This is a genomic window from Nitratidesulfovibrio termitidis HI1 (genome assembly GCF_000504305.1).
Classification (GTDB): Bacteria; Desulfobacterota; Desulfovibrionia; order Desulfovibrionales; family Desulfovibrionaceae; genus Cupidesulfovibrio; species Cupidesulfovibrio termitidis.
In genome coordinates, this window is sequence record NZ_KI632512.1 from 2,657,905 (window position 1) to 2,715,575 (window position 57,671).

38 protein-coding genes and 1 tRNA gene (2 of these 39 only partly in view) are annotated in these 57,671 nt (G+C 65.0%); 25 read left to right on the plus strand and 14 right to left on the minus strand.

The window, feature by feature from the left end; all coding sequences use genetic code 11:
- The 3 genes in view from DESTE_RS10770 to DESTE_RS10780 are tightly spaced (each overlapping or abutting the next) and all read left to right on the plus strand, a layout consistent with a single transcriptional unit that may run on beyond the window.
- Nucleotides 1-144, plus strand: the end of a protein-coding gene (locus DESTE_RS10770) for a 3-methyl-2-oxobutanoate dehydrogenase subunit VorB (protein ID WP_035067560.1). It extends 942 nt beyond the left edge of the window; the window shows 144 of its 1,086 coding nt (coding positions 943-1,086); its start codon lies off the left edge, out of view; its stop codon occupies nucleotides 142-144.
- Entirely contained in the window at nucleotides 144-935 is a 792-nt protein-coding gene (locus DESTE_RS10775) for a thiamine pyrophosphate-dependent enzyme (RefSeq protein WP_035067562.1), read from the plus strand. Before DESTE_RS10770 ends, DESTE_RS10775 begins: the two co-directional genes overlap by 1 nt.
- A complete protein-coding gene (locus DESTE_RS10780; protein ID WP_035070170.1) occupies nucleotides 935-1,477 on the plus strand; it encodes a 2-oxoacid:ferredoxin oxidoreductase subunit gamma family protein in 543 nt (180 codons plus the stop codon). The genes DESTE_RS10775 and DESTE_RS10780 overlap by 1 nt, the downstream gene beginning before the upstream one ends.
- Nucleotides 1,478-1,687: 210 nt before the next feature.
- On the opposite strand, the gene DESTE_RS10785 is transcribed toward DESTE_RS10780, so the two are convergent.
- Entirely contained in the window at nucleotides 1,688-7,273 is a 5,586-nt protein-coding gene (locus tag DESTE_RS10785; RefSeq protein WP_035067564.1) for a DUF3320 domain-containing protein, read from the minus strand.
- A 285-nt stretch (nucleotides 7,274-7,558) separates the two neighbouring features.
- On the opposite strand from DESTE_RS10785, the gene DESTE_RS10790 reads away from it, so the two are divergent.
- The gene (locus DESTE_RS10790) at nucleotides 7,559-7,849 is read left to right on the plus strand and encodes a sll1863 family stress response protein (RefSeq protein ID WP_035067566.1); all 291 of its coding nucleotides are present in this window, start codon (nucleotides 7,559-7,561) and stop codon (nucleotides 7,847-7,849) included.
- A gap of 335 nt (nucleotides 7,850-8,184) precedes the next feature.
- Nucleotides 8,185-9,390, plus strand: coding sequence for a GGDEF domain-containing protein (locus tag DESTE_RS10795; RefSeq protein ID WP_051384424.1), 1,206 nt, complete (start codon nucleotides 8,185-8,187; stop codon nucleotides 9,388-9,390).
- Between the two features lie 390 nt (nucleotides 9,391-9,780).
- Here DESTE_RS10795 and DESTE_RS10800 read toward each other — a convergent pair whose 3' ends face one another.
- The 3 genes from DESTE_RS10800 to DESTE_RS10810 all read right to left on the minus strand — a co-directional run bounded on the left by DESTE_RS10800 (nucleotide 9,781) and on the right by DESTE_RS10810 (nucleotide 12,434).
- Nucleotides 9,781-10,497, minus strand: a complete 717-nt coding sequence (locus DESTE_RS10800) for an ABC transporter ATP-binding protein (protein WP_084559433.1) — start codon at nucleotides 10,495-10,497, stop codon at nucleotides 9,781-9,783.
- 38 nt (nucleotides 10,498-10,535) lie between these two features.
- Complete coding sequence (locus DESTE_RS10805; protein WP_035067568.1) at nucleotides 10,536-11,729, minus strand: ABC transporter permease; 1,194 nt, start codon at nucleotides 11,727-11,729, stop codon at nucleotides 10,536-10,538.
- A gap of 243 nt (nucleotides 11,730-11,972) precedes the next feature.
- Complete coding sequence (locus DESTE_RS10810) at nucleotides 11,973-12,434, minus strand: DUF2318 domain-containing protein (RefSeq protein WP_035067570.1); 462 nt, start codon at nucleotides 12,432-12,434, stop codon at nucleotides 11,973-11,975.
- Nucleotides 12,435-12,646: 212 nt separating this feature from the next.
- On the opposite strand from DESTE_RS10810, the gene ybaK reads away from it, so the two are divergent.
- Complete coding sequence (ybaK, locus tag DESTE_RS10815; protein ID WP_035067572.1) at nucleotides 12,647-13,111, plus strand: Cys-tRNA(Pro) deacylase; 465 nt, start codon at nucleotides 12,647-12,649, stop codon at nucleotides 13,109-13,111.
- 345 nt (nucleotides 13,112-13,456) lie between these two features.
- Here the strand turns inward: ybaK and DESTE_RS10820 are convergent, their stop codons facing one another.
- From DESTE_RS10820 to DESTE_RS10830, 3 genes are all read right to left on the minus strand, one after another.
- Complete coding sequence (locus DESTE_RS10820; RefSeq protein ID WP_035067574.1) at nucleotides 13,457-15,940, minus strand: heavy metal translocating P-type ATPase; 2,484 nt, start codon at nucleotides 15,938-15,940, stop codon at nucleotides 13,457-13,459.
- A gap of 506 nt (nucleotides 15,941-16,446) precedes the next feature.
- Nucleotides 16,447-17,733 carry a VgrG-related protein gene (locus DESTE_RS10825; protein WP_035067576.1) on the minus strand — a complete coding sequence of 429 codons (1,287 nt, stop codon included), beginning with the start codon at nucleotides 17,731-17,733 and terminating at the stop codon, nucleotides 16,447-16,449.
- Between the two features lie 322 nt (nucleotides 17,734-18,055).
- Nucleotides 18,056-19,015, minus strand: a complete 960-nt coding sequence (locus DESTE_RS10830) for a M48 family metallopeptidase (protein WP_035067578.1) — start codon at nucleotides 19,013-19,015, stop codon at nucleotides 18,056-18,058.
- A gap of 183 nt (nucleotides 19,016-19,198) precedes the next feature.
- Here DESTE_RS10830 and topA point away from each other — a divergent pair, with 183 nt between their 5' ends.
- The 4 genes from topA (at nucleotide 19,199) to DESTE_RS10850 (ending at nucleotide 25,215) form a co-directional block, all read left to right on the plus strand.
- Nucleotides 19,199-21,475: a type I DNA topoisomerase gene (gene topA / locus DESTE_RS10835; protein ID WP_035067581.1), complete on the plus strand. Its 2,277-nt coding sequence runs from the start codon at nucleotides 19,199-19,201 to the stop codon at nucleotides 21,473-21,475.
- A 478-nt stretch (nucleotides 21,476-21,953) separates the two neighbouring features.
- The gene (locus tag DESTE_RS10840) at nucleotides 21,954-23,513 is read left to right on the plus strand and encodes a pesticin C-terminus-like muramidase (RefSeq protein ID WP_035067582.1); all 1,560 of its coding nucleotides are present in this window, start codon (nucleotides 21,954-21,956) and stop codon (nucleotides 23,511-23,513) included.
- Nucleotides 23,514-23,587: 74 nt separating this feature from the next.
- Entirely contained in the window at nucleotides 23,588-24,364 is a 777-nt protein-coding gene (locus DESTE_RS10845; RefSeq protein ID WP_245590811.1) for a hypothetical protein, read from the plus strand.
- Between the two features lie 149 nt (nucleotides 24,365-24,513).
- Complete coding sequence (locus DESTE_RS10850) at nucleotides 24,514-25,215, plus strand: hypothetical protein (RefSeq protein WP_245590812.1); 702 nt, start codon at nucleotides 24,514-24,516, stop codon at nucleotides 25,213-25,215.
- Between the two features lie 235 nt (nucleotides 25,216-25,450).
- On the opposite strand, the gene DESTE_RS10855 is transcribed toward DESTE_RS10850, so the two are convergent.
- Both DESTE_RS10855 and DESTE_RS10860 read right to left on the minus strand, forming a co-directional pair.
- Nucleotides 25,451-26,638, minus strand: a complete 1,188-nt coding sequence (locus DESTE_RS10855) for a hypothetical protein (protein WP_035067589.1) — start codon at nucleotides 26,636-26,638, stop codon at nucleotides 25,451-25,453.
- Between the two features lie 179 nt (nucleotides 26,639-26,817).
- Complete coding sequence (locus tag DESTE_RS10860; protein WP_035067591.1) at nucleotides 26,818-27,897, minus strand: glycosyltransferase family 2 protein; 1,080 nt, start codon at nucleotides 27,895-27,897, stop codon at nucleotides 26,818-26,820.
- Nucleotides 27,898-28,613: 716 nt separating this feature from the next.
- On the opposite strand from DESTE_RS10860, the gene DESTE_RS10865 reads away from it, so the two are divergent.
- On the plus strand, nucleotides 28,614-30,140 hold the full coding sequence (locus DESTE_RS10865) for a class II fumarate hydratase (protein WP_051384633.1): 1,527 nt from the start codon (nucleotides 28,614-28,616) through the stop codon (nucleotides 30,138-30,140).
- Between the two features lie 475 nt (nucleotides 30,141-30,615).
- A complete protein-coding gene (gene satP, locus DESTE_RS10870) occupies nucleotides 30,616-31,209 on the plus strand; it encodes an acetate uptake transporter (protein WP_084559567.1) in 594 nt (197 codons plus the stop codon).
- Nucleotides 31,210-32,689: 1,480 nt separating this feature from the next.
- On the opposite strand, the gene DESTE_RS10875 is transcribed toward satP, so the two are convergent.
- Nucleotides 32,690-34,540 (minus strand): FAD-dependent oxidoreductase, encoded by a 1,851-nt coding sequence (locus tag DESTE_RS10875; protein ID WP_035067595.1) that lies wholly within the window; start codon nucleotides 34,538-34,540, stop codon nucleotides 32,690-32,692.
- Between the two features lie 265 nt (nucleotides 34,541-34,805).
- Here DESTE_RS10875 and DESTE_RS10880 point away from each other — a divergent pair, with 265 nt between their 5' ends.
- Together DESTE_RS10880 and DESTE_RS10885 are read left to right on the plus strand one after the other, a co-directional pair.
- Nucleotides 34,806-35,312: a peptidylprolyl isomerase gene (locus tag DESTE_RS10880; protein WP_035067596.1), complete on the plus strand. Its 507-nt coding sequence runs from the start codon at nucleotides 34,806-34,808 to the stop codon at nucleotides 35,310-35,312.
- Nucleotides 35,313-35,506: 194 nt separating this feature from the next.
- Nucleotides 35,507-37,342 (plus strand): SDR family oxidoreductase, encoded by a 1,836-nt coding sequence (locus DESTE_RS10885; protein ID WP_245590813.1) that lies wholly within the window; start codon nucleotides 35,507-35,509, stop codon nucleotides 37,340-37,342.
- A 532-nt stretch (nucleotides 37,343-37,874) separates the two neighbouring features.
- Here the strand turns inward: DESTE_RS10885 and DESTE_RS10890 are convergent.
- On the minus strand, nucleotides 37,875-39,209 hold the full coding sequence (locus DESTE_RS10890) for a M23 family metallopeptidase (RefSeq protein WP_035067597.1): 1,335 nt from the start codon (nucleotides 39,207-39,209) through the stop codon (nucleotides 37,875-37,877).
- 1,105 nt (nucleotides 39,210-40,314) lie between these two features.
- Between DESTE_RS10890 and DESTE_RS10895 the strand changes: the two genes are divergently transcribed.
- The 6 genes from DESTE_RS10895 to DESTE_RS10920 all read left to right on the plus strand — a co-directional run bounded on the left by DESTE_RS10895 (nucleotide 40,315) and on the right by DESTE_RS10920 (nucleotide 50,168).
- Nucleotides 40,315-41,649, plus strand: a complete 1,335-nt coding sequence (locus tag DESTE_RS10895) for a DnaA ATPase domain-containing protein (RefSeq protein ID WP_035067598.1) — start codon at nucleotides 40,315-40,317, stop codon at nucleotides 41,647-41,649.
- A gap of 139 nt (nucleotides 41,650-41,788) precedes the next feature.
- On the plus strand, nucleotides 41,789-42,955 hold the full coding sequence (locus tag DESTE_RS10900; RefSeq protein ID WP_035067599.1) for a DNA polymerase III subunit beta: 1,167 nt from the start codon (nucleotides 41,789-41,791) through the stop codon (nucleotides 42,953-42,955).
- A 283-nt stretch (nucleotides 42,956-43,238) separates the two neighbouring features.
- On the plus strand, nucleotides 43,239-45,635 hold the full coding sequence (gene gyrB, locus DESTE_RS10905; RefSeq protein ID WP_035067600.1) for a DNA topoisomerase (ATP-hydrolyzing) subunit B: 2,397 nt from the start codon (nucleotides 43,239-43,241) through the stop codon (nucleotides 45,633-45,635).
- A gap of 69 nt (nucleotides 45,636-45,704) precedes the next feature.
- Nucleotides 45,705-46,538, plus strand: coding sequence for a DNA damage-inducible protein D (gene dinD / locus DESTE_RS17640; protein WP_035070180.1), 834 nt, complete (start codon nucleotides 45,705-45,707; stop codon nucleotides 46,536-46,538).
- Between the two features lie 42 nt (nucleotides 46,539-46,580).
- Nucleotides 46,581-49,019: a DNA gyrase subunit A gene (gene gyrA, locus DESTE_RS10915; RefSeq protein WP_035067601.1), complete on the plus strand. Its 2,439-nt coding sequence runs from the start codon at nucleotides 46,581-46,583 to the stop codon at nucleotides 49,017-49,019.
- 447 nt (nucleotides 49,020-49,466) lie between these two features.
- A complete protein-coding gene (locus DESTE_RS10920; RefSeq protein WP_245590814.1) occupies nucleotides 49,467-50,168 on the plus strand; it encodes a tetratricopeptide repeat protein in 702 nt (233 codons plus the stop codon).
- 154 nt (nucleotides 50,169-50,322) lie between these two features.
- Here the strand turns inward: DESTE_RS10920 and DESTE_RS10925 are convergent, their stop codons facing one another.
- Together DESTE_RS10925 and asnS are read right to left on the minus strand one after the other, a co-directional pair.
- On the minus strand, nucleotides 50,323-50,766 hold the full coding sequence (locus tag DESTE_RS10925; RefSeq protein WP_035067604.1) for a universal stress protein: 444 nt from the start codon (nucleotides 50,764-50,766) through the stop codon (nucleotides 50,323-50,325).
- A 263-nt stretch (nucleotides 50,767-51,029) separates the two neighbouring features.
- On the minus strand, nucleotides 51,030-52,415 hold the full coding sequence (asnS, locus tag DESTE_RS10930) for an asparagine--tRNA ligase (protein WP_035070183.1): 1,386 nt from the start codon (nucleotides 52,413-52,415) through the stop codon (nucleotides 51,030-51,032).
- A gap of 927 nt (nucleotides 52,416-53,342) precedes the next feature.
- On the opposite strand from asnS, the gene DESTE_RS10935 reads away from it, so the two are divergent.
- Complete coding sequence (locus tag DESTE_RS10935) at nucleotides 53,343-53,516, plus strand: helix-turn-helix domain-containing protein (RefSeq protein ID WP_035067606.1); 174 nt, start codon at nucleotides 53,343-53,345, stop codon at nucleotides 53,514-53,516.
- Nucleotides 53,517-54,002: 486 nt separating this feature from the next.
- Nucleotides 54,003-54,078 (plus strand) — tRNA-Ala (locus tag DESTE_RS10940).
- A 142-nt stretch (nucleotides 54,079-54,220) separates the two neighbouring features.
- Here the strand turns inward: DESTE_RS10940 and ngr are convergent.
- The gene (ngr, locus tag DESTE_RS10945) at nucleotides 54,221-54,829 is read right to left on the minus strand and encodes a nigerythrin (protein ID WP_035067608.1); all 609 of its coding nucleotides are present in this window, start codon (nucleotides 54,827-54,829) and stop codon (nucleotides 54,221-54,223) included.
- 559 nt (nucleotides 54,830-55,388) lie between these two features.
- Between ngr and DESTE_RS10950 the strand changes: the two genes are divergently transcribed.
- The 3 genes from DESTE_RS10950 to DESTE_RS10960 form a co-directional block, all read left to right on the plus strand.
- Entirely contained in the window at nucleotides 55,389-55,601 is a 213-nt protein-coding gene (locus DESTE_RS10950) for a hypothetical protein (protein ID WP_035067610.1), read from the plus strand.
- A 416-nt stretch (nucleotides 55,602-56,017) separates the two neighbouring features.
- Nucleotides 56,018-57,160 (plus strand): glycosyltransferase family 2 protein, encoded by a 1,143-nt coding sequence (locus DESTE_RS10955; protein WP_035067612.1) that lies wholly within the window; start codon nucleotides 56,018-56,020, stop codon nucleotides 57,158-57,160.
- A gap of 308 nt (nucleotides 57,161-57,468) precedes the next feature.
- Nucleotides 57,469-57,671, plus strand: the 5' portion of a protein-coding gene (locus tag DESTE_RS10960) for a putative sulfate exporter family transporter (RefSeq protein ID WP_035067614.1). Its footprint extends 1,237 nt past the window's final position; 203 of the gene's 1,440 nt are visible here — the first part of the coding sequence; it begins with the start codon at nucleotides 57,469-57,471; the stop codon falls past the right edge of the window.

Genomic DNA, 57,671 nt, shown 5'->3' on the forward strand with positions numbered 1-57,671 from the left:
CACAACTGCGGCCAGATGGTGGAGGACGTGCGGCTTTCCATTCGCGGCATCGTGGATTCGGCCTTCTACGGGCACATGCCGGGCGAAATGCCCGGTTCTGACGATTTCCTCGCGCCCATTCTGGACGCCATGGGGGGCAAGTGATGCAGGCTGACGAAAGACTGGCGCTCGCCGACGACGAGCAGATGGCCTTCGAGGTTCCCGACGTGCTGGTGGACCGCGCCACCCACTACTGCCCCGGTTGCCACCACGGCATCGCCCACCGCCTGGTGGCCGAAGTGCTGGAGGAAATGGACGTGGTGGACGACACCATCTGCGTGGCCTCCATCGGCTGTTCGGTGTTCATCTACAACTACCTGGCCGTGGATTCGGTAGAGGCCCCGCACGGGCGCGCCCCTGCCGTGGCCACCGGCGTCAAGCGCAGCCGCATGGACAAGATCGTGTTCGCCTATCAGGGCGACGGCGACCTTGCCTCCATCGGCCTCGCCGAGGTGATGCACGCCGCCAACCGGGGCGAGCGCATCACCATCGTGTTCGTGAACAACACCGTGTACGGCATGACCGGCGGCCAGATGGCCCCCACCACCCTCATCGGCCAGAAGACCACCACCTGCCCCGGCGGCCGCTGCCGCGACCGCGAGGGCATGCCCATCCGCATGGCCGAAATCATTGCCGGGCTTGGCGGGGTGGCCTATTCCGCCCGCGCCTCGCTGGACAGCGTCAAGAACATCCGCGCCGCCAAGAAGGCCGTGCGCAAGGCCTTTGACGTGCAGCAGCAGGGACTGGGCTTCGGGTTCGTTGAACTGCTGTCCGGCTGCCCCACCAACTGGCGCATGGACGCGGTGAAGGCCAATACCCGCATTCGCGAAGAGATGATCCCCTACTTTCCGCTGGGGGTGTACAAGGACGTGACCGAAGGCGAGGGGGTGTGCTGATGGCGCTCTACCAGGACGTGATCATGGCCGGCTTCGGCGGTCAGGGCGTGATGCTGATCGGCAACCTGCTGGCCTACGCGGGCATGAACGCCGGGCTGAACGTGACGTACATTCCCGTGTACGGGCCGGAAATGCGCGGCGGCACCGCCAACTGCACGGTGGTGGTGTCTGACGAGGACATCGGTTCACCCATCATCCAGCGGCCCAAGAGCCTCATCGTCATGAACCAGCCGTCGCTGGACAAGTTCCAACCCCGGCTGGAAGACGGCGGGGTACAGGTGCTCAATTCGTCGCTGGTGGATGCATCGCAGGCCGAGGCGCGCGTGCGCACCGTGGCCGTGCCCGCCAACGAGATCGCCGACAAGCTGGGCAACACCAAGATGGCCAACATGGTGGCGCTGGGCGCTTACGTGCGGGCCACCGGCGTGGTGGACCTGGACGTGGTGAAGAAGAGCCTGGCCAGCGTCATTTCCGCCCACTACAGCCATCTGATTCCCAAAAACGCGGATGCGTTGCAGGCGGGCTTTGACCACGCCGGGTAATGCGCTGAATCGACAGGAGGATACCTGCCGGTAGCGACAAACCGCATCGCGTTGCCCCGCCCCGCCCGCAACCGGAGCGCAACGGCAACGCGGGGCGTGAAGCCCCACGAAACCCATGGGCCGCAAGGCCTGCGGGAAGAACGACGAAAAAATGACCGCCCGCCGCGAGCATTCGCGGCGGGCGGTTTTGTCTCTTCGCCTGACAGACAGCTAGCTGAGTGCCGCTGGTGTCAGGATATCCGCCTGCAGCACAAGAGCTCCGGATGCAACCGCCTCGTCTATCTGTTGCTCTATGACAGCCCGCACGGCTGCGCTGGTCACCTTGATGCCCAGCATGCGGGACGTCGCCTGCACCATCTGGTCTCTTGTCGCGCCAAAGTTATTCCGAGCAATATCCAGAATGGCGGCATCTATTTCCGCTGGCGGCAGCATGTCCGCCCGGCGCAAATTGAAAGACTTCGTGGTGCTTCTGTCACGTATGCGCACGGGTTCGTTGGGGATGGACAAGAATTGCGACACACGCTCGATCCGCCCCGTCTTCACCGCCACTTTTACTGCGGCCTCAATGGCGTCCTGAATACGTCCGCCTGCCCTCTTCAATCCCCAGGCATCACGAATGCGATGAACGACCTCATCGACATGCACCGGCCCTTCAACACTAACGGCTTCAACGACAAGATTTGTCAGTATGCCTGTCGGCGTTTCGTGCAGTTCGTCGGTGCGATATGTCGGCCGTTGCAACACGGCTTCAACATATTCAGCTCCGGCAGACGGGCTCTCATCGTCCGTGGGGACAAGCCCGATCTCGGTCACATCCTCTCGCTCGATAGCCACAATTTCAATGGGCACCGCCCGTGTGGAACGGCTCGCGGCCTTGGTGTCATACTCTTCCTTGGCCGCCTCGATCCTGGCAATAATGAGTTCAAGCTGCTCCGCAGGCCGCTGAAACCAGTCCGTGCTCCAGACCCGGTGGATTACCCAGCCGTGGCTTTCCAGAACGGATTGCCGCAGCCGGTCGCGATCACGCGCGGAACGGGCGTCATGGTAAGATGCGCCGTCGCACTCGATGCCAAGCAGATAGCGACCGGGACGTTCGGCATCGGCTATGGCGAGATCAATGAAGAAACCCGCGAGCCCGACCTGCCGATGCACCTGATACCCTCGTGTCTGAAGCGCCTGGGCCACTTGCTCCTCGAAGACGCTGTCGTAGTCCCGTCCGGTGCTTTCCGCCATGGTCATCCGCCCGGTCCGGGCATAGTGCAGGAACAGGCGGAACGCCAAAACGCCCTTGCGGGTCGCGGCGAAGTCAGGGTCAATATCCTCGTCGGTCATGGACGAAAACACCTCGCAGCGCTGTTTGGCGCGCGAAATCAAGACATTGAGACGCCGCTCTCCCCCCTCGGAGCCAAGCGGACCAAAGCGCATGGGAGGACGTCCACCCGGAGTGGTGGGACCGTAGCCCACTGAGATGAAGATCACATCGCGTTCATCACCCTGAACATTTTCCAGATTCTTGACAAAAAACGGTTCTGCAGGGTGCGCTTGAAAGAACGCTTCTGTGTCAGACGGCAAACTACGCCGCATCAGTTCCAACTGATCAAGAATGGCCCGCCGTTGCGCGGCGGAGAAGGCGGCAACCCCCAGCGACAGGTGCGGGCATTCGCGCGCATGGTCGATGATGGCCTGTGCGACGATCTTCGCCTCTATCTTGTTGGTCCGTGTGCCGCCTGCGTCGAACAGGCCCTCCGAAATGTAATGGAAGCGAAGCCCCATGCCTGCCTCTGCCGTATAGGGGCTTGGAACGATAAACAGCTTGCCTTCGTAAAACTGACGGTTGCTGACCGCGATCAGCGACTCGTGTTTGCTGCGGTAGTGCCAGCGCAGCATGCGCGTCGGCAGGCCTCGCGCGGTAAACAGGCCGAGAATACTCTCGATATCGGCCACACGCCCGCCGTCACTGTCATCGTCCTCACTCCCGTTGCCCGTTATCTTTGAAAAGAAGGCCGTAGGGGGTAGCTGTTTGGGGTCACCCACCACGACCACCTGCCTTGCACGAGCAATGGCGCCAAGCGCGTCCACCGGCTGAATCTGGCTTGCTTCGTCCATCACCAGAAGGTCGAAATCGAACACGCCCGGTGCAAGAAACTGCGCGACAGAGAGCGGACTCATCATGAACACCGGCTTGAGCGCCTGGACGGCCTGTCCTGCCCGCTCCATCAGCTTGCGAATGGGCATATGGCCGCGCTTCCTCTGCATTTCGGCACGCAGCACCCCCAGCGGTCCAATGGCCGATCCATCACGAGGGGGGACACGTTTGTGATGCGCCTGGACTACCTCCACTCCGGCATGGGCAATCCGCTTCCGATCAAGATCGGCAAAGTCTCGCACGAGCCGCCCATGCAACGTGCCGTCAAATCGGCCCAGATCGGGGTTCATGCGCACCAATTCCGCATAGATGGCCTCGTAATACGCCATCTCGAAGGCTGGCAGCACCTCGCCTGGCGTTAGCCTGCCATCTTCAAGCCGCATGACGACATCGCCGCAACCAAGCGCCCTGCCGCGATCTGCGCGGTCACGATAGGCAACCCACTTGAAAAGCTGTTCTCCGCTTGCCGCCCACTCGCCAAAGCTAGCGCACAGCCGCGCAATGGGAACCGTCCCAATCCGGGCGGTATCGAAATCATGCCTGGGAGCGAGACGGATATCCTCCAGAAGGCACACGCCATCGGCAATCAGTGAGGCGCGCTCTGACTTGATGGCCTCGACCTGGGCGGCAACGTGTCGGCGATCCTCCACACGGCTCGCCAGCAGCCGGATATCCCCATTGGAGGCAATCCATGTGGCGGCCACATCCAGTTCGCGCCAATCGGAGTCACTGCCAATCCAGCTTGTTGCAAATGCAGAGCGTCCAAGTGCATCGCCTGCGTCGAGAAACCGCGCACACACCTGGCCTTCGGCAAGCCGTTCCAACATGTTGAGCCGTTCGGAAAGCGATGTGGGAACTTCCGTAAATATGGCCCCCGTTGCACGAGCGGCATCCGTAAAAGACGTGGCGGCGACAAGCAGCGAAGCGATATTCGCCCTTTCCGCAGTCGGCGCATCGCCAAACACGGCAGCCGATGCAGGCAACTCGCTCCAGACTTTGGCGACAATCGGGCTCACTTCGGCAAGCAGATTCTCCGTGCCCGCGACATGCCGCGCAATGACATCCCGGTCAGGATTTGCAGCCACCACCGTACGCGGCTCTGCTCCAAGCCCTTCAACGGATTGCATCCACTCCACCAGTGCCAGCAGGGGGCCGGAAACCGAGCGATCTTGCCGCCAATCCGTTGCAAAAAGGGTCTTGCCCAAAGCGTCTTCCGCTTCCAGCAAACGCTTCGCCGCCTGGCCCCGCGCAAGCGCATCCAGTTGCGTCAGTGTGGCCGCCAACGGCTGCTCTGGATGCACAAGAATGGACCGGACAAGCCGATTGGCCCGCCGCCACTCACCACTGAATATTTTGAAAAATCCCGTGCCGTGTGCGGCAAGGGCCGTACGCGCCGCAGCCAGATCCATGCCCCACGCGGCATCGGAAATTGATGCGCCGATTTCGGATCGGACTTGTTCGAGGGCGAGAGCTGCGCCAGCCAAATCTGCCGCACGCCCTGTATTGCCATCCCACGCATCTGCCGCGAACGCTTCGCGGCTGGAAGGCGGCGCAGCCAGAACGCGTTCGCCAACCTTCACTAGGCGCAGGATATCAGCAAGAGCCAACGGCGCAGGACGCTCCATCGCCCTGGCCAATGCTTCCGCCTCTGCGGTCAGCATCGGAAGCCGGTCAACCAGGATCGCCAACCGGCCAAATCCGTCCGGGGAAAAGGAGAGCGGCAACCGGGACAGCGTGGCACGGGCAGTTCCTGTCTCCGTTTCCCACGCCGCACTGGTAAAGCCCGATGCCAGTTCTTCCCTCAGTTGGGTGTACCGCTTGCCGGTCGTCAGCAACGCCCGGATATCGTCATATTTCTCCTGCCACGCAGGTGAGGAAAGCGCGCTCTGCGGAAGTCCCGGCGTGCCAGCAATCCGAACGGCCAATTCGATGAGGGGTGAAAGGGCATCAAGAGTTGCGGCGCGTTCACGTTCCAACAGGGTGGCCATGTCGGCCTGTTTCTCGTCAAGCGCCACCAGACGCTCAGCCAAGGCGGAAAAACGGCCTGTAAACCTCTCCACATCCATCGGCGTTATCGACGCCAACCCGACGCCGCTCCAGACGTGATCGGACGGCGTGCCGATCTCCTCCACGCGCGACGCCAATTCGGCAAGCACGGCATGCCGGTCCGCAAACCCGTCAGATGTCCACTCCCCAGGGTTTTCAAGTACGATATCGTTGGGCCGTTCGCCTGCCTGACGCAGCCGGACAAGTTGCCCGATCACCTGATACGGGCTGAGTCCCGCAGTGACATGACAACAATGCAGCCTCGCGGCATGGGCATTCAGGCCATCACGCAGTTCCGCAAGCCTGGCGTACAAGGTGCCCGCATCTTGCGTTTTGGGCACACCCAGATGCCATGTACGGCGCAATTCATCGAGCAATGCCCGCTTGTTCGCCTTGTTGCTGTGCAGTTCAAGGCAGGCGTCACCCACTCCAGTGGCATCAAGCCGACGCTTCACCACCTCCAACGCAGCCATCTTTTCCGCAACGAAAAGCACTGTCTTTCCGTCCGCAACGGCGGCGGCGATGATGTTGGCGATCGTCTGGCTTTTACCGGTGCCGGGGGGCCCCTGGATCACCATGTCGCGCCCACGCCGGACCTCGTGGACAGCCAAGGCCTGACTGCTGTCGCTGTCCACGATGTGCAGCATTTCCGAAGGAGGTATGAAGGGGTCGATCTTGGCGTCTTCGGGAATCATTCCGTCGGAGCCAGCGAAACCATCGGCGAGAGCACAGCGGATCAGCGGCCTGTCGCTTATTCGGGCGTGGGCTGGCCATGTTTCCGGGTCAAGATCGCGGTACATCAAGAACTTGGCGAACGAAAAAAAACCTAACGCCATCTCGTCATGCTGGACTGTCCAGCCCGCCTTGCCAGCCACCGCATCCGCGACGCTTTCAAAATATGAAAGCGGCTCAAAGGAATCCGTGGCTTCAAACGTCGGCAAGGAAATACCGTGAACACGGTCAAGGAAGGTTTCAAGCGACAGGTTTGAGGAAAAATCCTCCTGCCGCGCACGAAGCTTGAATTTTTCCGCGGCATTGCCACGATCCAGCGAAACAGGAATCAAGAGCAGCGGGGCATGCCTGATGTTGGCGGCATTGGCCGGGTCGACCCACTTGAGAGTCCCCAATGTAAGGTAAAGAATGTTGACGCCTTGTTCCTCCTCCAATGTCCGGGCATCGAAATAGAGTTCGAGCAGCCGTTTCTGAAGGCCCTGCGGGGTCAACCGGGTCTGAAGGCGGGTGTCGGCATGGCGGCTGAAAACACCCCGTTCATCAACAACATCATCATCCGGTTGCGCAAGATCCGTGATCTCATACGCTTCGGTGTCCGCCTCATCACCTTCCGTACGGGCGGATTTACCCGCCACAAACGTAAAGAGTTTACCTTCGCGGACCAGCAGCCTGAAAATTTCAGAGCTTATTTCATCCACTATCTCGATGGTCCTCGCGCTCTTTCCGGAGCGAGGCATGTTGAGCAACCGGTTACGCGCCGATAAATCAAGTAACTCCACTCTGGCCTTGTCGAGTTTCTCAGCCAATGGCAACGTGCTCTGAAAAACTGAAATACTTTCGTTTTCCGTGTGTGAAGCCCAGTCTGTAGTCATGCGTACCCCCTGTACTCGCATCGGGTGTAAGAAACTCCCAAGTATCTGGCAATAAGTAATTTGCGTGTCTGAACTGCTGTGAAATATCGAAAAAAATTGCAACAAATCAATGCCATTATATAACAGGGCGTGTACCGTTGAAAGATATTAACCTCCGCCTCACCCCGCCCTTGCCGTTCCTCGTCCCCATGCCTACCTGTAGGGGTAAGGTGCGGCACGAAGCAGCCGCGCGCATGCCGGACATTCCGGCCTGTTGAAACAACCCCAGCCACGGGAGTGCAGACCATGCCCAACACCAGGGAAGAGTACATCCGCACCCTTCGCGACAAGCTCGAACTGTGGAAGGCCCAGCTCGAGAAGCTGGAAGTGCAGGCCGCGCTGGCCAAAGCCGAAGCCCGCGTGGAATACCACGAACAGCTCACCGACCTGCGCCACAAGCGCGACGAAGCCAAGCGCAAGCTGGATGAATTGCAGCATGCCGGCGGGGATGCCTGGAAGGACATGAAGGCCGGGCTTGAACTGGCCTGGGACGCCGTGGAAGCGGCCTTTGCCTCGGCGCGGTCGCGCTTCAAGTAGCCCGCCCTGCCCCGCGCCTGAAACCCGCAGCATCGACAAGCGCTGCACTGACGGCACACAAGCCCCGACTTTGAGGGCCGTCCGTTCCGCCCCGGTTCATTCCCCGGTTCCGCCCGAGGATTGTCCGTAACGGCGGGGCGGGCGGCCTTTCGCATGCACCGCGCGGCCAGCGCGGCACGCTGCGGGGTGGGCAGCCGCGCACTCGGTCCCTCTCCCCGGCGTGGCTGCGCGCTATCACCTGCCCGCGCCGCTGTAGGCACAATCCGATATTATCATGTCTCCGGTCCGGCACGGGTGGTACTGCGCGAGCAATATCCCCCATTGCCGGAGGCGTCATGAAACACACGGAACTGACCCTTTGCGAACAGATGCACATCGGTGTGCAGGCCGTGGATCGTCGGTTGCGCCTGGTGGGCGTGACCAGGGAAGACTGCGCCACCCTGAAGCGCTTCAAGTCCGTCATCACCGCCAACACCGAAGAACTGGTGGACGAATTCTACGATGTGCTGTCCAAGGTGGACGAGGTGGCCCGGCTCATCGGCGACAAGGAGGGGCTGCTGCGGCTCAAGCGCTCGCTGACCAGCTACGTGCTCACCCTGTTCGATGGCGAGTACGGGCTGGACTACGTGCAGAGCAGGTTGCGGGTGGGGCTGGTGCACAAGCGCATCGGCGTCACGCCCAAGCTGTTCATGACCGCCGTGCTGCATCTGATCAAGATGCTGCGCCTGCGCATCCGCAGCGAAGTGCCCGGCATGGAGCAGCAACTGGAGGTGCTGCACGCCCTGGAGAAGGTGGTGTTTTTCGATCTGGCACTCATCTTCGACACCTACATCCAGAGCCTGATGGATGAAATCCTGTTCCGCAGCGAGGACCTGACCACCTACGCCAAGGAACTGGAACAGATGGTGGCCGAGCGTACCCGCGAACTGGAAGACCTGGCCCACCAGGACGGGTTGACCGGCATCCCCAACCAGCGCCACTTTCGTGCTGAGCTGCGGCGCGAATTCCTGCGCGCCCAGCGCATGGGCACCCACTTCGTACTGGCCTACGTGGATCTGGACCAATTCAAGGCCGCCAACGATACGTGGGGGCACAAGGCAGGCGACCAGATACTGGAAATGATGGCGGAATGCCTGCGCGGCTGCAGCCGTGAAGGCGACGTGCCCGCCCGTTACGGCGGCGACGAATTCTGTGCCATCCTGGTGGATACGGACATGGAAGGGGCCAAAAAGTGGGCGTGCAGGCTCATCGATTCGTTCGACGCCAGCGGCGACACCCGGGGGGTGACCCTGAGCATCGGCCTTGCCAGATACGACCCGGCCCAGGACATGGAACCGGAACATCTGCTGAAGCGGGCGGATGCGGCCATGTACCGTGCCAAACTGCTGCCGGGCCACGCCACCATGGCCAGCGAATGCGACGAGGTGGAACTGGAGTGCGAAGCCCCGCAACCACGACAGGGGCGCCATGAGCGACAGGGGCGTTCGCGGGCCAGGGCAGTGCAGGAGACACCAGCAACCCAGATTGCGGAAACCGCATGAATCGCGCTGCCCCTGCTGCTACGGCACGGGCCAGCGCAAAGGCGAATGCACTAAAACACGAAGGGGCGGAAACGCCCCCTTCCAGGTTGTTGACAAAGTCTGCTTTTTGGACGCCTCCGGCGGCCAAGGGGCTACCGCCTCTTGGAACCCCGCATTTTGTGTTTCCGTAATGCCTCGAGAACACAAATAAAAGTTTTGGGGGGAGGGGGTCCGGGGGAGGAGACCCTTTTCCAAAAGGGTCCCTCCCCCGGAAGAATTTGGGTTTGTCAGCAGCCTGGAAGGGGGCGGAAACGCCCCCTTCGCATTCGCGGCACGATGAAAACCGCAAGACCGCCAACACCATCACCCGGTGGTGGCACGTCTGTCGCGCCCGCCGAAACGGGCCCTGCATCAGTCAAGGCCGTCCACCATCAGGCCGTCGCGCATGACCAGTGTGCGGTGGGCGCGGCGGGCGTATTCCGGGTTGTGGGTGACCATCACCGTGGTCAGGCCGTCGCGGCCCAGTTCGGCCAGCAGTTCCATGATGGCCTCGCCCGTGGCGGTATCCAGGCTGCCGGTGGGTTCGTCGGCAAACAGCACGCGGGCGTCGCGCACCAGGGCGCGGGCAATGGCCACGCGCTGCTGTTCCCCGCCGGAAAGCGCGCCGGGCAGTGAACCGGCCTTGCCGCACAGCCCCACCCTGTTCAGCACGCGGCAGCCCTTTTCGGCCATGGCCGCGGGCACCGGAGCCAGGCCGTTCATGAACGGCAGCAGCACGTTCTCCAGCGCGGTCAGGTAGGGCATCAGGTGGTGGGCCTGAAAGATCACGGCAAAGTCGCTGTGACGCAGGCGGTTGCGCCGGGCCTCGGATACCTGGGTGATGTCCTGCCCGTCGAACAGCACCGTGCCCGAATCGGGCAGGGTCAGCGAGGCCAGCACGTTGAGCAGGGTGGATTTTCCCGAGCCGGAACGGCCCGCCACGGCCACGAATTCTCCGGGGGCCACGCGCAACGAAACGCCGCGCAGCACGGGCGCGGGCGCGCCGCCGTCGGTGGCAGGGTAGCTCTTGCAAAGGTCGCGCGCCTCGATGATGATGGCCGGGGCGCTGGCAGTGTGATCTGTGGTCATGCGGTGCCTTTGGGGATGCGAGGATATGCGCGGGACGACTACAGGGACACGAGCGCGGCCGCAGGCTCCACCCTCGACGCCTTCCACGCCGGGAAGGCCGCCGCCAGCACGGACACGGCGGCGATGCCGCAGGTCGTCAGGGCCAGCGCACCGGGGCTGAACGCGGGCGGGGCAACGTCGGCCATGTGCAGCAGCGCCAGCACCTTCAGGGCCAGGCCATGCCCGGTCAGATGCCCGGCAAGCCCGGCGGCCACGCCCACCAGCAGCGCCTCGGACGCGAACACGGTGAACACCCCGAAGCGCGAAAAGCCCACCGAACGCAGGATGCCGATCTCGCGTCGCCGCTCGTTGACGGCGGACAGCATGGACATGACCACCATGGCGCAGGCCGTCAGCAGGATGACCAGGCTGACAACCAGCGCCAGTTGCTGGGCAAAATGCACGGAATACATGCGCTGCTCCACCACATGGCGCAGGGCCTTGATGTCCTGCCCCGGCAGCGCGGCGCGCAACTGGGCGACGATGTCGTCGATGGGGCAGCCCGCGCACAGGGCCGCCACTTCCACGAAGCTGGCCTTGTCCGGCAGGTTGAAGGCCCGCTGCACGAAGCCGATGTCCGCCAGCAGCACGTTGTCGTCGTCGCTGCCGGTGGACCCGATGACCCCGGTGACGGTCACCGCATGGCCGTTGACGTCCACCACGCTGCCCGGCGCAAGGCCCAGCCGCGCGGCCACGGCGTGGCCCGCCAGCGCCCCGTCCGGGGATTTGGGGGTGGCGCCGTCGATGGCCCAGTAGCCCTTCAGCGAAAGTTCCTCCGGCCAGTCCACGCCCACGACCGCAACCGGCAGCGGCGCCACGGGCGTGGCCGCCCCTGCGGGCGAGCCGATGCGGGCCATGGTCACCAGCTTGGGGGCCACGGCGGCGATGTTGGCGTTGAACTCGATGGACCGGATGCGCCTGGCGGTGTCCGCCTGCGGCAGATGCCCCTCGTCCAGCAGCAGGTCGCCAAGGGGCAGACCGCCATAGCTGATGGTAAGCGTCTCGCGCGCCGGGGAAACCATGATGTTGGCGCCAAAGCTGGTCAGCTTGCGCTCCAGGCTTTCGCCCACCACGGCGGACACCTCGCGCAGGGCCACGATGGATGCCACACCAAGGGTGAAGATGCAGAACAGCGAGAGGGTGCGCAGCCACTTCTTGCGGGCGCAACGCAGCGGAATGGTCAGGATGTTCATCAGGTGCTCGTGGTCGGGACCGGTTTCTCACGCTCCGGGACTATCCCCAAATGAGGATTTTCGTTCGTTGGCAAGGAAAACGAGTCCCGACATGAGGGAGTATACTCATGCCGTATTCGACCGAGTGGCGGGCGAAGTTTGACCTCGTTGCGCACGATGTCCGTGGGGCTCGCAAGCTCGCCCAACGGCCACGCTTCGCGCCCTTCGGGTCGGTCAGCCAACGGGCGAAAGGACCATTTGGGCTTACTTCGCGGTGGCGAAGTACTTGGCCCCGGCCTTCAACTCCGCCACGCGCAGCAGCAGATCGCCGCCGTCCATGGTGCGTTCCAGCGGGTGCGGGTTGCAGCCGCCGCGCACCTCGTTGATGCGCGCGGTATTGAAGACCATGCCGCAGTTCTCGCAGATCATGTTGGCCCCTTCCTGGCGATAGCCCTTGCCCTCGCGCCAGCACACGTCGCAGGCATCCAGCGCGGCGCGGGGGGTGCCGTCAGGGCCCTTCACCACGAAAAAGCGGATTTCGGTGGTGCCGTCCTTGGTGGCGTAGAACTTCGCCGTGGGGGTGATGTCGGCGGCCTTGATGCGGATGGTATCGCCTTGCGGCTGCACGGTTTCATACTTGCTGCCGAAGCCGAAAAAGGCGTGGGCCGCGCCGGTCAGGACCAACACCATGAGGGTGGCCGAAAGAATCAGACGGAAAAGCTTCATGCACTGCTCCTGAAAAATAGGGACGTACCGCCTCACATAGGCATGCCCGCCAAGGCGAGCAACCGCTGACCGGGCGGAAAGCCACCTACAGGGTCGGGACAGGCCTGCCCCGTTGCACGCCCGGCGCAACGGGGGTATGGCGCGGTGTCGGCATTCTATCGTGCCCACCGGCACGCGACAGTCTTCGACCGTATCCGCAGGGAGGCCCCACCATGACTCCGGCCATCGACCGCGCCAAAAAGGCCAGGATCGCCTACACCATCCATGAATACACCCACGACCCGGCAGCGGAATCCTATGGCCGCGAAGCGGCGGACAAGCTGGGCGTGGACCCGGCCCGCGTGTTCAAGACCCTGGTGGTGGCCGCTGGCGACGGGTTGGTGGTGGCCGTGGTGCCCGTGCTGCACCAGTTGGACCTGAAGCAGCTGGCCCGCGTGGTGGGCGCCAAGAAAGCCGCCATGGCCGACGTGGCCATGGCCGAGCGCGTGACCGGCTACGTGGTGGGCGGGGTAAGCCCGCTGGGCCAGAAAAAGCGCCTGCCCACGGTCATCGACGCTTCCGCGCAGGAATACCCCACCATTTACGTCAGCGCGGGTCGCCGGGGCGTGGAGATAGAACTTTCGCCCGCCGACCTTGCCGCCCTGACCGGGGCCGCTTTCGCCGACGTGGCGGCCTGAGCCGCCCTTCCCCCCACCCAAATCAAAACCACCCGAATAGCGGGTGGTCATGTTGTTGACAAAGCCTGCTTTTGTACGCCTCTGGCGGCCAAGGACGGCAGCCGTTAGGCGCGCTTGTGAGCCTTACGGATGGCGATCGCAACGCGGCTGCCGCCCCTTGGAACCCTGTATTTTCGTAATGCACAGAAAGCACAAATAAAAGTTTTTGGGGGAGCCTCAGCCGTTATGCGAGTCTTCGAGTATTACGGATGAGGACAGCAGCGCGGGGGTCCGGGGGAGGAGACCCTTTTCCAAAAGGGTCCCTCCCCCGGAAGATTTTGGGTTTGTCAGCAGCCTCACCCACCCCTACGCCTTGGGGCGCAGCAGGCGCAGGCCGTTCATGATCACCAGGAACGAGCCGCCGATGTCGGCCACGATGGCCATCCACAGGCTGGCCACCTGAAACACCGCAAGCCCCAGGAACAGCGCCTTCAGCCCCAGGGCAAAGCCGATGTTCTGGCGGATGACGCCCAGGGTGCGGCGCGAATGGCGCACCAGCCACGGCAGCTTGCCTAGGTCGTCGGACATCAGGGTGATGTCGGCGGTTTCGATGGCCGCATCGCTGCCTATGCCGCCCATGGCGATACCAAGGTGCGCGGTGGCCAGCGCGGGCGCGTCGTTGACGCCGTCGCCCACCATGGCCACCCGTTCGCCTTCGGCCACCAGTGCGGCCACGGCGGCGGTCTTGTCGGCGGGCAGCAGGTCGGCCCGGATGTCGGTCACACCGCAGGCGGCGGCCACGCGGGCGGCGGTAGCCGCGTTGTCGCCGGTCAGCATGACCATCCGGCGCAGCCCGGCGGCGCGCAGGTCGTCCAGCACGGCGCGGGCGTCGGGGCGCAGATCGTCCTCCAGTTCCATGACGGCGGCAAGGCCCGCGTCGTTCCACAACAGCACGGAAGACCCGGTGTCGGCGTCTTCAGTACCAATGGATTGACCGTCCTGTGCTCCGGCCTGCGCCCCATCCTGCTCGAAAAAGCGGCGATTGCCGATGCGCCAGCGCACGCCGTCCACCACGCCTTCGGCCCCCAAGCCGGGCAGGGTGCGGTGGTTGCTGGCCGTGGCGCCATCATCCAGCGCGGTCCCCAGCACCTGCCGGGCATGCTGCACGATGGCGCGGGCAAGGGGGTGGCTGCTGGGGCCTTCCAGCGCTGCGGCAATGCGCAATGCGGATGCTGCGTCCCGCACCTGCAGGTGCCCGTCCACGGGCAATACGCGGGCCACGCGCGGGCGGCCCAGGGTCAGGGTGCCGGTCTTGTCGAAGGCCACGGCGGTGAGGCTGGCGGGCAGTTCGAGGAACGAGCCGCCCTTGACCAGCACGCCGTTGCGGGCCGCACTGGTCAGCCCGGCCACGATGGACACGGGCGTGGAAATGACCAGTGCGCACGGGCAGGCGATGACCAGCACCACCAGCGCCTCGTACACCCAGGCCGACCACGCCCCGCCGAAGAACAGCGGCGGCGCCACGGCCACCAGCGCGGCCACGGCCAGCATGGCCGGGGTGTACACGGCGGCGAAGCGGTCCACCCACTGCACGGCGCGGGCGCGGCGCGACTGGGCCGCCTCCACCATGTGCAGGATGCGCGCGAGGGTGGTGTCCGAGGCGGCGCGGGTGGTCAGCACCTCCAGCACGCCGCCGCCGTTGATGGTGCCCGCGTACACCGGCTCGCCCACCCGCTTGGGCACGGGCATGGATTCGCCGGTAATGGGCGACTGGTCGATGTCCGAGCTGCCCGCCGCCACCGTGCCGTCCAGGGGTATGCGGTCGCCCGCGCGGATGAGAATGCGCGAACCCACGGGCACGTTTTCCACGGCGGTTTCCACGGGCAGGCCGGGCAGGCCACCCCCAACAGTACCCCCAACATCACCGGGACGCGACAGCAGCAGGGCACGCGAGGGCGAAATGTCCAGCAGCGCGGCAATGGCCGAGCGCGCCCGGTCCACGCTCCACGATTCCAGATGGTTGGCCACGGCGAACAGGAACGCCACCGAGGCCCCTTCGAAAAACTGGCCGATGGCCGCCGCGCCGATGACCGCCGTGACCATCAGCAGGTTCATGTCCGGCCGCAGGCTGCGCACCGAATGCACCGCGCGCGGCAGCACCCGCCAGGCGCCCGCCACCGCCGCCGCCAGCCACAGAATCAGGGTGGCCGCATGCGGCACGCCCGTTTCGGCGAAAACGGCCAGCAGCGAGCCGCTGCGCGCCCATTCCACGCCGATGCCCGCCGCAAGGGCCACACCGCTCAATGCGCACAGCAGCAGCGAGGACTGGCGCTGCCACAACGCGGTCAGGCCGGGCGGCAGCAGGGACAGCAGGCCGGAAGGCACGTCGCCGGGCGCGGGCACGGCGCACGCGCCGCCGCAGCACGAGCACCCGGCCAGGGCAGGAATCTGCGCGGGCCGGGGGGCTATGGCCTGAAGGTCGGCCTGTACGTGGTCATGCCCGTGTTCACTGGACATGGGGTGCCCGTGACCGTCCGCAGGGCCGTGACTCTGGCAATCGCCCTGGCAATGCGCATGCTCATGATGGCGACCCTGGCTGGCCGAAGGCAACGGACCCAGCACCACGCCGGACCTGCCAGCCGTCTCGGGCGCGGCGCGCATGCCGGTGCGGGCCACGGCGGCCACCACGTCGTCGGGACGCAGCTCCAGGCCGTCCATGTCCACGCGCATGCGCCGGGACAGCACGTCGAATTCCAGCCGGTCGGGGTTGCCCACCAGCGGGGTCAGCGCGCGCCGCAGGATGCTCACCTCGTTGGCGCAGTCCATTTCCTCGATGCGAAAGGCGGTCATGGGCGGATCTCCGTGAAAAGATGGCGGGACGCATATGCGTGCCACCCGGCCGTTGGCACTGTCTGCACATATGAACACGTGTTCATATGTGCAGAGTATGCGGGAGAGGTCACGGTGTCAACAGCCCGGCACGGCAGGGCTGGCGAAAACGCGTCATGCCATTCCGCCCGGTGTGCAACACTCTGAAAACGCGAAAAATCCGGCCTGCTCGTGATGCGAACAGGTCGGAGATGCATGGTGGAAGACACAAAAGGATACACGGCCCGAACGGGCACGCCAGAAAACGAGCGAACGCGCCAAAAGACCGACACCCGGACTTTCACCGGCAATCGGCAATTGGCGCACAAGGGGCGTGCACTGGCAACGAGGGCGCAGGGGTGGAACCGGACCGGCGGATCGACCCAGTCCTAAGCTTCTGGCATTCTCGGCACGACGTCCTGACCCTCCGCACCCGACCACCCGACCACCCGACCACCCGACTGGCAGGCCATGCCGGAACAGGCCCGCTACGCGCGGTTCTTGCCGTCGGTCATGGCCAGGGCCAGCTTCATCTCGCGGTCCAGGCGGTTGTGCACGGCTGCCTGCACCCGTTCGGACGAAGACCCGAACTGGCCGGACCGCACGGCGTACACCTCGCGGATGAGCTGCTTTTCGAAGTTGCGGCCCGCCTTGGCGGTGCCTGCCTGCACGGTGGCGTCGCCCTGCCCGCCTTCGTGCGCCGCCGACTGATGCTCGGCCATGTTGTCCAGCGCGCGGGCGAAGATGCGGGTGGCCCCGGCGGGTCCGTGCTGCACGGCGGTGCTCCACAGCACCTCGCGCAGGGCGGGCGACAGCGCGCTCTTGTCCAGGCCGGCGGCGCGGCTTACGGCCTGCAGCGCGGGCGCGTAGTGGCTTTCATGGATGAACTGCTCTTGCAGGGCCTCGAACCGTTCCGGTTGTTCGTCGGCTATTTCCCGCCACACGCGCGGCATTTCGCCGGTCTTGCCGCCGGTGTTGGCGGGACCTGCGGCGTCCAGACGCGAGGCGATGTCCGGCGCGGCCTGCCGGGCAAAATCAAGGAAGCGGTCCATGGTCCCGGCCCGCGACGAAATCTGGTACTTGCCGTACGAGGTGCCCCCGTGCCGGTCGTAGCCGATGGCGGCTACGCCGTCCTCGCCCGATTCGAACTGCGCGGACAGCCCGCCCAGGTCGTCAGCGGAGCCGCCCGCCGCGTCACGACGGCCCGACTTGTCCGTCTTATCGGTTCGCTCCCGCCGCGTGGACTTGCCCGCGCCCCCCTGCGCACCGCCGCGCCCGGGTCCGCCAGCCACGGCATTCATGGGCGCTCCGCCGCCCACGCCACCCAAGCCAGAGGCCGCCATGTCCAGGTTGCCGGAAAGGGCCATCAGGTTGCGCGAGGTCATGGCCCCGCGCAGCGAATCCAGCCCGCCCGTGCCGCCTTCCATGACCTTGGCCAGCGTGGCCAGGGCACGGGAATTGACGATGTCCATGGCCGCGCGCGAGGCGCGGTCATCGGCGGCCAGGGCGCTTTCCGTCGCGCCGCCCGCCGCCGTCAGGCCGGGCAGGGCCGCCAGTTGCGGCGACGCCGCAGCCCCGCCGCCAAGACCGCCCGCAAGCACTCCCCCCAGGGGTGATGTGCCAGCGCCCTTGGCCAGCAATGCGGCAAAACGCGGGTCGGCGGTGCCGCGCTGGCCCGCCCTGGGGGCGGCGCCGGCGCGCCGGGTACCTTCGGTGGCCCGCCCTTCGACCAGTGTCTGAAGGGCGTCCATGGAGATGTTCTTTCCGTAGGCCATGCGCAATCCTCCTGCCGCCGGGGAACGGAGTGGCGGCGCAAGGGGCAAAGCAAGGGCAATGCCAGCATGACCACTCTGCCTTGCATGACGGCGGGTTGCGGGCGTGCTGCGAACACCCGGCAACGCCTGGCGGGCGGTGGATGCGGGAATTGCGTCAAGCCGCCGACGGCAGCCCGGAAGCGGTATGCCGGAGGGGGCTCCGGCAGGGGCAGGCGGACGAACGCCGTGGAGCGGAACCCACCTTCGACCACGCGGGAAACGAGAAAGGCCCCGTGCTTTCGCGCGGGGCCATGCAGATACAAAAAGCGGCAGACGAACCGGGCTACTTTCCGGCAGGTGTCGCGCCGCTGGTTCCGGCTCCGGCGGCCTTGCCGCCCGCACTGCCCCCGGCGCTTCCGGACCCGCCGTCGTCGCGCGGGCGGTAATAGCGCATGGCCTCGGGCAGCATGGCCCGCAACGCGTCGATGCGCTTGGCCTCTGTGGGGTGGGTGGACATGAAGTCCGACTTGCCCTTGCCGCCCGCCTTGTTGAGCATCTTCTGCCAGAATTCGAGGGCCGCGTGCGGGTCGTACCCGGCCTTGGCCATGAGCAGCAGGCCGATGTGGTCGGCCTCGTATTCCATCTCGCGGCTGTTGGGCAGCATGACGGCCATGTTCATGGCCCCGGCGTAGCCGTCGCCCACGGCCTGGGCCGCCTGCGACGAACCGCTGGCCGCGGCCACGCCCACCATGGCGGCCAGCTGGCCCACCTGCACCATGCGCGCCCGGCTCATCTTCTCGTTGCTGTGCCGGGCCAGGGCGTGGGCCACCTCGTGCCCCATGACGGCGGCCAGTTCGGCATCGGTGTCGGCAAGGTCCAGCAGGCCGGTGTACACGGCCACCTTGCCGCCGGGCAGGCAGAAGGCGTTGACCTCGTTCTTCTCTATGGTGTGGAATTCCCAGCGGTACTGGGGGCGTTCGGCCACGGCGGCAATGCGTCGGCCCACCCGCTCCACGCGGGCGGCTTCCGGCGTGCCGGTGACCTCCTTTTCCTTCTTCAGCACCTGCTGCATGGCGGCCAGGCCCATTTTGACCTCGTCCGCCTCGGAATACATGATCAGCTGGCTGCGTCCGGTGTACGGGGCCTTGGCGCACCCGGCCAGGCCCAGCAACAGCACGCACAGCGCAAGAGCCGCCACACGGCTAAAGCAGCGCGCGCCATAACGGGCGCCCAGACGAGAGCCATCCAGCGCGGGGCGGTCCATATCCCTGTTCATATCCTTGATATTGACGAACGATTGCATGTGGTTCCACCTCGTGGACCCGCCGTCCACCGCAGCGTGGCGAACCCGCGCGGCTTGACGGAATCGTCGATTGCCGTATTTTCCCCTACCTGACGGGGCCGAACGCGACCCCGGGCGGCAGGGCATCCGGCTCCCTGCCGGAAACGCGCCCCCAATAGCGCATTTTCCCGGAAAGGAACAGTCATGGGCAAGGACCTGATCATCGTCGAATCTCCCGCCAAGGTGAAGACCATCAAGAAATTCCTTGGCGGCAATTACGCCGTGCATGCCAGCGTGGGCCACGTGCGCGACCTGCCCACCAGCGAACTGGGCGTCGACGAGGCCAACGGCTTTGCCCCCCGCTACCAGGTCATCGACGGCAAGCAGAAGGTGGTTTCCGCCCTCAAGGAAGCCGCCGCCAAGGCCGACAACGTGTACCTGGCGCCCGACCCCGACCGCGAGGGCGAGGCCATTGCCTGGCACGTGGCGGAACTGATCCGCGACAAGAACACCAACATCCAGCGCATCCAGTTCAACGAAATCACCGCCCGCGCGGTAAAGGAAGCGCTGGAGAACCCGCGCGAATTGAACCGCAACCTGTTCGACGCCCAGCAGGCCCGCCGCGTGCTGGACCGTCTGGTGGGCTACAAGCTTTCCCCCCTGCTGTGGAAGAAGGTGAAGCGCGGCATTTCCGCCGGGCGCGTGCAGTCCGTGGCCCTGCGCCTGATCGTGGACCGCGAGACCGAGCGCCGCGCCTTCAACCCCGAAGAATACTGGCTGTTCCGTGCGCGCCTGGCCGGGGCCACCCCGCCCCCCTTCCGGGCCGACCTGCACAAGCTGCACGGCAAAAAGCCCGCCATCGGCAGCGCGGCGGACGCCGCCGCCGTGGAAGCCTCCATGCAGGGCCAGCCCTTCGTCATCACCGGCATCGACGAAAAGGAACGCCAGCGCCAGCCGCAGCCCCCGTTCATCACCTCCACGCTGCAACAGTCCGCCAGCCAGCGGCTGGGGTATTCTGCCAAGCGCACCATGAACATCGCCCAGCGCCTGTACGAAGGCGTGGAACTGGGCGAAGCGGGCACCGTGGCCCTGATCACCTACATGCGTACCGACTCCGTGCGCATTGCGGACGAGGCGCGCGACGCGGCGCGCGAGTTCATCGCCGCCACCTGGGGCAACGACCACCTGCCCGCCAAGGCCCGCCAGTTCAAGACCAAGGGCGGCGCGCAGGACGCGCACGAAGCCATCCGGCCCGTTGATGTCGCCGTCACGCCCGATTCGGTACGTCACCTGCTGCCGCCAGACCAGTTCCAGTTGTACCGGCTGGTGTGGCAGCGCTTTGTCGCTTCGCAGATGGCGGCGGCGCGCTTTCACGACACCACGGTGACCATCGCCTGCGGCCCGGTCGAATGGCGCGCCAAGGGCGAACGGCTGCTGTTCCCCGGCTTTCTGGCCGCATCGCCCCAGAAGGAGTCGCAAGACGGCGAGGAAGTGGCCGAAGGCGACCTGCCCAAGCTTTCCGTGGGCGAGGAACTGACCGCCCTTTCCGTGGAAAAGGAACAGAAGTTCACCCAGCCCCCGGCCCGCTACACCGAAGCTTCCCTGGTGCGTGAACTGGAAGAGCGCGGCATTGGCCGCCCGTCCACCTACGCGGCCATCATCTCCACCCTGCTCGACCGCGACTACGCCCGGCTGGAGGAAAAGCACTTTGCCCCCACCGACCTTGGCGCGGTGGTCTGTGATCTGCTGTCCGGTCACTTCACCACCCTGATGGACGTGGACTTCACCGCGCAGATGGAAGGATCGCTGGACAAGGTGGCCGAAGGCGACCTGGACTGGGTGAAGCTGCTGGAAGACTTCACCGGTGGGTTCAACCCGGTGCTCGAACGCGCCGCCCAGGCCATGGACACCGTGAAGGGCGGCCTGCCCAGCGGCATAGACTGCGAACTGTGCGGCAAGCCCATGGTCATCAAGTTCGGCAAGGCGGGCACCTTCCTGGCCTGCTCCGGCTATCCGGCCTGCCGCAACACCAAGAACTTCACCCGCGACGAAAAGGGCAACATCCAGGTCGAACAGAAGCTGCGCGAGGAACCGGAAAAGGTGGGCACCTGTCCGCAATGCGGTGGTGACCTGGTGCTGAAGAAGGCCCGCACCGGCAGCCGGTTCATCGCCTGCACCAAGTACCCGGACTGCACCTATACCGCGCCCTTCTCCACCGGCGTGCCCTGCCCGCGCGAAGGGTGCGACGGCGTGCTGGTGGAAAAAAGCTCCAAGCGCGGCAAGATCTTCTATTCGTGCAGCGCCTACCCCAAGTGCGACTACGCCCTGTGGGACTGGCCCGTGCCCGGCCCCTGCCCGGACTGCAATTCGCCCCTGCTGGTGATCAAGAACACCCGCGCCCGGGGCCGCCACATCGCCTGCCCGGAAAAGACCTGCAAGTATTCCCGCGACCTGGACGAGGACGGCGGCGGCGAGGAATAGCCCGCCGGGACGATTGCGGGACGAATCGGGAAGAACGCTTTGAAGAAAAAACGGGAAGGAGCGGGGCGCTGCCCCGCGCCCCGCAAGGGGGCCGCGCCCCCTTGACCCCTTTATGGGGAGCGTTTTGAGTTTTCCATCAGCAAAATCCCCCGCCACGGCATGTGGCGGGGGATTTTGCGTTGCCTGCCACGCCGGGGAAGACATTCGGAGCGAAGCGGCCCAGCCATGGGAAGCGCCGGGCACGGCGGACGGGGGGTCGCCTCACGTCAAGCTCACGTCTTGGTCCATCATGGTCGCGCCCCCTTCGGACTGCCTTCCCACCCCCTTCCCGCCCCCTTGCGGGCCGCACCCCGGAAAAACCGTGCGCTAGCCTGCCGGTGCACTGGCGCGCGCCGCCGCCCGGATTGGCCGGGCGTACCCCGCTGCCCCCTGGCCGGAGCGGACGTGCCGCGTTGACACCCACTAGAGAGGAATGCATATGTGGAACAACTGGTTGCAAGGCAACGGCGAATCCTACGACGACACGCGGCGCGGCCTGTACCGGCAGGTTCGGGACACGTCGCGCCAAGCCATGGGCGCCACCACCATGCAGGAGTGGTATCGACTTTTCGATGGCGGGCTGCGCTCCATCCGGGGCTTCGAGCACAAGGGCAGCAAGCTGCCGGACAACGAATCCGACACGCTGCGGCAGGGCTTTCTGCGCGACATGTTCGAGGAGGCCCGGCCCGACCGCTTTGACGATTTCTGGCGCTTTCCCCGGCAGGAAGGCGACAGCGGGCTGGAACTGGACGCCAGGCGGCTCGGCATGTCCGTGTACGGCAAGCCGCTGGGGCCGTCGCTGGAGGGCCGCAACGCCCGCCTCGTGCCCACGGAGGGACTCGACGGCAGGTACGAAGGCATTGCGGGGCGCGAACCGGACATGCCCGGCCAGTCCAATCAGCCCAATCAGCCCAGTCAGCCCGGTGCGCCGGGTCGGGCGGACGAACCGAAGCCGTTCGATCCGGACAACGTGGACGGGCGGCAGCTTATGGTCATGCGACGGAAGCCTGGCCAGCAGCCCGTACCGAACCCCGTCAAGCTGATGTCCGCCGACGGCACGGCGCGCGATGCGTCCAGCTTTGCGCCTGCGGAGGCGGGTGACGGAACCTCCGGCGGTGCGGGGCCTGCGGAACAACCGGGCAGCCGGACCACCCGCCCCGGCGCGGGCAACGCGCAGGAAGGTCCTCTGCAACGCGCCGCGCGCACCTTTCTGGAAGGAGCAGGCCCCGGCCCGCTCACGGAGCCGAAGGTGCCGGAACACCCACGGCCCGCCGAGCCGGTTCCCGCGCCCACGGATGGCAGCAGGGGGTCCGCGCCCGATGCGGTAACGCCCGGCAAGGGCGGCAACGGCGTTCTGGCCATCCCCGACAAGCCGGAGGACATCAACCGGATCACGGCGGATACGCTGCAAAAGCTGGAAGGCAACGTCCTGTACGCCTACATCCCCATGAAGGACGGCAAGCCCATGGACAACAGCAGCGCCACCATCGGGGCGGGTATCGACACGGGGCAGTGGAGTGCGGAGGGGCTACGGGAACTGGGAGTACGTGACGACGTGGTCAATGCTATTCGCCCGCTGCTCGGGAAGAACGCTACGGAAGCTAGGCAAGAAATGGAAGACCTCAAAAAAACAGGCGATACTTTTAAGCTCACCCCCGAGCAAGCCAGCCACCTCAACGAGAAGATGACCATCCATTTCAAGGAAACGGCGCAACAGCAGTACAACACCGCCCCGCACAACACCGACGCCCAGGGCAAGACCATCCGCAAATTCGAAGAACTGCCCAAGGAAATGCAGGCCACCATCACCTCGGTGCTTTACCAGCACGGCAGCACGGAGAAATTCCCCAAATTCTGGGATCATTCCACCAAGGGCGACTGGGACGGGGCCATCAAGGAATTGCGCAACTTCAGTTCCAACCCGGACTACAAGTACCACCCCCGCCGCAACACGGAGGCCGACCTCATGCAACAGGGCCTGGACAGGCTGCGCCAATGACGCGCCCCGCGAACTTCCTGCACATCACATTCCGGGGGGCCGCACGGCCCCCCCGGCATCGCCGCACGCCGCCCGTGCTGCTGGCGCTCGCCCTGTGGCTGGCCTGCCTTGGGGCGTGGCTTCCTGCGCATGCCGAACCGCTGCCCGCCATGCAGCGGCTGCCCGTTGTGGCTCCAGAACCGCATATTTTCAAAGGATTCGTGCAGGAAAATCTGCAATGGCTGCAACGCCCCGGCATCGTCGATGCGCAAGGGCACTACCCGATGGCCGACGCAATACCTGCCGGGGAATACGCACCGCAGTCCTTTGCCCGCGAACTGTTCGAACGCGCCGACCTCACAGCCTTTCCGTCCGTGATTCTCCCGGCAGATGGCAAATCGACCTACAATACATGGGGCGTTCGCTACCAGGCCGAAGAGCCTTACACATTGTTCGTTGAAGACAAACCGTGGGATCAGAATCTCCAGATTAGTCTGACCATCCCCCTTATGGCCTCGCTGGACTGGGACGGCAACGGCGTCCGGGATTGGATTTTCGGATGCCGCATCCTTCTCCACAAGCCATACCTGAGCCTGGGATCCTTCCTGCTGGTGCTCAACCCAAAACCCACCGGGCCGCTTGATGTCCGGCTGGTGCGCGTCTCCTGCAGGCAGCCAGACAACATCCGCAAGGTAACAACCTATTTCGGCACCGCCGCGCGGGACTACCTGTTCACCATCATGCGGGACAGACTGCCCGCCATCTACCCCGGCTGGACCCCGCCCGCGCGGGCAGAAGACCTGCCCTGGCGCGACGCCCCCGGCATGGAAGGCGTGGGCTACGTCGAACATGTGGACGAGGGCAAAAAATGACGTACCCCGCAAGCTGTCTGCACATCACATTTCGGGGGGCCGCACGGCCCCCGCGGCCTCGCCGCGCGCTACTCACCATGCTGGGCCTCGCCCTGTGGCTGGCCTGCCTTGGGGCATGGCGCCCGGCGCATGCCGAACTGCTGCCCGCCATGCAGCGGCTGCCCGTTGTGGCTCCAGAACCGCATATTTTCAAAGGATTCGTGCAGGAAAATCTGCAATGGCTGCAACGCCCCGGCATCGTCGATGCGCAAGGGCGCTACCCAATGGCCGACGCAATACCTGCCGGGGAGTACGCACCGCAATCCTTTGCGCGCGAACTGTTCGAACGCGCCGACCTCACGGCCTTCCCGTCCGCATTTCTGCCCGTGTCGACGGGCAAGACCAGCTTTGCCGCCCTGGGCACTCGTTACGAAGCTGAAGAACCCCACACGCTACTCATCAGAGACAAACCACTAGGCCAAGCACAGGTCAGTATGACCATCCCCCTCATGGCATCACTGGACTGGGACGGGAACGGAACACGCGATTGGCTCTTCGGATGCCGCATCCTGCTGTACAAACAGAACGTGGATCTGGGTTCCTTCCTGCTGGTGCTCAACCCGCAACCGACTGGCCCCCTTGATGTCCGGCTTTTGCGTGTCACCTACTGGCCGTCCAACGATTCTTCGAAATACATCAACTATTTCGGCACCGCCGCACGGGACTACCTGTTCACCATCATGCAGGACAAACTGCCCGCCATCTATCCCGGCTGGACCCCGCCCGCGCGGGCGGAAGACCTGCCCTGGCGCGACGCCCCCGGCATGGAGGGCGTGGGCTACGTCGAGCATGTGGACGAGGGCAGAAAATGACGCGCAGGCAACGAAAAGGGGCGGCAGGCTTTGCGCCCCCGCCCCGCATGACAGCATAACTCCGGAACCGAGCGAAAAATCAACGTCCGGCGGGACAACCCGCGTGGCAGACGCCAACCCGGACGCCGTGCACCTGCAGCCCACACTTCCGGTCGCCCTGCCTGGCTGCCCTTCTGTCCCCTTCCGCCTGACCGTGCCTGCACACCGCCATTCGGCTCAACTCCCCCTATTCTCCCTATTCCCCCTTGATGACGATGGATTCGCCGGTGGCCAGCACCACCGAGCGCACCGTGGAATGCCCGGTAAGCCGCTCTGCGTTCAGCAACGGCACATCCTTCGGTTCCGCCTCGTCCAGGTCGATGACCCACGATTCGGCAAACGCCTCGCCGGGCCTAATCTGCATGCCGCGCACCAGCTTCAGGGTGCGCAGCACCCGCCCTGCCTCGTCCCGCACCGCACAGTCCACCACCACCCGGCCCAGGGTCTGGTCGCTCTGATTGGCCCCGGTCACCTGCACCACCAGCGTCTTGAAGTTGCGCCCCCCGGACAGGGTGTCGATGCCCACCAGGGTGCGGTCCAGGCGCACCAGCCCGGCCAACCGTTCGGCGATACGGGCGTTCTCGTCCGCCGCTGCCGCGCGTTCGCGGGCGCGGATGCGTTCCAGCGCAGCGGCGTGTGCGGCCAACTGGCCGTCCGGGTCCACCAGGCCGGTCACCTTCCAGCCGCCCTTGCCGTCGGTCATCTCAATCCGCAGGTCGAAGGTGGTTTCCAGTGCCTCGTTCTTCACGGGCACCACCACCATCACGTGGTCACCCGCGCGCTCCGCTATGGTGGGCATGGCCGCCCCCATCTGCTCACGGAAGTCGGGCGGCAGCAGATCCTCGCGCTTGCGCTCGCCCGCCGACCCCACGGGCAGGGCCAACAGGGACTGGCGCAGCACCTCGCGCAGTTGCGCCGTCTCGCGCGCGTCGGGGGCCGACATTCCCTGCACGCCCGATGCCTTCAACTGCACGGCCATCAGCTGATTCACCACCCTGTCCATGTCCACGCGCCGCTCGAAGGCCGCCGCGTCGCCATTGCGGAAGGACAGCACCAACTGCTCCACGGCGGTTTCCGGGCTGTTGGCCTTGATCCACCACCAGGCGCCGCCCGCAGCTCCCCCCAGCACCACCAGCCCGGCAACCGAGAACAACACGATGCGCAGGGTACGTTTGGACAGCCCCTTCTTCTTGCCGGTCGGGGCCTCGGCCCCGTCAGCAGATGGGGAGGCGGGTGTTCCCGGTGCGGCAGACTTTGGCCCGGATGCTCCGGCAGACGAACTGGCGGGCGCGCCGTCCAGCGAATCCGGTGCGGCGATGAGCAGGTCGCCCCCGGCAGGCTTCTTCTTGCGGGAAAGAAAGGGCAACTTGAATGAGAATCCCATGGATGTCTCCGATTACGGCATTGCGGGATTACGGAAATCGGGGGCTGGCGGCTTGGCAGGTCGCAGCCGTCCGGAACCGTCAGTCACGCCCGACCGGGTGACAAGTGTGACAAGTGTGACAAGTGTGACAGGGGCGGCAAGGGCGAATCAGGGAAATCGGGCAGATGCGGGCGGCGGAATCAGTCCAGCACGTCGTCCAGGCCGCCGCACACCGCCGCCAGTTCGTCGCTGCCCACGGCAAAGGACAGCGCGGCGGCAAGATCGAACGGTGGCGCGGCGGCAACATCGGTGGGCAGCGGGGCATGCCCCAGTTCCGCAAGGTCCGCGCACAGGGCCGTGCACAACTGCGGCCAGGGCATCAGGAAGGCCGCCGCCGCATGGCGCAGCGCGGCGCGCGCACCGTCGCCGTCCTGCCGCACGGCAGCGTGGGCCACGGTGTCCAACAGGGCGTGCAAGGCGTACAGCAGGTCGAAATAGAGCAGGCGGGGGTCTGCCGCGCGCGAGCGCAGCATGCGTTCGCGCATGGAGTACAGCACCACGTTCAGCACTTCATCCAGCGGGCGGCCCTCGTCCAGCGCAGCCTTCATGTGGTGACCCTGCCAGCGCCAGCCCCGGCGCACCATCTGCAAGCGCCCGATGCGTCGCACCTCGAAGGCCTCCACCCCGTCCACGGCCCACAGCAGATAGCCATTGTCGCGCAGGCGTCGCGAAAGGTAGGCGTCCTGGCCAAAGCGTTCCTCGTAGCCGGAAAAGCCGCCCACCGCTTCGAAGGCGTCGCGCCGGGCCAGCCAGGCACCGCCGGGCAGGAACGGCACCGAGCCGGCGGCCCCCCGGTTGAGGGTATAGGTCAGCTCCAGATAGCGCGAAAGCAGGTCGTCGCCGGTGCGGGGGCGAATGGCCGTGCCCGCCATGCCCACGCCGGGGCGGGCCGCGGCGGGCAGGCACACCGCCAGCCAGTGCGCGGGAAAACGGATGTCCGCATCCACCGAAAGGATGAACCGGGTGGTGGCGCGGGCCGCCCCCAGCGCGCGGGCGTGGGTGTTGCCCCGGTTTTCCGGCACGCGCACCACCTCTATCTCGGGCAGGCGCGCGGTCACCTCTTCCGGCAGGTCCAGCACGAACGGCTGCGCCGAACCGTCGTCGATGACCACGATGGCCGAGGGCATGGCCGTCCAGCCGGTGACGGACGACAGCAGACCCCGGACCAGTTCGTGGTCGTCGTAGGTGTAGGTGACCAGGGTGACGGAAACCGTGCGCATGGATGCCTCGTTACAAAATCTTGCCGTGGCCCGGCGGCGCGATGACCGCCCCCGAAGGCAGGGCCACGCCGCTGACGACAGGCCCGGCGTCTGCGCCGGGCCGGGCAACCGTGCCGCAACGCACAGAGGGCGCCCCGGCTGCGATACGGTGCAACTGTATGTATTGAAGCAAATGCGGTCATTTCCGCAAGGGGAAACCGCACGAACGGGGGAAAATACGCACTCCGGCGGGTGCGGCGCACGCATGGGGCAGGGGCTCACCCTGGGCGCGCAACCGCAATGCGCATGCCGGGGAAGGGTTGAGGGACGTGCCAGCTCTGCCAGACCTGGCAGCCCTGCCAACTATGTAAGATAGCTAAGACCCGCCAGATTCCAGAACCCCCGCCAGGCCCGCCGGGTCGACACGCGCGCAGCCCCTGTCCGCCGTCGGGTTCCACTCCAGCCGGATCGCCGCTGCCGTCCCATCCTCCAACCTGTCGGGCAGCTGGACAACTGGACAGGGGCGCGCGGGCGGCGCTAGGGTGAACGATACGGGGTATCGCATTCGCCGTCGCCCCGCACCCGCATGACACCCCACGGAGGCCCTCATGCCCCATACGCCAGACCAGCCAGACCAGCCAGACCAACTGAACAGGCCAGACCAACTGCACGGGGCCGAACAGACCACCGCCGCCCAGCCCGCTCCCCGGCCCGGCCACCGGCAGGAACGGGACAGCATGGGCCTTGTGGAGGTGGAGCAAAGCCGCCTGTGGGGGGCGCAGACCCAGCGTTCGCTGGACAATTTCCGCATCGGGGCGGACCGCATGCCCCTGGCCGTGGTGTACGCGCTGGCGCGCATCAAGAAGGCGGCCGCGCTGGTCAACCGCGACCTTGGCCTGCTGCCGCCGCCCCCGTCCGGCCAGTCGGGACAATCCGGCCAGTCGGGACAATCCGGACAGTCGGGACAATCCGGCCAGCCGGGCCCGCCGCATATGGCCGAAGCCATCGCCCGTGCCGCCGACGAGGTGCTGGCGGGCCTGCACGACGACCATTTTCCGCTCTCCGTCTGGCAGACCGGCAGCGGCACCCAGACCAACATGAACGTCAACGAGGTGCTGGCCAACCGGGCCACGCAACTGCTGACGGAAACGGTGCACGCCGCCGCCGCGCCCGGCGTCCGATCCACGCCCGCCGGGCAACCCCCCGTCCATCCCCCAATCCATCCCCCCATCCATCCGAATGACCACGTGAACCGCTGCCAGTCGTCCAACGACGCCTTTCCGGCGGCCATGCACCTTGCCGCCGCGCTGGCGCTGCGCGACGATCTGCTGCCCGGCGTGCGCCACCTGCGCGATTCCCTGCGGGCCAAGGCCGCCGCCTGCGCCGACATCGTGAAGATCGGTCGCACCCACCTGCAGGACGCCGTGCCCCTGACCCTGGGCGACGAGATGTCCGGCTGGGTGGCCCAACTGGACGCCTGCCTGGAAGGGCTGGACGCGGCCATGCCCCACCTGTGCCGCCTGGCCCTTGGCGGCACCGCCGTGGGCACCGGACTGAACGCCCACCCGGCATTTGCCCCGCGCGCCATCGCCCTTTTGTCCAGCATGACCGGGCTGCCGCTGGTGCCCGCACCCAACCCCTTTGCCGCGCTGGCCGCCCACGACGGACTGGTGCTGACCAGCGGCGCGTTGCGCACGCTGGCCACGGCCCTGCTGAAGATCGCCAACGACGTGCGCTGGCTGGCATCCGGCCCGCGCTGCGGCATCGGTGAACTGCGCCTGCCGGAGAACGAACCCGGCTCGTCCATCATGCCCGGCAAGGTCAACCCCACCCAGTGCGAGGCACTGACCATGGTGGCCGTGCAGGTCATGGGGCTGGACGTGGCCGTGGGCATGGCCGGATCGCAGGGCAACTTCGAGCTGAACGTGTTCAAGCCGCTGATCATCCACAACGTGCTCACGGCCATGCGCCTGCTGGCCGACGGATGCCGCTCGTTCGCGGACCATGCCGTTGCGGGCATGCAGCCCGATCGGGCAGGCATTGCCGCGCATGTGGGGCGCTCGCTGATGCTGGTCACCGCCCTTGCACCCGTTGTGGGCTACGACAGGGCGGCGCAGGCGGCGCACCTTGCCCACACGCGGGGCATCACCCTGCGCGAGGCCTGCCTGGAAATGCAGTTGCTGGGCGGCGCGGCATTCGACGCCGCCGTGGACCCGCTGCGCATGGCCCGACCGCATGACCGGAAAGAGGGGCAGGAAGGGTAGCCGCGGAACGAGGGTACCCGGCGGGGCGCACCCCGCGCGAAAGGCCCGCCGGGCACACCGCGCAATCCCCGCAGCCACCACGGTTACACATCGCGCGCGGAGCCATCTCCGCATGGCGGGCAGCACCATGACACGTGAAAGCGCACACTCCCGCGCATCTTGCGTGCTTGTCCGCATCCGGGCATAAGCGCGCCATAGCCCCTCGCAGGGTCCGGCCCGGCAGCCGGACCACGCGGCCCCACAGGAGGCGGACCGCCAACCCGCCACCACAGGCCGCGCCACGCCACATCGCATCGCCGTTCCACCGGTACAGGTTCGCCGCCCGCACCGCCGCGCCCATTCCGTGCATGTCCGGAACACATCCGGAGCACCGTCGGGGCAGGCGGGCATTCATCGCATCGGCGTTCCGTTTGGCCAGCATGCCGTTTCGTGCCCTCGGAATCCGGCAGGCCGCGCGTACCGCCTGGCATCAGCCATCGCAGATGCATTCACCCCATCCGCAGCAACGAGGAAGACAATGGAGACCAAACTGGCCAACCCGGCCCCGCTCGGGCTCATGGGCTTCGGGATGACCACCATCCTGCTGAACATCCACAACGCGGGCTTCTTTCCCATCAGCTCGATGATCCTCGCCATGGGCATCTTCTACGGCGGCATCGCGCAGGTCATCGCGGGCATCATGGAATTCAGGAAGGGCAACACCTTCGGCACCACCGCCTTCACCTCGTACGGCCTGTTCTGGCTGACCCTGGTGGCGCTGATCGTCATGCCCAAGCTGGGCTGGGCCGAACCCACCCCGCACGCCTACATGGGCTGTTACCTCGCCATGTGGGGCCTGTTCACCTTCTTCATGTTCCTGGGCACCCTGAAGGGTAAGACCACGCTGAAGTTCATCTTCCTGTCGCTGACCGTGCTGTTCGCCCTGCTGGCCATCCGCGACTTCACCGGCAGCGAGTTCATCGGCACCATTGCCGGGTGGGAAGGCATCGTGTGCGGCGCAAGCGCGTGTTACCTGGCCATGGCCGAAGTGCTGCACGAGCAGTACGGGCGGGTGGTGTTGCCGTACTAGGTGGGGAGGGGGAAGGGGCTGTCGCCTGAGGGCTGGTGCGCGATTGCACCCGGCTTCTACGTTGACAGTCCCGCGCGATTGCTATCCCTCGATTTCGTTATGCCTCCGGCGGGCAAGGGGAGAGGGAATGCGCCTTGATGGGCGCGGCTTTCCCGCGCGACTGATATCCCTCGATTTCGTTATGCCTCCGGCGGGGAGTGGAAGGGGTGGTGCGCGATTGCACCCGGCTTCTACGAAGGCACGTTCGCCCTTCTGCCCACGCTCGATCTCGTTATGCCTCCGGCGGGCAAGGGGCCATTAAGCGATGGCCCCTTGCATCCCCGCGCTCCAGGGGGGCTGCGCCTCCCCTGGACCCCCAGGTTATCATGCGCGGCGTCCCATCGACGGCAGCTTCCCTCCGGCGCAAAGCGCCTTCGGGTGATCTGCCGCCGGTGACGCCAATGCGCACCAATCTCCCATTGCCTCCATGGCACATGAGTGCCTTTACCCATACGTTTCCTGCACCGCATTCCCTGCCGGGCAGCTTCCCTCGGCCAAAGCGCCTTCGGGCGATCTGTCCGGCGGAATGCGATGTGCACCAATCTCCCGCAGCCCCTCCAACACTTGGGACGCTATCCCGCCACCCCCGTTGCGACGCATGTGCCGCCGTCAAAGCCCGGCGTCACACGCTTCTTCGCGCGTCACGATTCCGTTGAGCGATCTGAACTTGACTGCGCTGTTGATTTGAAGCCAATTGGCGCGGAAGTTCTGCTGCCGCCATGGATAATGCCTACTTCACGGGGCGTGGACACCCTGCACGCGGCGATACGCGTCCGCAGCCGAAGATCGCCGCCAAGGCCTTAGGCGGAAGCTTCGGCGTCGCGGATGCGCGCCACAGGAAGGAATGGCTCCCTCGCCCCTCCAAGCCAGCGAGAGCAGCATACCGAACGGCTTAACACGGCCACGTTCAAAGAAATCGTAGCATGCGTCGCAACGAGGGCGTGGGCAAGGCACCCGAGTGTTGAAAGGACTACGAAAGATTGACGCACATCGCATTCCCGCCGCCAGATCGCCCGAAGGCGCCCAGCGCCGGAGGGAAGCTGACGGCGGAAGAATGCGGTGCAGGATGCGCGCAGGTAAAGGCACCCATGTGCCATAGAGGCGACGGGAGATTCGTCCGCATTGGCGTCACCGGCGGCAGATCACCCGGAGGCGCTTTGGCCGAGGGAAGCTGCCGCCGAAGGGACGCCGCGCATGAAAACCTGGGGGTCCAGGACTTCAGCCGTTAGGCGAGCGCAACGCGCGAGCCTTACGGATGAAGATAGCAGAGCTGAGGCGAAGCCCCCCTGGAGCGCGGGGATGCAAGGGGCCGCCGCTTAGCGGCCCCTTGCCCGCCGGAGGCATAACGAAATCGGGGGGTAGCAATCGCGCGAGAGAGTCTTCGTAGAAGCCGGGTGCAACCGCGCACGCCCGCTCCCTTCCCACTTCCCCCCTATCCCCCTCATTCCCCCTTCTTCTTCCAGTACGGATTCTGGGTATCCTCGAACGCGGCCAAGGCCGCCGTGGCCCCGCTGCCCACGGCGGTAACGATCTGGCGCACCCCGCCGGTCACGTCGCCCGCGGCGTAGATGCGCGGGATGTTGGTACGCATGTGGCGGTCCACCCTGATGGAGCCGTCCTTTTCCAGCACCACGCCAAGCTCCGCCGCCTGCTCGGAATTGGGAATGTGTCCGATGGCCACGAACACCCCGTCAAAGGGCAGTTCGCTGACCGTGTCGGTCTTCACGTTGCGCACGCGGATACCGCGCACCACGCCGGTATCCTCCGCCGCCGGGGCGGTACCGGGGGCTGCATCCTTTCCGGCCTCCACATCCTTGCCGTCCTTTCCTTCCTTGCCACCTTGTCCGGCATCTTCGCCGTCGCCCTCGCGCACAGGCGCCACGGTATCGCCCAGTATCTCTTCCACCACGGTATCCCAGATCACGGGGATGCCTTCGCGCTCCAGCGAATCCTGCAGGGCCTTCTCGGCCCGGAAGCTGTCGCGCCGGTGGATGATGGTCACGTCCACGCCCAGGTTCTTCAGGTGCAGCGCGTCGGTCAGCGCGGAATTGCCCCCGCCGATCATGGCCACCCGCTTGCCCCGGTATATGAACCCGTCGCACGAGGCGCAGTACGACACGCCCCGCCCGTAGAAACGGCCCTCGCCCGGCGCGTCCAGCTTGCGCCACTGCGCCCCGGTGGCGAACACCAGCGCCTTGCACAGGTACACGGCGCGGTTGGTGTACACCTCGATGAGCTTGCCGATCTTCACCTCGTGCACCGTCTCGCTTTCGCGCACGGTGGCATACTGTCGGGCGTGGGCGGAAAGCACCTCCACCAGTTTCAGCCCGGCGATGTCGGTGAAGCCGGGGTAGTTTTCCACCACCGGGGTCACGGTCACCTGGCCGCCCACCACGGCCTTGTCCAGCACCACGGTCTTCATGCCGCTGCGCTCGCCGTAGATGGCGGCGGAAAGGCCCGCCGGACCGGCGCCCAGCACCACCATGTCGGTTTCCACCACGTCCAGCCCCTCGGGGTCGATGCCGAGCGCGCCATGGTCGTGACCTTCGTGACCGGGGTCCATGCCGTGCTCGCGCATCAGCTCGTCCGCGCTCTTCAGGGTCACCATTTCCAGCACGAAGCGTTCTTCGGGCAACAGCCCGATGGCCTTGTGCGCATCGTCATACTGGGTGTGCGGCACGGAACCGACGCCGAACTTCTTGGACAGGTCGGGGAATTCGTCGGAATTGACGCATTCCGCCTCCACCAGGCCGGGCCGCTCGATGGCGCATTTGGCCGCGTGCATGAACTGGCCGGGGCAGTACGGGCACCCCGGCGATGTGAACACCCGGGGTTTGCGCGGTTCCTTCAGTTCGGACAGGATGCGGCGCGAGGTTTCCGTCAGCCCGGACTGGCGCAGCGAAACCAGAAAGATGGATTCCACCAGCGCCCGTCCTTCCTCGCCCAGCGGAGCGCCGGTGAAGCGGATGCGGTAATCCAGCTTCGGGTCCGCCTCCCCGGTGCCCACGAACATGGTGGGGGACAGGATCACGTCGCGCCGCTTGGCTTCTTCGGAATCCAGGGCGTGATGGTGCATGGAAATCTTGTCGATGATCAGCGAAAGGTCTTCGGCAAAGCGGCGGGTGTAGCCGTTGAAGGCGTTCTTTTCGTCGCCGTCGGTGAACACGTCGAGCACCACGGGGTTCGGCAGCTTGGCGAACAGCTGGGTCAGTTGCTTGCGCCCGTCCTCGGGAATGAACCAGTCGCGTTCGGCGGCATCCTTGCCGCGTGAATTGGAAACGCTGAGCTTCATGGGGTGGCTCCTTGGATGCTGCGTTGGGGGTGCGCGGACATCCGGCACGCGGGTGGCGCGTACCGGATGCTGCCGGTACCATACCCGAATATCATAGCATGGTGTAGCCATGCGAAACAACACAGGCACGCGGCAAGAATGGATGGACATGCGCGGTTCTTTCCGCCCTCCGGAACAGCCCGAAGGCGCCGGACAGTGCCCGGCCCTTGCCTTTCGCGCGGGTTGACGGCAAAGAGGGGGCAACATTCCCCGTCAGGAGACACCCATGAGCAATCCCGTCATTCTGCTGGAAACCTCTTCCGGCGATATCCTCATCGAACTCGACGCCGAAAAGGCCCCCGCCACCGTGGCCAACTTTCTCGGCTACGTGGATTCGGGCTTCTACAAGAACACCATCTTCCACCGGGTCATCAAGGACTTCATGATCCAGGGCGGCGGCCTTTCCGTGCGCATGGAAGAAAAGCCCACCAACGCCCCGGTGCGCAACGAGGCGAACAACGGCCTCAAGAACCTGCGCGGCGCCATCGCCATGGCCCGCACGGCCGACCCGCACAGCGCGGCGGCCCAGTTCTTCATCAACACCGTGGACAACGTGGACCTCGACCACAGCGAAGAAACGGACGAAGGCTGGGGCTACTGCGTGTTCGGCCAGGTCATCGAAGGCATGGACACCGTGGACAAGATCCAGAAGCTGAAGACCAAGCCCCAGGGCATCCACACCGACGCCCCGGCGGACATGGTGGTCATCACCGGCGTCAGCCGCTTCGAATAGCCGCGCCCCGGCGCGAACGGACCCGCTCCTCGCATCCGCAGGGAGGGAATGCCGCATGGCGTTCCCTCCCTTTTTTCGTTCCGGCGAGGCACGGCGTTCGGCATGCCTTTGACAGTACTGCCGGGCTGCGGCACCATGCTGGCAGACTGCGAAAACTCCGTCCACCAGCCGCCAGCCAGCCAGAAGGACGCCCCATGCCCGCAAACACCGTGTCACCAAAGGATACGTCCGCCGACCGTTCAATGACCGGCACCCCACCTGTCGGCCCGACCCTACCGACCCCACAGGCCCCACCGACCCCACAGACCGGGCCGATCGCGCCGGGTGCACATCAGGAATCAGAGCACGCCGGAATCGCCCGTTCGGGCGCAACGCCCGCGCTCCACCCATCGCCAGAACGGGGCACCGTGCTCATCACCGGGGCCACGGGCTACGTGGGCGGCCGTCTGGCCCCCCTGCTGCTGGAGCGCGGCTGGAAGGTCCGGGCACTGGCGCGCAACCCGGCCAAGCTGACGGGGCGTCCGTGGGCGGCCCACCCCGGCTGCGACATCGTGCGCGGCGACATGCTGGACGAACCATCCCTGCGCGAGGCCCTGCGCGGGTGCGACGCGGCGTTCTATCTGGTGCATTCCATGAACCCCGCCGTGGCCGCCTTTGCCGATGCCGACCGCAAGGCCGCCTACTGCATGGTGCGCGCCCTGCAAGCCCTGCGCGGCACGCAGGACGCCCTGCCGAGGGTCATCTACCTCAGCGGGCTGCTGCCCCCGGAAACGGACACGGACGGGCACGGGGCCAGCCGGGTGTCCGAGCACCTGCGCTCGCGCGCCGAGGTTGGCGAAATCCTGGCCCTAGCCGACGCGCCGCTCACCGTGCTGCGCGCGGCGCAGATCATCGGCTCCGGCAGCGCCTCGTTCGAGATCATCCGCTATCTGGCGGACCGCCTGCCGGTCATGATCACCCCGCGCTGGGTTCACATGCAATGCCAGCCCATAGCCATCAGCAACGTGCTGGAATATCTGGCGGGCTGCCTGGACCACCCCGAAACGGCGGGGCAGGCCTACGACATCGGCGGGCCGGACGTGCTGAGCTACCGGGAACTGTTCGACATCTACGCCCGGCAGGCGGGCCTGCGCCGACGGCTGATCATCCCGGTGCCGTTCCTTACGCCGGAACTTTCCGCCCACTGGCTGCATCTGGTCACCCCGGTGCCGGTGGCGCTGGCGCGCCCGCTCATCCACGGTCTGCGCCAGCGTGTGGTGTGCGGCGAAACACGCATCCGCGACATCATTCCGCAAGATCTGCTGCCCTGCGACGAGTCCATCCGCCGTGCCCTGGACCGGCTGCGCACCCACGCCGTGCCCACCCGCTGGACCGACGCGGGCAGCCCAGCAGTGCCCGAATGGGTGGTATGCGGCGATGCGGACTACGCCGGAGGGCATCTGCTTGGGGAAGGCTGGGGGGTGCGCCTTGCGGCCACGCCCGAAGCTGTGTGGAAACCCGTAGAGCGCATCGGCGGCGATACCGGCTGGTATCAGGACAACACCTTGTGGCGGCTGCGCGGCCTGCTGGACACCCTTGTCGGGGGGCCGGGGCTGCGACGTGGCAGGCGCGACCCGGACGTCCTGCGCACGGGCGATGCCCTGGACTTCTGGCGGGTGCTGGATGTGCAGCCCGGCAAGCGCCTGCTGTTACTGGCGGAAATGAAGGTGCCGGGCGACGCCCTGCTGGAATTCGTGGTGCGCCCGATCGCCGACGCTGACCCTGCCCACGCTGAGGGGGGCACCCGCACCGGCGCACCGGCCACGGAACTGTGGATGCAGTCCTGGTTCCTGCCGCGCGGACTGGCCGGACTGGCCTACTGGTATGTCCTGCTTCCGGTGCACGGGCGCATCTTTCGGGGCATGCTGGCGGCCATCGCCACGGCAACGGGCGCGCCGGTGCTGCGGGTTCCCTTCCGCCTGCCCGCGCAGCGCAACTTCGCCTGCGCCCTGCCTGGTGTTTCCCCCACCAGATCCTCCTCGCCATCCTGACACACGCCCTTCCCCCGCGAACACACGTACCGGGTCAACGCGCCACGGGGATCACGTGCCACATCCTGCCGCGCAGCCCATGATCTGCCCGGACATGCCGGATGTTCCCAAAAAACATGTATCATTCCTGCAAGATAACATGCTTGCGCACACGGGATGTCACCATCAGCTCCGGCCTGTGTCCGACATGGTTCGCACCACACGCATCATCGAAAATGATGATGTTTGCCGTGCACGTTCGTAATTTCTTCTGTCTTTACGGCTTGTTTCACGCGAAACGCACACCATGAACTGCGGTTTGTCCTTGGGGCAACACAGGCAATCACACTCGACACGCATCGGTCACTTACCGTTCCGGCAAAGTCCCCCCCCCTCGCATCAGCAACCATCCATGATTGGTGCACATTGCATGCTGCCATGGGCACACCCGCAATCGCAGGCTTGCCGATGGCTTTCCCCTGCCCGCAACGCAAAAGCGCGCCGACCCCGGAAGGAGACGGCGCGCCAGTACGCAAACTTTTTCTTGTGAATATCAGATGTTGGGAAGGTTCTGCACATCCAGTGTGGCAATGTCGCCGTCACCATCCAGATACGGACGGATGGCGTCCATCTGGCGGCGGAAGTCGGGCAGCAGCTTGCGCGCCACCGGCTCGGAGCGGGGGCTGATGTTCTTGGTGGGGTTGATGAACTTGCCGTCCTTCTTCAGCCGGAAATCCAGGTGCGGCCCGGTGGCCCAGCCCGTGGCGCCCACGTAGCCGATGACGTCGCCCTGCTTCACCGTGGCGCCCTTGCGCACCCCGCGCGCAAAGCCGGAAAGGTGGCCGTAGTAGCTTTCGTAGCCATTGGCGTGACGCAGGATGATCAGGTTGCCGTAACCGTTGCCCCACCCGGCGGAGGCCACCACGGCGTTGCCCACGGCCTTGACCGGGGTGCCGGTGGGCGCGGCATAGTCCACGCCCTGATGGGGCCGCACGTCGCGGAATATGGGATGCTTGCGGGTCATGGTGTACCCGCTGGATATGCGGGTGAACGACAGCGGGGCCTTCAGGAACGAGCGCCGCATGGAGGCGCCTTCCGGATTGTAGTACTGCGGAATGCCCAGGTCGTCGTGGAACAGGTAGGCGCGGTGGGTCTGGTCCTGGTTGGTGAAGATGGCGGCCAGCACCCTGCCGTAGCCCTTGAATTCCCCGTCGCGGAAGCGCTTTTCCACCAGCACGGTAAAGCTGTCGCCCTCGCGGATGTCACGGATGAAATCCACCTCCCACCCGAAGATGTCGGCCAGGCGGATGGCCAGGGTGGGCGATTCGCCCGCGTCGGCCACCGACTGGAACAGGTTGGATTCGATGATCCCCTCGACCCGGACCACGTCCACGTCGTAGTGGATGGGCTCCACCCGCGCGGCAAAGGAATCGTCGGTCTTGCTGACGATGAGCTTCTGCGAATTGTCGATTTCGTATTCGAAGCGTTCGATGCCGCCGATGCTGGCGTTGGCCACCACGGTGTACGGCTGCCCCGCGCGCAACCGGGCCAGCGAATAGACCTTATCGCACGCGGCAACCATGGTGTGCACGTCCACCGAGGACAGCCATTCCTGCAGGATCTTGCCTGCCGTGTCGCCGGAGGAAACCACCCCCTGCACCACCTCGGGCTGGCCCCTGCTCTGGCCGTCCTGCCCGTCGGCATCGCCCTGGGCCCGCAGTTCCGGGGGCAGTTGCCCGGCGGGAGCGGTGGCGTTGCAGTCTGCCGCCGTGATGTCGGCGGCAGTTTCATCGGATTGCTGCCCGCGCCGCAGCACGAATGGCGCGGCGGCCAGCAGCAGGATGACCAGCAGGACGATTCCGGAACGCTTGGCGGAAGGCAACTGCATGAAACCTCGTGCAATGGGCAGACCCGGAAACCGGCCAGGGTGGCGGCAGCTGCCCGCCATGCCCTGCATCACGGACAGGGCCTGACGGACTGACGGACATGGCGCGCATGCGCGTACATGGTGGCCTTTGCGCACGGAAAATGGCGGTGTGGTCTGCGCTTCGGTGATGGGGCGGCCCCGCGCCGCGTGAGCCCGGTCCGGCGGACGGAAACGACCGGAAAAGGCATGCGCCTGATTGACCAGGCATGAGCCAGGGCTCGGGCCGGGTCGACCACGGGGAGCGCCCAATGAAAAAGCCTTGCCGCGCGTGGCGGAAAAGGCAATGGGGGGCGCGCCCTCGGCAAGCCTCAATGGGCTTCGCCAGTGCTCGACTGCCGCAATTGACCTCGACTGGCGGACGGGTCCAACCGAAAAGAACTGCCCAACCCTAGCCGCGCCATGGGGAATTGTCCAGACGACCGACGGATTCTGCACATCGTTGCACAACAGGCCGCCTGAGACACGAAACCGGATCGAGCCGGACCGAGATGCGAAATACACCGCTTGCGGCCCCTGCGGGCGCCGTGGAGCGAGAAAACCGCCCTGTCCCGACTTGTTCTCGCAGTGTGCTACCCGCGCCGCGCCCACAACCACCCCGATCCCCACCCCCGGCGCCTGGCATGCTCCCTGTCCGTTTCATGCCCGGTTCATGCCCGGTCCATCTGGCCTGCCATGCACGGCCCTGCCCGCTCCCCTGCCCGGCCCTCGCGCGCGAAAGCGCACGGCACGCTTCCGGCCCGGCAGCACCCCGCACCGGCAGCACCCCGCACAAAACCCCGCACGGCGCGCCGGGCATGCCGTTTCGTTGCCGCGCCACGTCCGGACCAACGCCCGGTCTTGTTCCGGTTCGATCAATATGATAATGATGCGCACTTGGGCCACGGCTTCCGCCGTCCTCCTCCATTCCCGTCCGCGCAACGTCCACGGCCTCCTTCGTGAGCCCCCGGAGCGGCGCGGGCAAACGACTGCGGGGTGACGGCACGCGTCGTGCCGGTTCTCTGGGCCCACGTTCATCATACCCGCAATGCCCGGCCAGCCGGGTTCACACAGGACCAATCCACCGCCCGTGCTGAAAAAAGCCCTGCGCCAACACCTTCAGCAGACCTGCCAGGAGCAGGATCTGCGCCAGTGGTACGACCCGCTGGCCATCACCCTGAGCACGAACGACAAGCGGCTGGAGGTCCAGTTTCCGCACCCGTTCTTTGCCCAGTGGTTTTCGGCCACGGCGCAGGTCACCTTTGAATCGCGGCTGCGCGAATTTCTGGGCGACGGGTACGTGTTGCGCTATTCCTCGGGCAATGGCGGCTCGCCCCAGGCGGCCCCGGCTCACCAGGCGGCCCGCCAGCTGGACTACCCCTTCGGTGCACGGTTCACCTTCGACAGCTTTCTGAGCAACCGCAAGAACCAGTTCCCCGTGGCCTCTGCCAAGGAAGTGTCCCGCGACGGCCGCGACCAGCGCGACAGGGTGTACAACCCCTTCGTCGTCTGCGGCGGCAGCGGCAACGGCAAGACCCACCTTCTTCGCGCCATCGCCAACGAACTGAGCCGATCGCGCGATGAAAACGCCATATTCTGCGGCTCCGTGGATGAACTTGGCACCCGCTTCGAAGGTCTTTCGGCCTCGGGCACAGGGGCGGCGCAAGAACGCCAGCAGGCCCGCAGCCGCCTGTGCGCCCACGAGGTGCTGGTGCTGGACGACCTGCAACGCCTGCGCGACCTGCCCTTTCTGCAGGACGAGCTGACCTTTGCCTTCGACCACTTTCACGACAACGGCAAGCAGATGGTCTTTGCCTGCTCCGGCAAGCTGGCCGACCTGGAGTTCCTGTCGCCCAAGCTGCGCTCGCGCCTGGAATGGGGGCTGATCGTCGAACTGCGCGAACCCGACCTGGACGTGCGGCTGAAGTTCATCCAGCAGCAAAGCCGCTCGCGCAACATCCAGCTTTCCAAGGAACACGCCCTCACCCTGGCCCAGCGGTTCCGCGAATTCCGCCACCTGCAAGGCATCCTGGTCAAGGTCGGAGCCTACCGCCAGCTGGTCAACCGCGACATCCAGGACCGCGAACTGGAACAGATCCTGCGGCACACCGACAGCGGCAAGGGCAACAGCCTGACCCCGCAGGCGGTCATCGCCGCCACGGCGGAGCAGTTCGGCATTCCCGCGCGCGACATTGTCGGCGACAAGCGCCAGCAGCATATCGTGCAGGCCCGGCAGGTGGCCATGTTCCTGTGCCGCGAACTGCTGGGCAGCTCCTTTCCGGCTTTGGGCCGGGTATTCGGCGGCAAGGACCACTCCACCGCCATGTATGCCGTGCGAAAAATCAAACAATTGCAGCAGAGTGACAAAGATATGCAACTTTTGGTGACCGACCTCAAACGAAAGTGCCTAACTCGGGCCGAATGAGTGCCCACCCCCTTTCGGCTGTTCCTTCGGTTCCCACGCGGTGCATTGTGATGTTCCCGAAAATTCCAAATCATTTTCACACGTTGAACCGGTTGCGCACCTGGACACAGGCCCTGCTACTACAACAGGAGATCCAGATATGTTTCTGAGAATCCAGAAGGAAGATGTCATCGAAGGTCTGCAGAAGGCCGCCAGCATCATCCCCGCCAAGACGGGCGCGGCCTACCTGCGCTCCATCTGGCTGAAGGCCGAGAACGGTTCGCTCAGCGTGCTGGCCACCGACTCGAACATCGAGTTCCGGGGCGCCTACGCCGCCGAGATCGAACAGCCGGGCCTGGCGGGCGTGCAGGGCCGTGCCTTCGTGGACCTGCTCCGCAAGCTGCCCGGCGGCCAGATCACCCTGAAGCTGGACGCCGAAAGCGGCAACCTGCTCATCGAGCAGGGCCGCCGCAAGTACAAGCTGCCGGTCAACGACCCGGTGTGGTTCCAGAACTTCTCGGAATTCCCGGCCGACGGCTCGGTGATGTGGTCCGGCGACTACCTGCAGGAGCTCATCGACCGCATCGCCTTCTGCATCAGCGACGAGGACGCGGTGGAGGCCATTGCCTGCCTGTCCTTGAAGCCCGGCGCCCAGAACGCCATCGAGGCCTGCGGCCTGAACGGCCACCAGTTCGCCATGCTGCGCTTCACCCATGACGAACTGATGGCCATGCTGCCGCCCGAAGGCATCCTGATCCAGAAGAAGTACCTTGGTGAACTCAAGAAGTGGCTGGGCACCGACGAGGTGGAACTGAACATCTCCGAAAAGCGCCTGCACTTCCGTACCGGCGACGGCAAGGAAACCTTCAGCCTGCCGCTGTCGTACTACCAGTACCCCGATTACATGAACTTCCTGGCCAAGCTGTCCGCCGACGGCGTCTCCAGGCTGGAACTGCCCCGCAAGGACGCCATGGAGGCCCTGGACCGCCTGCTGATCTTCAATACCGACTCCAACCGCTGCACCTACTTCGATCTGGACGGCAACGGGGGCGGCGGCGATGTGGTGCTGTCCGCCCAAGGGCAGGACGTGGGCTCGGCCACCGAAACCCTGGAAGCCACCTACAGCGGCGACATCAAGAAGATCGCCTTCCCCACCCGCAACCTGATCGAGATCATGGGCCACTACCGCTCCGAACGGCTGGGCCTGACCCTGACCGGCAGCGAAGGCCCCTGCGGGCTCACCGGCGGCGACGACAGCGAATATACCGTGATCATCATGCCCATGAAGATCGTGGAAGAGACGTATTATAGCGAGGAAGAGGTCTAGTCCTTTTCTCGTGTGGGGTGTTTTGCCTTGTGGAGGTACGGTTTTTTGTGTGCCTCCGGCGGGCAGAGGGCAAAGCCCCCTGCACCCCCTGAATAGAGAGGGGTAAAGAGTAGGGAGTTACGTAGCGCCCAGGGAAACGGTTTCGGCCACACCTGAACTTTTCCTGATATGGGGTGCAGGGGCGGTAGTCCCTGCCCGCCGGAGGCGTAAAAAAAGCCTCGACCAAAGCCTCAACCCCAAGCCTTGAACGCTGAAAATCCGTAAGTTGGAGACAATCCCAAAGATGACCACTCCCACGGGACAGACCTATACCGCAGACAGCATCACGATCCTTGAGGGTCTGGCTGCCGTCCGCAAGCGCCCTGCCATGTACATCGGTTCCACCGATGCGCGGGGCCTGCACCACCTTGTGTACGAGGTGGTGGACAACTCCATCGACGAGGCCATGGCGGGCTACTGCTCACGCATCGTGGTCAAGCTGCACCTCGACAACAGCGTCACCGTCAGCGACAACGGCCGCGGCATCCCGGTCGACCTGCACCCCAAGGAGGGCAAGCCCGCGGTCGAGGTCGTCATGACCAAGCTGCACGCGGGCGGCAAGTTCGACAACGACGCCTACAAGGTGTCGGGTGGGTTGCACGGGGTGGGCGTGAGCTGCGTGAACGCCCTTTCCGAGTGGCTGGAAGTGACCGTGCGCCGCGACGGCAAGCGCCACCGCATGCGTTTTGCGCGCGGCGCGGTGCAGGGGCCGCTGGAACTGGTGGGTGAATCGGCCAACCACGGCACCACGGTGCACTTCAAGCCGGACGAGGAAATCTTCGAGACGCTGCAGTTCTCGTACGAGACGCTGCGCAAGCGCTTCGAGGAACTGGCCTACCTGAACAGGGGGCTGGAAATAGAGTTCATCGACGAACGCAGCGCGGAAACCCACGTGTTCCGCGCCGACGGCGGCATCCGCCAGTTCGTGAAGGACCTGAACTCCGGCGAAAGCGGCATCCACCCCATCATCGACGGGGAAGGCATGACCGACGGCGTCACCGTGGACTTCGCGTTGCAGTACAACGCGGGGTACAAGGAAAACGTGCTCACCTTCGCCAACAACATCCGCACCAAGGAAGGCGGCACCCACCTTGCCGGGTTCAAGACGGCGCTTACCCGCGCCATCAACGGCTACATCAAGAGCCAGCCCGACCTGGTCAAGAAGATGAAGGGCACCGTGCTGTCCGGCGATGACGTGCGCGAAGGGCTGACCTCGGTGGTCTCCGTCAAGCTGCCGCAGCCCCAGTTCGAAGGTCAGACCAAGACCAAGCTGGGCAACAGCGAAATCGCGGGGCTTGTGGCCGGCATCGTGTACGACAAGCTGAACGTGCACTTTGGCGAAAACCCCAAGGACGCCCGGCTGATCATCGACAAGGCCGTGGACGCCGCCCGCGCCCGCGATGCCGCCCGCCGCGCCAAGGAACTTGTGCGCCGCAAGGGCGCCCTGTCCGACAACTCGCTGCCCGGCAAGCTGGCAGACTGCCAGTCCAAGGACCCGGCGGAATCGGAACTGTTCATCGTGGAAGGTGACTCCGCAGGCGGTTCGGCCAAGCAGGGCCGCGACCCCTCCACCCAGGCCATCCTGCCGCTGCGCGGCAAGATCCTGAACACCGAGCGCACCCGCTTCGACAAGATGCTGGCCAACAAGGAAGTGAAGGCCCTCATCACCGCCATGGGCGCAGGGATAGGCGAGGACGACACCGACTACGACAAGCTGCGCTACCACAAGGTCGTCATCATGACCGACGCCGACGTGGACGGCGCGCACATCCGCACCCTGCTGCTGACCTTCTTCTTCCGGCAGTATCAGGAACTCATCGACCGCGGCCACCTGTTCATCGCCCAGCCGCCCCTGTACCGGGTGCACAGCAGCCGCTTCGAAAAGTTCATCAAGGACGATCCGGAGCTGAACGCCTTCCTGCTGGACCGCATCAGTACCGACATCACCATCCGTACCGAATCGGGCTGCGCCTTCACCGGGCCGGACATCGTCTCGCTCATGAAGGCCATCGAACTGGTGTCCGGCAAGGTGCGCGACGTGGAGAACATCGGCATCGCGCGTGAGCTGTTCCTGGCCTTCATCGAGTACCAGACCCGCATCGAACCCCAGTGGTTCACCGAAGAAGACCCCAACGGCCTGCGCCAGTGGCTGGACGACCGGGGCTACTCCGTGTCCGCAGAGCACGAGGACACCGACGAGGACAGCCGTACCTTCGTGGTTTTCGAAGACACCAACGGCCACCGCACCCGCGTGGGGGCCGAGTTCTTCCACTCCAAGATGTACCGTCAGGCCTGGGATGCCCTGGCCGATATCCGCACCCGCTGCGGCAGCCTGCGCTGCACCGTGGACCGCAAGGGCGAAACCAGCGACGCCGAAGACATCTTCGACCTGCTTCGCCTGGTGCTGGACGAGGCCCGCAAGGGCATCAACATCCAGCGCTACAAGGGCCTGGGCGAAATGAACCCGGAACAGCTGTGGGTGACCACCATGAACCCGGAAAACCGCACCCTGCTCCGCGTTACCGTGGACGACGCCGAAGAAGCCAGCGAAGCCTTCGAACAACTCATGGGTGACAGGGTGGAACCCCGCCGCGAGTTCATCGAACGCAACGCACTGTCTGTGCAGGAGTTGGATATCTAAACCTTTTTCAGGGGAGAGGGATATTTCTCCTCTCCCCTGAAAGTCAGTCTAAAACGGAAGCAGATGAGTATGAATGCAGATAGTCACGCTTCGTTTGAGGAAATCCGCCATACAGACAACGATGGGAATGAGTTTTGGTATGCCCGAGAGCTGTCTTTGACCTTGGGGTATTCACAGTTCAGGAATTTTCTTCCTGTAATTGAGCGTGCAAAAGATGCGTGCATAGGCAGTTCACAGATACCAGAAGACCATTTTGCGGATGTCCGCAAAATGGTTTTACTTGGGTCAGGGGCACAAAGATCAATCGAAGATATCCGTTTATCCAGATATGCTTGTTATCTTGTGGTGCAAAACGGAGATCCTTCAAAGTCGGCAATTGCCTATGGCCAAACCTACTTTGCAATTCAAACCAGAAGGCAAGAATTGCGTGATTCCAGAGGGTTTGGGCAGCTTTCAGAAGATGAAAGAAGACTTGCCCTTCGGGGTGAGTTGGTTGAACACAATAAGGCTCTGACAGCAACTGCGCATCAAGCTGGAGTACGAACTGACCTGGATTTCGCTATATTCCAAGATCATGGATATAGAGGACTTTACGGGGGGCTTGGTGCCAAAGCTATTCATCGAAGAAAAGGACTTAAGAAAAGTCAGAAAATTCTTGATCATATGGGAAGTACGGAGCTGGCTGCCAACCTGTTTAGAGCAACGCAAGCAGAAGAGAAATTACGCCGTGACGCAGTTCACGGGAAGCAAGAAGCGAATAATGTTCATAAGCAAGTTGGGGCAAAGGTAAGAGAGACCATTAAGGAACTTGGTGGGACAATGCCTGAAGATTTGCCGAAGCCAGATAAAAGTATCCAACAATTGAATCGCGAACAGAAAAAATTAACGAAAGGCGATGAGTGACCGGCTGCCGCCGGGATATAGTTGAGTAAGCGAGGCAAACCAGTGTCGCAACAGGTCAGCATAGAAAAGGAGCTCAGGAAGTCGTACCTCGAGTACTCCCTGAGCGTGATCATCGGCCGCGCCATCCCGGATGCGCGCGACGGACTGAAGCCGGTGCACCGGCGCATCATGTTCGCCCAGCACGAGCTGGGCAACGGCTACACCCGCCCGCCCAAGAAGTCGGCGCGCGTGGTCGGTGACGTCATCGGTAAGTACCACCCGCATGGCGATTCCGCCGTGTACGACGCCCTGGTCCGCATGGCGCAGGATTTCTCCATGCGCGATCCTTTGGTGGACGGGCAGGGCAACTTCGGCTCCATCGACGGCGACGCCGCGGCGGCCATGCGATACACCGAAGTGCGCATGTCCCGTCTGGCGGGCGAATTCCTTGCCGACATCGACAAGGAGACGGTGGACTTCAGGCCCAACTACGACAACACCCTGCTCGAACCTTCGGTGCTGCCCACCAAGGTGCCGAACCTGCTGCTGAACGGTTCGTCGGGCATCGCGGTGGGCATGGCCACCAACATCCCGCCGCACAACCTGGGCGAGCTATGCGGCGCGCTGCTGCACATCGTGGATGAGCCGGGCTGCACGGTGGAAGACCTGATGGACCATGTGAAGGGTCCGGACTTCCCCACGGCGGGCTTCGTCTACGCCGGGCAGGGCCTGTACGACGCCTACACTACCGGGCGCGGCACCGTGAAGGTGCGCGGCAAGGTGGAGATAGAAGAGCGCAAGAAGGGCCTGCAGGCCATCGTCATTCGGGAAATTCCCTTCGCGCTCAACAAGTCGAGCCTGGTGGAGAAGATCGCGGCGCTGGTCAACGAGCGCAAGATCGACGGCGTGGCCGACCTGCGCGACGAATCGGACCGCAAGGGCATCCGCGTGGTCATCGACCTCAAGCGCGGCACCATCCCCGACATCGTGGTCAACGCGCTGTACAAGTATACGCCGCTGGAAAGCTCGTTCGGCATCAACATGCTGGCCGTGGTGGGCAACCGCCCGCAGCTGCTGAACCTGAAGCAGGCGCTGGAAATATTCCTCGAGCACCGGCGCGAGGTGATCATCCGCCGCACCCGCTACGACCTGCGCAAGGCAGAGGCGCGCGCCCATATCCTGGAAGGCCTGCGCATCGCCCTCGACAATATCGACGAGGTCGTCGCCCTGATCCGCGCGTCCAAGACGCCGCAGGACGCCAAGGACGCCTTGATGGGCCGCTTCGAGCTGTCCGAGGCCCAGGCCCAGGCCATTCTGGACATGCGCCTGCAGCGCCTGACCAACCTCGAACACGAAAAGTTGATCGAGGAATACAACGAGTTGCTCAAGAAGATCGAATTCTTCCGCTCGGTGCTGGAAAACCCCGAGGTGCTGCGCTCGGTCATCCGCGAAGAGATCAACGAACTGCGCGACACCTTCGCCACCAAGCGCCGCACCGAGGTGCTGGAAGAAGAGCTGGACGGCATCGACATCGAGGACCTGATCCCCGACGAGGACGTGGTCATCACCCTGTCGCGCCGCGGCTACATCAAGCGCACCACGCTGGACAACTACCAGCAGCAGCGCCGTGGCGGGAAGGGCATTGCCGGGGTGCACACGTCGGAAGACGACTTCGTGCAGGACTTCCTGACCACCACCAACCATCAGTACCTGCTGCTGTTCACCAACCACGGCCGCATGCACCAGATCAAGGTGCACCGCGTGCCGGAGGGCAGCCGCACGGCCAAGGGCGTGCACATCGCCAACCTGCTGCCGCTGGACAAGGACGAATGGGTCACCACCGTGCTCACCGTGCGCGAGTTCGCCGAGGACCGGTACTTCCTGTTCGTGACCCGGCGCGGCATGGTCAAGCGCTCCAGCGCCTCGCTGTACGCCAAGTGCCGCAAGACCGGCCTCATCGCCGTGGGTCTGCGCCCCGAGGATGAACTGATCACCGTGCGCGAGGTGGACGAGCACTGCCACATCGTGCTCACCACCGGCGACGGCATGGCCATCCGCTTCCAGTGCGAGGACGTCCGGCCCATGGGCCGCAGCGCCACCGGGGTCAAGGGCATTGCCCTGCGCGGCAAGGACCGCGTGGTGGCCTGCGTCATCCTGGCCGAGGAAGACACCACCTCCATGATCATGTCCGTGTCGGCCAACGGCTTCGGCAAGCGCACCAAGGCCGACCTGTACCGCGTGCAGTCGCGCGGTGGCGTGGGGGTCAAGAACTTCAAGGTCACCCCCAAGACCGGTGACGTCATCGGCGCCATGCCCGTGCGCGACGATGACGCCCTCGTCCTGCTCACCTCCACCAACAAGATCCTGCGCATGGGCCTCAAGGACGTGCGCAGCGTGGGCCGCGCCACCCAGGGCGTGCGCCTGGTGCGCCTGGACGAAGGCGCCCTTGTGGTGGGCTTTGACCGCATCGACGAACGCGAAGTGGTCGAGGGTGAAGAGTAGATAGAAGAAGGGAAAGAGGAATGAATCGGGGGAGGCGAGGGAAACTTTTGCGGTAGCCGTTAGGTGAGCGCGTAGATCGACCCGAAGGGCGCGAAGCGTGGCCGTTGGCGAGCTTGCGAGCCTTACGGCCATCGTACGCAACGCGCGAACCTTACGGATAGCGACCGCAGAGCGAAAAGTTTCCCTCGCCTCCCCCGTACCTCCTCCACTCCCTTCAAAACTTTTTAATAGGTTTCAGTATCGTCCTGCATTAAAGGTGTGCCCATGATCAGTGCTGCCAAGTTCAGGGCCACGCCCTTGGCTACCCCCCATTTGAAAAGTTTGGGAGAGGGAGGGGTATGGGGAGGGAGAACCTTTTTCAAAAGGTTCTTCCTCCCCATGGTCCTTTTTCTCCTGGTATTCCCCTTGTTACTCACTGGCTGCGAAAAGGCGGCACCACCGGATGACATGGCGGATGCGCGCAAGGCGGCGGGCGAGCGGCGCTACGGCGAGGCGGAGAAGTTGCTGGAGCGGTACCTGCGTTTGAACCCGGAGGGTGACGAGCGGTGGGAGGCGTGGCAGCGGCTGGTGCAGATCACCCAGGACGTGCGGGGTGATGAGAAGGCGGCCATGGAGTTGCTGGAGGCCATGTACCTTGAGTTCGGCATGGACGGGGACAAGGCGCGCGAGGTGCTGGTGCGGCTGGGCGGACTGCTGGAGACGGCCCGGCGCTGGGACAGGGCGGCGGACGTGTGGCGCAAGCTGATGGAGGTGCCGGACCTGCCGGGCGACGAGAATGCCCGGGCGCACCGGCGGCTGGCGCGCATCCATGCCTCGCGGCGCGAGTTCGGCATTGCGGAAGACGTGCTGCAGCAGTGTCTGCAGTTGAAGGCCACGGAGGCGCGGCGGGCGGAATGCCTGTACGACCTGGCCGACGTGCAGATGTCCATGGAGCACTTTGCGCGCGGGGCGGATCTGGCGCGGCAGATACTGGCCATGCCGCACGCGGACAAGGAGTTGAAGGCGCTGGCCGGGTTTCTGCTGGGCGATGCGCTGGAACAGCAGGGCAAGAACGCCGAGGCGCTGGCCATGTTCGAATCGGTGCGCGAAACGTATCCCAACGAGATGGTGGTGGACACGCGCATCCGTCTGTTGCGCAAGGGACGCTAGACGCTGAAAGCGAAGGCCCACTAGGCCACCACGCGGTGCGACCGCCGTTCCCAACAGGGGGAGCGGCGGTCGCACCGTTTCATGGACCGGAAAGAGGCGTGGGTAACGGGCGCAGCGGAACCGGATGCCTGAGGTCGTTTCCGGACGAGGATGCCTAGGCCGCCACCATCACCGTGCACGGCGCGGCGCGCACCACGTGCTCGGCGGTGCGGCCCACGTCCGGTTCGGCGTCGGTGCCGGTGCCGTGGCGCCCCATGACGATGAGGTCGCAGTGTTCGCGCAGGGCCACGCCCAGAATGGTTTCCGCCGCGGGGCCTTCCACGGTGTGCTCCATGTACCGGACCTGGTGGTCCTGAAGAATGTCGCGCGCAGGCCCCACCCGTTCGTGGGCGGAGGGGGGCGCGTACCCGGAAAATTCCGTCAGGGTGCCGGTCCCGCCGGGCGTAAAGGGCAGGGACAGCGAGGGATGCGGGTCGGCGCAATGCAGAAGGATGACCTCCGCTCCGGTGAGGTTGGCGATGAGGGCGGCCTGGTGCGCCGCGCGGTAGGAACCCTGGGTTCCATCGATGGCCAGCAGAATGCGAGATGGCTTGATCATGTATTCCCCCTGTCCGTCCTTTGTTCCCTGTGGGGATTCCGGCGGCATGACGGCGCACGGCAACGCGACGCCGCGCAGGGCCGACCCGCTCCGGTCGGACGGACTTGTCTTCACCTTATCCCGTCGAAGGGGACTGAGCAATGGGGATAGCGAAAAAACGGTGCTATTGCTGGCTTTGCGGGTGGGCATGACGACGTGGAAAACGAAAACGCGGCGCGGGGTTGCCCCTGCGCCGCGCATGCGAGAATTTTTTGTGACGAAGTTTAGAATTCCAGATTGCCGGGTGTCCGGGGGAAAGGCACCACGTCGCGGATGTTGGCGATGCCGGTCAGCAGCATCAGCAGCCGCTCGAAGCCCAGGCCGAAACCCGCGTGCGGCACGGAGCCGAAGCGCCGCAGGTCCAGGTACCACCAGTAGTCTTCGGGGTTCTGGTTCATCTCGCGGATGCGCGCTTCCAGCACGTCCAGGCGTTCCTCGCGCTGGCTGCCGCCGATCAGCTCGCCGATGCGCGGCACCAGCACGTCCATGGCGGCCACGGTTTCGTTGTCGTCGTTCAGGCGCATGTAGAACGCCTTGATGGATTTCGGGTAGTTGTAGACGATGACCGGCTTGCCGAAGTGTTCCTCGGCCAGGAAGCGTTCGTGTTCGGTTTGCAGGTCCAGCCCGAAGGACACGGGGTAGTCGAATTTCTTGCCGGAGGCTTTCAGCAGTTCGATGGCCTCGCGGTAGGACACCCGGGCAAAGGGCTGGTCCGCGATGGTGCGCAGCCGTTCGATCAGTCCGTTGTCCACGAAGCGGTCGAACAGTTCGATGTCGGCGGCGCAACGTTCCAGCACGCGGCTGACCACGGTGCGGGTCATGGCCTCGGCCAGTTCCATGTCGTCGGTCAGGTCCGCAAAGGCAAATTCCGGCTCGATCATCCAGAATTCCGCGGCGTGGCGGGCGGTATTGGAATTTTCGGCGCGGAAAGTGGGGCCGAAGGTGTAGACCTTGCCCAGGCCCATGGCCAACGCCTCGGCTTCCAGCTGGCCGGACACGGTAAGGTTGCATTCCTTGCCGAAGAAGTCGGTCTCGAAGCGGTTGCCGGAAGGCGGTACCGCCGCGCCGGACGCGGGCAGGGTGGTGACGCGGAACATCTCTCCCGCGCCCTCGCAGTCCGAGCCGGTGAGAATGGGCGTGTGCACGTGGAAGAAGCCGCGCTCGCGGAAGAATTCGTGGATGGCGTAGGCGGCCTCGGACCGGATGCGGAAGGCCGCGCCAAACTTGTTGGTGCGCGCGCGCAGGTGGGCGATGGTGCGCAAAAATTCGTCGGAATGGCGCTTCTTCTGCAGCGGGTAGGTTTCCGCGTCGGCGCCGCCCAGCAGGGTCAGGGCGGCGGCGCGCACTTCCCACTTCTGGCCCTTGCCGGGCGATTCCACCAGTTCGCCGCGCACGTCCACTGCCGCGCCGGTGTTCACGTCCTTGATCACGGCGTAGTCGGGCAGGGCCTCGTCCACGATGCACTGGATGTTGGCAAGGCACGAGCCGTCGTTGATTTCGAGAAACGAGAAACCCTTGGCATCGCGCCGGGTGCGCACCCAGCCGCAGATGCGGATGTGCGCCACGGGGGCCTGTGCGGTAAGGGCATCGGCCACGGCGGTGCGGGCCATGGAACTGGCGGAAGCGGTCATGCGGCGTCTCCTTGGTGGTCGTGTGACGGCCCGGCGTGTGGTGCGGCGGGCGGGGGAACGCGCAGCGCGCGGTGGGCGCGGCGCACGTGCAACAGGGTGTACGGTGCAATGGGGGGGCGGTCAACGGGGGGTGGGAGGGGGAAGGAAGGGAGGGGGAGGGGAAAAGAGGAAGAGGCGGTGTGCATTGTTGGGCAGGGCTTCTACGAAGGCAGTTCTGCCCTGTTGACCACACTCGATTTCGTTATGCCTCCGGCGGGCAAGGGGCCATTGAGCGATGGCCCCTTGCATCCCCGCGCTCCAGGGGCTCCGCCCCTTGGGACCCCGTGTCGTCATGCGCGGCGTCCCTTCGGCGGCAGCTTCCCTCCGGCGCAAGGCGCCTCCGGGTGATCTGCCGCCGGTGACGCCCATGCGCATGACGCTCTCGCCACGATGATGAAGCGTATGTGCCTTCAGCCACAGGCGTCATGCACCGCAGTCCATGCCAGGCAGCTACCCTCGGCCAAAGCTCCTTCGGGTGATCTGCCCGGCGGAATGCGTATGTGCGCGGTGCTCCCGGTGGCATGGCGAGGTGAGAGTGCCTTTACCGTGCCGCCCGTTGCGACGCATGTGCCGCCGCCAAGGCCCGGCGTCACACGCTTCTACGCACGGAACGTTGTCGTTAGGCAGTGGTGCATGAGCCCAACGCCGCATGGCCCTTTGGGAAAGAATACCCAGAAAGGACCGTGGAGGGGCACTGGGGCGAGCAAGTGCGGCAAAGGCTTGGAACGCGCGGCACGGGCGTGCTAGGATGGCGGCAAGGTTTACGGTTGGTGGAAAAGTGGAGCGGTACGGCGTGAAATGGTTGACGAGTGGTAGGTATTTCATTATCAGGAATTATTACTGATTAAATCACAAAGGAGCACATCCATGGAAGATCAGGTTCTGAAAGCCATGAAGGAAGCGGGCAAGCCCGTGCGCCCCGGCGACATCGCGAAGTCCCTCGCCGTGGATTCCAAGGAAGTTTCCAAGGCCATCGACGCCCTGAAGAAGGCCGGCAAGATCCACTCGCCCAAGCGCTGCTTTTACGAGCCGGTGGCGTAACGCCCAGGGGAGGGCACCATGAACGGATGGTAATCGCACCGAGACGATGCGGCCGCCCGGCCCAAGGTCGGGCCACCTGACCCACCCGTTTAAAAACCCCCGTCATGCCCGCAAGGGCTGGCGGGGGTTTTCCCGTGTGTGCGGCCAGGGTGCCGGGGGATGCGCCCGTGCCCACGCCGTGCCGTGTCGGGGGCTACGGGAAAGGGGAGAGGCGTACGGCATTTCAGGACGTCGGCCTGGTGGGTGCATCAAACCTTCGGATGTCCGTGAACTTGCGGACTCGTTGAGCTGTGGTCCCTCTTGCCCGGCAGCCCGATAGGCCGGGGTAGCTGGGCCGTGCCACCGGGGTGATAGGCGTGCTGCACGGCGTGTGGGCACCAGGATGTGCCCCACCATGCGATTTTACACCCTGATTGTTGACAAACCCGGTGTGCTGGGGCAATGTCTGCTCCGCGCCCGGCCAAGCCGGTGCGTCCCGACACGCCTGGGGCTGTAGCTCAGTTGGGAGAGCGCTTGAATGGCATTCAAGAGGTCAGGAGTTCAATTCTCCTCAGCTCCACCAGAAAGGATAAGGGTTCCACATCACTGTGGAACCCTTTTTCCATTTCGGGAACGGCGTCCTTCCCGTGCCACGCCAGCCGTGGGCGTATTCACGCACGGCGATTGCGCGGCCCGCATGTCCGGTCAGTTGTTCCGCCTTCTGCTCAGTACGCCGTAAAGGTGTCCTTGGGGCGGAAGCAGATCGGGCACTTCTCGAAGTCCTCGCCCTTGTGGATGTACCCGCAGATGGGACACAGGTGGAACTTGTCGTCGTCCGGCGCATCCAGGTCGTTATAGGCGGCCAGGTAACGTTCGGCGTGCACGGATTCCGCCAGCTTGGCCCGCGTGAACACGTGGACGGCCTTGCTGTTCCCTTCTTCCTGGGCCTTCTTGATGAAGGCCGGGTACATGTCCGACGTCTCGTAAATTTCGCCGTTGGCCCCGGAAATCAGGTTCAGGTCGCTGGCCTTGGCGGCGGGTGCGGCCACCGTGGGCTTTACGTAGCCGGGCTCCATTTCGGCCACCAGGGCGTATTCCAGGCCGATGTGGATCAGTTCGGCCGCCGCCGTGGCCTCGAACAGCCGGGCGATCTGCGTGTAGCCCTGTTCCCGGGCGGCCTTGGCAAAGGCCGTGTACTTGGCGTGCGCCCCGGTTTCTCCGGCAATGGCGGCCTTGAGGTTGTCGAGGGTGCTGCCCACGACGGTCTTGCTGTCCGTCACTGTATTGAAGTTGGTGGCGTTCTTGACGGTGGGTATCTGCGCGCGAAGCTTCATGGATGCCGACTCCTTCTTGGTTGAGGTGAAGTGGCCCTGTGCGTGCTGCAAGATAATGAAAATCAACAACTCTGTGTGGACGCACTGCCATGTACCGCAGTATCTGCCCCCGATCGCCGAGCCCGTCAAGTTTCGGCCAGCTTTCGAAGTGGCGCGCCGCAGCCGGGGCATGTTTCGCTTCACTTCCGTGCAAGCACACCATCGTTCATGTTCGGTGAAACGCGGCATGCCGCTTCGTTGTGCTGCCATGCCCGGCTGAAAGGGCAGGGATGGCATTCAGGCGGGACGACATTACCCTGCCGCGCCGCCGGGGATGGCAAGGGGGAATCAGCACGAGTGCGCCTTCATTCTTGTGGAGACAGCGTGGACGGTGCAAGGCGCCGACGGAAAAAATACCCCTCTATAAGCCATGCGCATTGCCCGTCTTTTTGCGGATGTGGTACCTGATCATATGGATATCATAATGAATTTAAAGAATTTATTATGATGCAATCAGGAATTTTCCGGTCCTGATCCGCACGCGGCGGCCCCGGAAGAACACCCGGCAAGGAGGCGTGTCATGCCCAACTGCGAGATGATCGAGAAGTGTATTTTCTTCAACGACAAGATGGCCAACAAGCCCGGCACGGCAGAGATGATGAAGAAGAGCTACTGCCAGGGAAGCTGGCAGGAATGCGCCCGCTACAAGGTGTGCAAGAGCCTGGGGCGGGACAAGGTGCCCGGCGACCTGTACCCCTCGCAAATGGACAGGGCCAGGGCGCTCATGGGCTAGGGCGGGTCCGGGTGGGCCTGGTCGGAGCAGGTCGGAGCAGGACGGGCCTGGCCGGATCAGGACCGGAGCAGGACCGGATCAGGACCGGAGCAGGACGGATGCGGGCATCCCCTGCGGTGAGGGTTCACCACTGCACCTCCCGGCACTTCCATGTCTTTCGGACACTTCCCCCGGTGGGCGCTGCCGCTGCTGCGGGCGCGTTTCTTCTCTCCGTGTGCCGCCTGGCAGGGCAGGCCGCTTGCCGCTGGTGTTTACATTGCTTTACGTTAGGACCAAGGAATGCGCAGGGAGGCAGAGCGCACTGTCCGGCACCCCGGCAGCCACCCCGGCAGCCACTCCGGCAGGCGGCGGGTGTCACTTGGGGTAGCCGCCCCCCGCACGCCTGCACGCCCACCCCGACGCGCCAAGGTCCCCGCATGCAACTGAACGCCATCCTGTGCCTGTGGAACGAGGAAGACATCATCGCCTCCACCGTGCGGCATGCCTTTGCCCAGGGGTGCGCCAACGTCTGCTTCGTGGACAACGGCAGCACGGACGACACGGTGCGCGTGGCGCAAGAGGCCGGGGCGCGGCTGGTGGCCAGTTTCCGCACCGATGTCTTCGACGAATCGAAGAAGGTGCACTACCTCAACGCCGCCGTGGAGGCCCTGAACAGGGCATCGCCCCATGACGTCAACTGGTGGCTGTACATCGACGCCGACGAGTTTCCGGACCTTGGCGCCAGCCCCGATTCAGCCCCTTATTCCATCCCTGGCCCAGCGATGACCCTGCGCGACTTCGTGGCCGGGCTTCCCCCATCCGTGGGTGCGGTGCACGGGTACATGCACGACCACCTGCCCACCCACCGTCCCCATTTCGTCCCCGGCTACCATCCGGCGGACTTCATGCCGCTGTGCGTGAACACCGGCGTGGGCAAGGTGCCGCTGCTCCGCTACGTGCAGGGTGCGCCGCACGTGGCCTCACTGGGCGGTGCGCACACCTTCGACCCCAGCGGCAACGTCTTTGAGGTGGTGCACGGCGCGCTGACCATCCACCACTTCAACCACCGCGACCTTGACCGCACCCTGGAGCGGCTGGCCCGGCTGGTCTGCCGCAACGCGGACGGCGCCAGCCGCATCGACTGGATAGATGCCTACACCCGCAGGGTGCACGGCAAGGACCGGTCCATGTACCACGAACGGTACGCTACCCTGCGCGAAACCTATGCCCGCAACGCGGGCCTGGCGCTGAAGACGCGGCACCCCGGCTATGCGTACGGCAATCTGGTGCGCTGGTACGACGTGTACGCCGACAAGGACGTACCCACCGTCACGCGGCTGGAAAACTGCATTTCCAATGGGCTGCACCATCTCTTCTGCGGGCAGTACGAGCGTGCCCTGTGCAGGTTCGACGACGCCCTCGGGCAGCCCTGCCCCGACAAGACCCGGCTGTGGTTGTTGATCCGGATGGCGGAATGCTTCGCCCACTCCGACAGGCAGGCCAGCCGCGAAATTCTTGATGTCATCCGCCCTGGCTGCGATGCGGAAATGACCGCCTACCTGCGCACGCTGCCCGTCTGAGCAACCGGCCTCCCGCTCCCCGTCCGCCTGCCTTCCTCACGCCATGGGGCGTGCCTTTTCCGCAAGGCGCGGTGCCTTCGCAAGTTGGCGGTTCCGCGCCCTTTCTCCAATTCGTCCCCAAGCAAGTTCGCAGGGTTACCAATCGGACTGCCATGGTCCCGATATTGCTCAAGTGTGGATATCCAGGCCGCGCATGGCGCGCGGCCCGTCGCGGGGGCGGGCTCCCCCGCACCGGAAGCCTGCCGGCGGCCCTGCTCCGTACCGGCCGCCGGACCGACAACGTATCCACACTGCGCAAGGAGACTCACATGGCACAAAAGCGGTGGCTGACCGAGGACAAGCTGGCCCTGATCATGGGGCTGTTCCTCTTCGTTCTGGGCACGCTCAACTTCGCCGGGGTGGACGCCCTGGGCTGGAGCGTAAAAACCAACGTCTGGGTCAATCCCGGCCAGATTTTCAGTGCCGCAACGGGCACGTTCAAGGGCATGCCGGGTTACGTCAGCCTGCTGCT

What these genes read in the sequence shown, in the direction of transcription:
- DESTE_RS10775 (WP_035067562.1), top strand. Translation starts at nt 144, where the DNA reads ATGCAGGCTGACGAAAGACTGGCGCTCGCCGACGACGAGCAGATGGCC.
- DESTE_RS10780 (WP_035070170.1), top strand. Translation starts at nt 935, where the DNA reads ATGGCGCTCTACCAGGACGTGATCATGGCCGGCTTCGGCGGTCAGGGC.
- DESTE_RS10785 (WP_035067564.1), bottom strand. Translation starts at nt 7,273, where the DNA reads ATGACTACAGACTGGGCTTCACACACGGAAAACGAAAGTATTTCAGTT.
- DESTE_RS10790 (WP_035067566.1), top strand. Translation starts at nt 7,559, where the DNA reads ATGCCCAACACCAGGGAAGAGTACATCCGCACCCTTCGCGACAAGCTC.
- DESTE_RS10795 (WP_051384424.1), top strand. Translation starts at nt 8,185, where the DNA reads ATGAAACACACGGAACTGACCCTTTGCGAACAGATGCACATCGGTGTG.
- DESTE_RS10800 (WP_084559433.1), bottom strand. Translation starts at nt 10,497, where the DNA reads ATGACCACAGATCACACTGCCAGCGCCCCGGCCATCATCATCGAGGCG.
- DESTE_RS10805 (WP_035067568.1), bottom strand. Translation starts at nt 11,729, where the DNA reads ATGAACATCCTGACCATTCCGCTGCGTTGCGCCCGCAAGAAGTGGCTG.
- DESTE_RS10810 (WP_035067570.1), bottom strand. Translation starts at nt 12,434, where the DNA reads ATGAAGCTTTTCCGTCTGATTCTTTCGGCCACCCTCATGGTGTTGGTC.
- ybaK (WP_035067572.1), top strand. Translation starts at nt 12,647, where the DNA reads ATGACTCCGGCCATCGACCGCGCCAAAAAGGCCAGGATCGCCTACACC.
- DESTE_RS10820 (WP_035067574.1), bottom strand. Translation starts at nt 15,940, where the DNA reads ATGACCGCCTTTCGCATCGAGGAAATGGACTGCGCCAACGAGGTGAGC.
- DESTE_RS10825 (WP_035067576.1), bottom strand. Translation starts at nt 17,733, where the DNA reads ATGGCCTACGGAAAGAACATCTCCATGGACGCCCTTCAGACACTGGTC.
- DESTE_RS10830 (WP_035067578.1), bottom strand. Translation starts at nt 19,015, where the DNA reads ATGCAATCGTTCGTCAATATCAAGGATATGAACAGGGATATGGACCGC.
- topA (WP_035067581.1), top strand. Translation starts at nt 19,199, where the DNA reads ATGGGCAAGGACCTGATCATCGTCGAATCTCCCGCCAAGGTGAAGACC.
- DESTE_RS10840 (WP_035067582.1), top strand. Translation starts at nt 21,954, where the DNA reads ATGTGGAACAACTGGTTGCAAGGCAACGGCGAATCCTACGACGACACG.
- DESTE_RS10850 (WP_245590812.1), top strand. Translation starts at nt 24,514, where the DNA reads ATGCAGCGGCTGCCCGTTGTGGCTCCAGAACCGCATATTTTCAAAGGA.
- DESTE_RS10855 (WP_035067589.1), bottom strand. Translation starts at nt 26,638, where the DNA reads ATGGGATTCTCATTCAAGTTGCCCTTTCTTTCCCGCAAGAAGAAGCCT.
- DESTE_RS10860 (WP_035067591.1), bottom strand. Translation starts at nt 27,897, where the DNA reads ATGCGCACGGTTTCCGTCACCCTGGTCACCTACACCTACGACGACCAC.
- DESTE_RS10865 (WP_051384633.1), top strand. Translation starts at nt 28,614, where the DNA reads ATGGGCCTTGTGGAGGTGGAGCAAAGCCGCCTGTGGGGGGCGCAGACC.
- DESTE_RS10875 (WP_035067595.1), bottom strand. Translation starts at nt 34,540, where the DNA reads ATGAAGCTCAGCGTTTCCAATTCACGCGGCAAGGATGCCGCCGAACGC.
- DESTE_RS10880 (WP_035067596.1), top strand. Translation starts at nt 34,806, where the DNA reads ATGAGCAATCCCGTCATTCTGCTGGAAACCTCTTCCGGCGATATCCTC.
- DESTE_RS10885 (WP_245590813.1), top strand. Translation starts at nt 35,507, where the DNA reads ATGCCCGCAAACACCGTGTCACCAAAGGATACGTCCGCCGACCGTTCA.
- DESTE_RS10890 (WP_035067597.1), bottom strand. Translation starts at nt 39,209, where the DNA reads ATGCAGTTGCCTTCCGCCAAGCGTTCCGGAATCGTCCTGCTGGTCATC.
- DESTE_RS10900 (WP_035067599.1), top strand. Translation starts at nt 41,789, where the DNA reads ATGTTTCTGAGAATCCAGAAGGAAGATGTCATCGAAGGTCTGCAGAAG.
- gyrB (WP_035067600.1), top strand. Translation starts at nt 43,239, where the DNA reads ATGACCACTCCCACGGGACAGACCTATACCGCAGACAGCATCACGATC.
- dinD (WP_035070180.1), top strand. Translation starts at nt 45,705, where the DNA reads ATGAATGCAGATAGTCACGCTTCGTTTGAGGAAATCCGCCATACAGAC.
- DESTE_RS10920 (WP_245590814.1), top strand. Translation starts at nt 49,467, where the DNA reads ATGGCGGATGCGCGCAAGGCGGCGGGCGAGCGGCGCTACGGCGAGGCG.
- DESTE_RS10925 (WP_035067604.1), bottom strand. Translation starts at nt 50,766, where the DNA reads ATGATCAAGCCATCTCGCATTCTGCTGGCCATCGATGGAACCCAGGGT.
- asnS (WP_035070183.1), bottom strand. Translation starts at nt 52,415, where the DNA reads ATGGCCCGCACCGCCGTGGCCGATGCCCTTACCGCACAGGCCCCCGTG.
- DESTE_RS10935 (WP_035067606.1), top strand. Translation starts at nt 53,343, where the DNA reads ATGGAAGATCAGGTTCTGAAAGCCATGAAGGAAGCGGGCAAGCCCGTG.
- ngr (WP_035067608.1), bottom strand. Translation starts at nt 54,829, where the DNA reads ATGAAGCTTCGCGCGCAGATACCCACCGTCAAGAACGCCACCAACTTC.
- DESTE_RS10950 (WP_035067610.1), top strand. Translation starts at nt 55,389, where the DNA reads ATGCCCAACTGCGAGATGATCGAGAAGTGTATTTTCTTCAACGACAAG.
- DESTE_RS10955 (WP_035067612.1), top strand. Translation starts at nt 56,018, where the DNA reads ATGCAACTGAACGCCATCCTGTGCCTGTGGAACGAGGAAGACATCATC.